General features: G+C 71.3%; 82 protein-coding genes and 1 tRNA gene (1 of these 83 cut by a window edge). 11 read left to right on the top strand and 72 right to left on the bottom strand.

Translation table 11 applies throughout. The features are described 5' to 3' along the window. The 17 genes from L332_RS30600 to L332_RS30190 form a co-directional block, all read right to left on the bottom strand. On the bottom strand, positions 1-179 hold the start of the coding sequence (locus tag L332_RS30600; protein ID WP_200860976.1) for a hypothetical protein. The gene continues 520 nt to the left of window position 1, outside the view; 179 of the gene's 699 nt are visible here — the first part of the coding sequence; it begins with the start codon at positions 177-179; its stop codon lies off the left edge, out of view. A gap of 124 nt (positions 180-303) precedes the next feature. Beyond that, a complete protein-coding gene (locus L332_RS26225) occupies positions 304-681 on the bottom strand; it encodes a hypothetical protein (protein ID WP_021011302.1) in 378 nt (125 codons plus the stop codon). Next, positions 681-1151 (bottom strand): hypothetical protein, encoded by a 471-nt coding sequence (locus L332_RS26220; protein WP_021011301.1) that lies wholly within the window; start codon positions 1149-1151, stop codon positions 681-683. Before L332_RS26220 ends, L332_RS26225 begins: the two co-directional genes overlap by 1 nt. Next, positions 1151-1978 (bottom strand): M23 family metallopeptidase, encoded by an 828-nt coding sequence (locus tag L332_RS26215; protein WP_021011300.1) that lies wholly within the window; start codon positions 1976-1978, stop codon positions 1151-1153. Before L332_RS26215 ends, L332_RS26220 begins: the two co-directional genes overlap by 1 nt. Then, on the bottom strand, positions 1978-2328 hold the full coding sequence (locus L332_RS26210) for a hypothetical protein (RefSeq protein WP_021011299.1): 351 nt from the start codon (positions 2326-2328) through the stop codon (positions 1978-1980). Before L332_RS26210 ends, L332_RS26215 begins: the two co-directional genes overlap by 1 nt. A gap of 54 nt (positions 2329-2382) precedes the next feature. After that, positions 2383-4878 carry a LamG domain-containing protein gene (locus L332_RS26205; protein ID WP_021011298.1) on the bottom strand — a complete coding sequence of 832 codons (2496 nt, stop codon included), beginning with the start codon at positions 4876-4878 and terminating at the stop codon, positions 2383-2385. Between the two features lie 13 nt (positions 4879-4891). Continuing rightward, positions 4892-5491 (bottom strand): hypothetical protein, encoded by a 600-nt coding sequence (locus L332_RS26200; RefSeq protein ID WP_021011297.1) that lies wholly within the window; start codon positions 5489-5491, stop codon positions 4892-4894. Then, positions 5491-6396 (bottom strand): hypothetical protein, encoded by a 906-nt coding sequence (locus tag L332_RS26195; RefSeq protein ID WP_021011296.1) that lies wholly within the window; start codon positions 6394-6396, stop codon positions 5491-5493. Before L332_RS26195 ends, L332_RS26200 begins: the two co-directional genes overlap by 1 nt. 1 nt (position 6397) lies before the next feature. Beyond that, a complete protein-coding gene (locus L332_RS26190) occupies positions 6398-7540 on the bottom strand; it encodes a hypothetical protein (protein WP_021011295.1) in 1143 nt (380 codons plus the stop codon). A 10-nt stretch (positions 7541-7550) separates the two neighbouring features. Continuing rightward, positions 7551-8408 (bottom strand): hypothetical protein, encoded by an 858-nt coding sequence (locus L332_RS26185; RefSeq protein WP_021011294.1) that lies wholly within the window; start codon positions 8406-8408, stop codon positions 7551-7553. After that, positions 8408-11194 (bottom strand): phage tail tape measure protein, encoded by a 2787-nt coding sequence (locus tag L332_RS26180; protein ID WP_144061090.1) that lies wholly within the window; start codon positions 11192-11194, stop codon positions 8408-8410. The genes L332_RS26185 and L332_RS26180 overlap by 1 nt, the downstream gene beginning before the upstream one ends. A gap of 18 nt (positions 11195-11212) precedes the next feature. Then, positions 11213-11425, bottom strand: a complete 213-nt coding sequence (locus tag L332_RS26175) for a hypothetical protein (protein ID WP_021011292.1) — start codon at positions 11423-11425, stop codon at positions 11213-11215. 98 nt (positions 11426-11523) lie between these two features. Next, a complete protein-coding gene (locus tag L332_RS26170; RefSeq protein WP_021011291.1) occupies positions 11524-11949 on the bottom strand; it encodes a DUF7426 family protein in 426 nt (141 codons plus the stop codon). Between the two features lie 3 nt (positions 11950-11952). Next, positions 11953-12723, bottom strand: coding sequence for a phage tail tube protein (locus tag L332_RS29555; protein WP_021011290.1), 771 nt, complete (start codon positions 12721-12723; stop codon positions 11953-11955). Then, positions 12720-12944, bottom strand: coding sequence for a hypothetical protein (locus L332_RS26160; RefSeq protein WP_021011289.1), 225 nt, complete (start codon positions 12942-12944; stop codon positions 12720-12722). Before L332_RS26160 ends, L332_RS29555 begins: the two co-directional genes overlap by 4 nt. Continuing rightward, positions 12941-13357, bottom strand: coding sequence for a minor capsid protein (locus tag L332_RS30195; protein WP_021011288.1), 417 nt, complete (start codon positions 13355-13357; stop codon positions 12941-12943). The genes L332_RS26160 and L332_RS30195 overlap by 4 nt, the downstream gene beginning before the upstream one ends. After that, a complete protein-coding gene (locus tag L332_RS30190; RefSeq protein WP_021011287.1) occupies positions 13354-13674 on the bottom strand; it encodes a hypothetical protein in 321 nt (106 codons plus the stop codon). Before L332_RS30190 ends, L332_RS30195 begins: the two co-directional genes overlap by 4 nt. Before the next feature lie 31 nt (positions 13675-13705). Here L332_RS30190 and L332_RS26145 point away from each other — a divergent pair, with 31 nt between their 5' ends. Continuing rightward, positions 13706-14008, top strand: coding sequence for a hypothetical protein (locus L332_RS26145; protein ID WP_021011286.1), 303 nt, complete (start codon positions 13706-13708; stop codon positions 14006-14008). On the opposite strand, the gene L332_RS26140 is transcribed toward L332_RS26145, so the two are convergent. Genes L332_RS26140 through L332_RS26110 form a run of 7 tightly spaced genes read right to left on the bottom strand, consistent with a single transcriptional unit; the run spans position 14001 to position 19058 of the window. Then, on the bottom strand, positions 14001-14324 hold the full coding sequence (locus tag L332_RS26140) for a hypothetical protein (protein ID WP_021011285.1): 324 nt from the start codon (positions 14322-14324) through the stop codon (positions 14001-14003). The two genes, L332_RS26145 and L332_RS26140, sit on opposite strands and share 8 nt — an antisense overlap. Next, positions 14321-14689 carry a hypothetical protein gene (locus L332_RS26135; RefSeq protein ID WP_021011284.1) on the bottom strand — a complete coding sequence of 123 codons (369 nt, stop codon included), beginning with the start codon at positions 14687-14689 and terminating at the stop codon, positions 14321-14323. The genes L332_RS26140 and L332_RS26135 overlap by 4 nt, the downstream gene beginning before the upstream one ends. A gap of 28 nt (positions 14690-14717) precedes the next feature. Beyond that, positions 14718-15047, bottom strand: coding sequence for a hypothetical protein (locus L332_RS26130; RefSeq protein WP_021011283.1), 330 nt, complete (start codon positions 15045-15047; stop codon positions 14718-14720). Next, on the bottom strand, positions 15047-15949 hold the full coding sequence (locus L332_RS26125; protein ID WP_021011282.1) for a major capsid protein: 903 nt from the start codon (positions 15947-15949) through the stop codon (positions 15047-15049). Before L332_RS26125 ends, L332_RS26130 begins: the two co-directional genes overlap by 1 nt. 14 nt (positions 15950-15963) lie before the next feature. Next, complete coding sequence (locus L332_RS26120; RefSeq protein ID WP_021011281.1) at positions 15964-16347, bottom strand: capsid cement protein; 384 nt, start codon at positions 16345-16347, stop codon at positions 15964-15966. Positions 16348-16365: 18 nt separating this feature from the next. Next, the gene (locus L332_RS29550; RefSeq protein WP_021011280.1) at positions 16366-17670 is read right to left on the bottom strand and encodes a head maturation protease, ClpP-related; all 1305 of its coding nucleotides are present in this window, start codon (positions 17668-17670) and stop codon (positions 16366-16368) included. Beyond that, on the bottom strand, positions 17667-19058 hold the full coding sequence (locus L332_RS26110) for a phage portal protein family protein (RefSeq protein ID WP_021011279.1): 1392 nt from the start codon (positions 19056-19058) through the stop codon (positions 17667-17669). The genes L332_RS29550 and L332_RS26110 overlap by 4 nt, the downstream gene beginning before the upstream one ends. 143 nt (positions 19059-19201) lie before the next feature. Here L332_RS26110 and L332_RS26105 point away from each other — a divergent pair, with 143 nt between their 5' ends. Continuing rightward, the gene (locus L332_RS26105; RefSeq protein ID WP_021011278.1) at positions 19202-19756 is read left to right on the top strand and encodes an NUMOD4 motif-containing HNH endonuclease; all 555 of its coding nucleotides are present in this window, start codon (positions 19202-19204) and stop codon (positions 19754-19756) included. Here the strand turns inward: L332_RS26105 and L332_RS26100 are convergent. The 44 genes from L332_RS26100 to L332_RS30180 all read right to left on the bottom strand — a co-directional run bounded on the left by L332_RS26100 (position 19753) and on the right by L332_RS30180 (position 40571). Continuing rightward, positions 19753-21474, bottom strand: a complete 1722-nt coding sequence (locus L332_RS26100; protein WP_021011277.1) for a terminase — start codon at positions 21472-21474, stop codon at positions 19753-19755. The two genes, L332_RS26105 and L332_RS26100, sit on opposite strands and share 4 nt — an antisense overlap. A gap of 25 nt (positions 21475-21499) precedes the next feature. Then, positions 21500-21862 carry a hypothetical protein gene (locus L332_RS26095; protein WP_021011276.1) on the bottom strand — a complete coding sequence of 121 codons (363 nt, stop codon included), beginning with the start codon at positions 21860-21862 and terminating at the stop codon, positions 21500-21502. Positions 21863-22127: 265 nt separating this feature from the next. Continuing rightward, a complete protein-coding gene (locus L332_RS26090) occupies positions 22128-22400 on the bottom strand; it encodes a hypothetical protein (protein ID WP_021011275.1) in 273 nt (90 codons plus the stop codon). Continuing rightward, entirely contained in the window at positions 22397-22699 is a 303-nt protein-coding gene (locus tag L332_RS26085) for a hypothetical protein (RefSeq protein ID WP_021011274.1), read from the bottom strand. The genes L332_RS26090 and L332_RS26085 overlap by 4 nt, the downstream gene beginning before the upstream one ends. 1 nt (position 22700) lies before the next feature. Continuing rightward, positions 22701-22868 (bottom strand): hypothetical protein, encoded by a 168-nt coding sequence (locus tag L332_RS30440; protein WP_021011273.1) that lies wholly within the window; start codon positions 22866-22868, stop codon positions 22701-22703. Beyond that, positions 22868-23056: a hypothetical protein gene (locus L332_RS26080; RefSeq protein WP_021011272.1), complete on the bottom strand. Its 189-nt coding sequence runs from the start codon at positions 23054-23056 to the stop codon at positions 22868-22870. The genes L332_RS30440 and L332_RS26080 overlap by 1 nt, the downstream gene beginning before the upstream one ends. After that, positions 23053-23244, bottom strand: coding sequence for a YegP family protein (locus L332_RS30435; RefSeq protein WP_021011271.1), 192 nt, complete (start codon positions 23242-23244; stop codon positions 23053-23055). The genes L332_RS26080 and L332_RS30435 overlap by 4 nt, the downstream gene beginning before the upstream one ends. 143 nt (positions 23245-23387) lie before the next feature. Continuing rightward, positions 23388-23840: a hypothetical protein gene (locus L332_RS30430; protein WP_021011270.1), complete on the bottom strand. Its 453-nt coding sequence runs from the start codon at positions 23838-23840 to the stop codon at positions 23388-23390. 169 nt (positions 23841-24009) lie between these two features. After that, entirely contained in the window at positions 24010-24237 is a 228-nt protein-coding gene (locus L332_RS26070) for a MerR family transcriptional regulator (RefSeq protein ID WP_021011269.1), read from the bottom strand. A 205-nt stretch (positions 24238-24442) separates the two neighbouring features. Further along, a complete protein-coding gene (locus L332_RS26065) occupies positions 24443-25153 on the bottom strand; it encodes a hypothetical protein (RefSeq protein WP_021011267.1) in 711 nt (236 codons plus the stop codon). 67 nt (positions 25154-25220) lie between these two features. After that, positions 25221-25706, bottom strand: coding sequence for a cell wall-binding repeat-containing protein (locus L332_RS26060; RefSeq protein WP_021011266.1), 486 nt, complete (start codon positions 25704-25706; stop codon positions 25221-25223). Positions 25707-25720: 14 nt separating this feature from the next. Then, positions 25721-26113 carry a hypothetical protein gene (locus L332_RS26055; protein ID WP_158316731.1) on the bottom strand — a complete coding sequence of 131 codons (393 nt, stop codon included), beginning with the start codon at positions 26111-26113 and terminating at the stop codon, positions 25721-25723. Further along, positions 26050-26400, bottom strand: a complete 351-nt coding sequence (locus L332_RS26050) for a hypothetical protein (protein WP_021011264.1) — start codon at positions 26398-26400, stop codon at positions 26050-26052. The genes L332_RS26055 and L332_RS26050 overlap by 64 nt, the downstream gene beginning before the upstream one ends. Next, the gene (locus tag L332_RS26045) at positions 26397-26879 is read right to left on the bottom strand and encodes a single-stranded DNA-binding protein (protein ID WP_021011263.1); all 483 of its coding nucleotides are present in this window, start codon (positions 26877-26879) and stop codon (positions 26397-26399) included. Before L332_RS26045 ends, L332_RS26050 begins: the two co-directional genes overlap by 4 nt. Continuing rightward, a complete protein-coding gene (locus L332_RS26040; protein WP_021011262.1) occupies positions 26879-28213 on the bottom strand; it encodes a replicative DNA helicase in 1335 nt (444 codons plus the stop codon). The genes L332_RS26045 and L332_RS26040 overlap by 1 nt, the downstream gene beginning before the upstream one ends. After that, positions 28210-28581, bottom strand: a complete 372-nt coding sequence (locus L332_RS26035) for a hypothetical protein (RefSeq protein WP_144061089.1) — start codon at positions 28579-28581, stop codon at positions 28210-28212. The genes L332_RS26040 and L332_RS26035 overlap by 4 nt, the downstream gene beginning before the upstream one ends. 7 nt (positions 28582-28588) lie before the next feature. Continuing rightward, the gene (locus L332_RS30595) at positions 28589-29425 is read right to left on the bottom strand and encodes a hypothetical protein (RefSeq protein ID WP_021011260.1); all 837 of its coding nucleotides are present in this window, start codon (positions 29423-29425) and stop codon (positions 28589-28591) included. Further along, entirely contained in the window at positions 29426-29794 is a 369-nt protein-coding gene (locus L332_RS26025) for a hypothetical protein (protein ID WP_021011259.1), read from the bottom strand. Continuing rightward, positions 29791-29970 (bottom strand): hypothetical protein, encoded by a 180-nt coding sequence (locus L332_RS26020; RefSeq protein ID WP_021011258.1) that lies wholly within the window; start codon positions 29968-29970, stop codon positions 29791-29793. Before L332_RS26020 ends, L332_RS26025 begins: the two co-directional genes overlap by 4 nt. Continuing rightward, a complete protein-coding gene (locus L332_RS26015; RefSeq protein ID WP_021011257.1) occupies positions 29963-30220 on the bottom strand; it encodes a hypothetical protein in 258 nt (85 codons plus the stop codon). Before L332_RS26015 ends, L332_RS26020 begins: the two co-directional genes overlap by 8 nt. Next, the gene (locus L332_RS26010) at positions 30217-30489 is read right to left on the bottom strand and encodes a hypothetical protein (RefSeq protein ID WP_144061088.1); all 273 of its coding nucleotides are present in this window, start codon (positions 30487-30489) and stop codon (positions 30217-30219) included. Before L332_RS26010 ends, L332_RS26015 begins: the two co-directional genes overlap by 4 nt. Continuing rightward, positions 30482-30769 carry a hypothetical protein gene (locus L332_RS26005; protein WP_144061087.1) on the bottom strand — a complete coding sequence of 96 codons (288 nt, stop codon included), beginning with the start codon at positions 30767-30769 and terminating at the stop codon, positions 30482-30484. Before L332_RS26005 ends, L332_RS26010 begins: the two co-directional genes overlap by 8 nt. Then, positions 30766-31248: a hypothetical protein gene (locus L332_RS26000; protein WP_021011254.1), complete on the bottom strand. Its 483-nt coding sequence runs from the start codon at positions 31246-31248 to the stop codon at positions 30766-30768. Before L332_RS26000 ends, L332_RS26005 begins: the two co-directional genes overlap by 4 nt. Further along, the gene (locus L332_RS25995; protein WP_021011253.1) at positions 31245-32318 is read right to left on the bottom strand and encodes a hypothetical protein; all 1074 of its coding nucleotides are present in this window, start codon (positions 32316-32318) and stop codon (positions 31245-31247) included. The genes L332_RS26000 and L332_RS25995 overlap by 4 nt, the downstream gene beginning before the upstream one ends. After that, positions 32315-32566 (bottom strand): hypothetical protein, encoded by a 252-nt coding sequence (locus L332_RS25990; protein ID WP_144061086.1) that lies wholly within the window; start codon positions 32564-32566, stop codon positions 32315-32317. The genes L332_RS25995 and L332_RS25990 overlap by 4 nt, the downstream gene beginning before the upstream one ends. 303 nt (positions 32567-32869) lie before the next feature. Then, a complete protein-coding gene (locus L332_RS25985; protein WP_021011251.1) occupies positions 32870-33328 on the bottom strand; it encodes a hypothetical protein in 459 nt (152 codons plus the stop codon). Continuing rightward, positions 33328-33657 carry a hypothetical protein gene (locus L332_RS25980; protein ID WP_021011250.1) on the bottom strand — a complete coding sequence of 110 codons (330 nt, stop codon included), beginning with the start codon at positions 33655-33657 and terminating at the stop codon, positions 33328-33330. Before L332_RS25980 ends, L332_RS25985 begins: the two co-directional genes overlap by 1 nt. A gap of 139 nt (positions 33658-33796) precedes the next feature. After that, on the bottom strand, positions 33797-34252 hold the full coding sequence (locus L332_RS25975; RefSeq protein ID WP_021011249.1) for a hypothetical protein: 456 nt from the start codon (positions 34250-34252) through the stop codon (positions 33797-33799). A gap of 26 nt (positions 34253-34278) precedes the next feature. Next, positions 34279-34446 (bottom strand): hypothetical protein, encoded by a 168-nt coding sequence (locus tag L332_RS30425; RefSeq protein WP_158316729.1) that lies wholly within the window; start codon positions 34444-34446, stop codon positions 34279-34281. A 2-nt stretch (positions 34447-34448) separates the two neighbouring features. Continuing rightward, on the bottom strand, positions 34449-34721 hold the full coding sequence (locus L332_RS25970; RefSeq protein WP_021011247.1) for a hypothetical protein: 273 nt from the start codon (positions 34719-34721) through the stop codon (positions 34449-34451). Beyond that, positions 34718-34924 carry a hypothetical protein gene (locus L332_RS25965; RefSeq protein ID WP_021011246.1) on the bottom strand — a complete coding sequence of 69 codons (207 nt, stop codon included), beginning with the start codon at positions 34922-34924 and terminating at the stop codon, positions 34718-34720. Before L332_RS25965 ends, L332_RS25970 begins: the two co-directional genes overlap by 4 nt. Further along, entirely contained in the window at positions 34921-35931 is a 1011-nt protein-coding gene (gene bet / locus L332_RS29545; RefSeq protein WP_021011245.1) for a phage recombination protein Bet, read from the bottom strand. Before bet ends, L332_RS25965 begins: the two co-directional genes overlap by 4 nt. Next, positions 35928-36173 carry a hypothetical protein gene (locus L332_RS30185; protein ID WP_021011244.1) on the bottom strand — a complete coding sequence of 82 codons (246 nt, stop codon included), beginning with the start codon at positions 36171-36173 and terminating at the stop codon, positions 35928-35930. The genes bet and L332_RS30185 overlap by 4 nt, the downstream gene beginning before the upstream one ends. Beyond that, a complete protein-coding gene (locus tag L332_RS25950) occupies positions 36173-37213 on the bottom strand; it encodes a YqaJ viral recombinase family protein (protein WP_021011243.1) in 1041 nt (346 codons plus the stop codon). The genes L332_RS30185 and L332_RS25950 overlap by 1 nt, the downstream gene beginning before the upstream one ends. Beyond that, positions 37210-37458, bottom strand: a complete 249-nt coding sequence (locus tag L332_RS25945) for a hypothetical protein (RefSeq protein ID WP_021011242.1) — start codon at positions 37456-37458, stop codon at positions 37210-37212. The genes L332_RS25950 and L332_RS25945 overlap by 4 nt, the downstream gene beginning before the upstream one ends. Beyond that, positions 37458-37958 (bottom strand): hypothetical protein, encoded by a 501-nt coding sequence (locus tag L332_RS25940; protein WP_021011241.1) that lies wholly within the window; start codon positions 37956-37958, stop codon positions 37458-37460. The genes L332_RS25945 and L332_RS25940 overlap by 1 nt, the downstream gene beginning before the upstream one ends. After that, positions 37958-38194 (bottom strand): hypothetical protein, encoded by a 237-nt coding sequence (locus tag L332_RS30420; RefSeq protein ID WP_158316727.1) that lies wholly within the window; start codon positions 38192-38194, stop codon positions 37958-37960. Before L332_RS30420 ends, L332_RS25940 begins: the two co-directional genes overlap by 1 nt. Further along, positions 38191-38436, bottom strand: a complete 246-nt coding sequence (locus L332_RS25930; protein WP_021011239.1) for a hypothetical protein — start codon at positions 38434-38436, stop codon at positions 38191-38193. Before L332_RS25930 ends, L332_RS30420 begins: the two co-directional genes overlap by 4 nt. Beyond that, a complete protein-coding gene (locus L332_RS29540) occupies positions 38436-39023 on the bottom strand; it encodes a hypothetical protein (RefSeq protein ID WP_021011238.1) in 588 nt (195 codons plus the stop codon). The genes L332_RS25930 and L332_RS29540 overlap by 1 nt, the downstream gene beginning before the upstream one ends. Beyond that, positions 39023-39250: a hypothetical protein gene (locus tag L332_RS25925; protein WP_144061083.1), complete on the bottom strand. Its 228-nt coding sequence runs from the start codon at positions 39248-39250 to the stop codon at positions 39023-39025. The genes L332_RS29540 and L332_RS25925 overlap by 1 nt, the downstream gene beginning before the upstream one ends. Positions 39251-39269: 19 nt before the next feature. Beyond that, complete coding sequence (locus L332_RS25920) at positions 39270-39602, bottom strand: hypothetical protein (protein WP_021011236.1); 333 nt, start codon at positions 39600-39602, stop codon at positions 39270-39272. Then, positions 39599-39949: a hypothetical protein gene (locus L332_RS25915; RefSeq protein WP_021011235.1), complete on the bottom strand. Its 351-nt coding sequence runs from the start codon at positions 39947-39949 to the stop codon at positions 39599-39601. Before L332_RS25915 ends, L332_RS25920 begins: the two co-directional genes overlap by 4 nt. After that, a complete protein-coding gene (locus tag L332_RS25910; RefSeq protein WP_021011234.1) occupies positions 39946-40371 on the bottom strand; it encodes an HNH endonuclease signature motif containing protein in 426 nt (141 codons plus the stop codon). Before L332_RS25910 ends, L332_RS25915 begins: the two co-directional genes overlap by 4 nt. Next, positions 40368-40571: a MerR family transcriptional regulator gene (locus tag L332_RS30180; RefSeq protein WP_144061082.1), complete on the bottom strand. Its 204-nt coding sequence runs from the start codon at positions 40569-40571 to the stop codon at positions 40368-40370. Before L332_RS30180 ends, L332_RS25910 begins: the two co-directional genes overlap by 4 nt. 89 nt (positions 40572-40660) lie before the next feature. Between L332_RS30180 and L332_RS25905 the strand changes: the two genes are divergently transcribed. After that, complete coding sequence (locus L332_RS25905; protein WP_021011232.1) at positions 40661-40951, top strand: helix-turn-helix domain-containing protein; 291 nt, start codon at positions 40661-40663, stop codon at positions 40949-40951. 322 nt (positions 40952-41273) lie between these two features. On the opposite strand, the gene def is transcribed toward L332_RS25905, so the two are convergent. Then, the gene (gene def / locus L332_RS25900; RefSeq protein ID WP_021011230.1) at positions 41274-41837 is read right to left on the bottom strand and encodes a peptide deformylase; all 564 of its coding nucleotides are present in this window, start codon (positions 41835-41837) and stop codon (positions 41274-41276) included. 41 nt (positions 41838-41878) lie between these two features. Between def and L332_RS25895 the strand changes: the two genes are divergently transcribed. From L332_RS25895 to L332_RS25875, 5 genes are all read left to right on the top strand, one after another. Then, positions 41879-42820 (top strand): DMT family transporter, encoded by a 942-nt coding sequence (locus L332_RS25895; RefSeq protein WP_021011229.1) that lies wholly within the window; start codon positions 41879-41881, stop codon positions 42818-42820. Then, positions 42817-44016 (top strand): glycosyltransferase, encoded by a 1200-nt coding sequence (locus L332_RS25890; RefSeq protein ID WP_021011228.1) that lies wholly within the window; start codon positions 42817-42819, stop codon positions 44014-44016. Before L332_RS25895 ends, L332_RS25890 begins: the two co-directional genes overlap by 4 nt. 27 nt (positions 44017-44043) lie before the next feature. Continuing rightward, positions 44044-44117: transfer RNA gene (locus L332_RS25885), tRNA-Ile, on the top strand. A 112-nt stretch (positions 44118-44229) separates the two neighbouring features. Beyond that, the gene (locus L332_RS25880) at positions 44230-44685 is read left to right on the top strand and encodes a hypothetical protein (RefSeq protein WP_021011227.1); all 456 of its coding nucleotides are present in this window, start codon (positions 44230-44232) and stop codon (positions 44683-44685) included. A gap of 145 nt (positions 44686-44830) precedes the next feature. Next, on the top strand, positions 44831-45856 hold the full coding sequence (locus L332_RS25875; RefSeq protein ID WP_021011226.1) for an NADPH:quinone reductase: 1026 nt from the start codon (positions 44831-44833) through the stop codon (positions 45854-45856). 198 nt (positions 45857-46054) lie between these two features. Here L332_RS25875 and L332_RS25870 read toward each other — a convergent pair whose 3' ends face one another. Then, positions 46055-46756, bottom strand: a complete 702-nt coding sequence (locus tag L332_RS25870; protein ID WP_021011225.1) for a VOC family protein — start codon at positions 46754-46756, stop codon at positions 46055-46057. A 133-nt stretch (positions 46757-46889) separates the two neighbouring features. Between L332_RS25870 and L332_RS25865 the strand changes: the two genes are divergently transcribed. After that, entirely contained in the window at positions 46890-47729 is an 840-nt protein-coding gene (locus tag L332_RS25865; RefSeq protein WP_021011224.1) for a phosphatase PAP2 family protein, read from the top strand. On the opposite strand, the gene L332_RS25860 is transcribed toward L332_RS25865, so the two are convergent. Continuing rightward, on the bottom strand, positions 47680-49044 hold the full coding sequence (locus tag L332_RS25860; protein WP_021011223.1) for an APC family permease: 1365 nt from the start codon (positions 49042-49044) through the stop codon (positions 47680-47682). The two genes, L332_RS25865 and L332_RS25860, sit on opposite strands and share 50 nt — an antisense overlap. A gap of 63 nt (positions 49045-49107) precedes the next feature. Between L332_RS25860 and L332_RS25855 the strand changes: the two genes are divergently transcribed. Next, entirely contained in the window at positions 49108-50181 is a 1074-nt protein-coding gene (locus tag L332_RS25855) for an alanine racemase (RefSeq protein ID WP_021011222.1), read from the top strand. Positions 50182-50186: 5 nt separating this feature from the next. On the opposite strand, the gene L332_RS25850 is transcribed toward L332_RS25855, so the two are convergent. Beyond that, positions 50187-51005, bottom strand: a complete 819-nt coding sequence (locus tag L332_RS25850) for an LLM class flavin-dependent oxidoreductase (protein WP_021011221.1) — start codon at positions 51003-51005, stop codon at positions 50187-50189. A 47-nt stretch (positions 51006-51052) separates the two neighbouring features. Here L332_RS25850 and L332_RS25845 point away from each other — a divergent pair, with 47 nt between their 5' ends. Next, positions 51053-51889, top strand: a complete 837-nt coding sequence (locus L332_RS25845; protein ID WP_021011220.1) for a DUF1684 domain-containing protein — start codon at positions 51053-51055, stop codon at positions 51887-51889. The last annotated feature ends 27 nt before the right edge of the window (positions 51890-51916 follow it).

Below are 51916 nucleotides of genomic sequence, written 5' to 3'. Positions count from 1 at the left end.
GCCAGATCATGCTGCGCGCCCGCGACGACCAGCATCGAGAACCGACGCTCCGCCGACGTGTGCCGCGCGACCGTCACGTTCCACGGCACCGTCACGCCCGTCGCATCCGACGCGACCAGCGACACCGGCGCGAGCACACCCTCCTCGTCCGTGTGCCGCACCACCGGCTCGATCGGCACGAGCACCGCATCGCCCGCCGCCGACGCCGGGATCGGCATCTCGAACTCGACGCGCGCACCCCGCGCCGGCGCATCCGTCGCGTCCCGCAGCACGCCACGCACCGTCCCCATCGTCAGCGCCATCTCAGCCCCCTTCGTCCGTCGGCAGCAGATGCCCCAACCCGAGCCGCTCGAGGATCGGCGTCGGCAGCATCGGCAGCAGACCCATCCGGCCCCGCTGATCCCACAGCCACAGCTGCGTCTCGCGAGCCCGCACGGCGTCGTTCATCTCGTGCGACTCGCCCTTGACCTTCTCGAGCTCCGCGCGGAACGGCGCGACCTTCCGCTCGACCTCCGCCTCGACGCGCTCGTTTATGTACCGCGCGAGCTCCGAGGCGTCGTCGAACCGCTCCGCGAGCGCGAGGTCGGTGTTCCGCCGCTTCGACGCCTTGTAGACCAGCCACGCCGAGAACAGCGCCGCGAGGCCACCACCGCCGAGCACCCACCCGATCCACGCCTCCATCAGAGGCCCGCCTTCCGGCGTCCGCGCTCACGCCCCATCGTCCATAGACGGATGAGCGGCGGGATGAGCAGGGCGACCACCATCGGCGTGATCGTGATGCCGGTGTGGTTCGGGATCGTCAGCCCCGCGATCGTCATGGACAGCGCGATCATCGACAGGATCGAGACGATCGCGATCTTCCCGCCGATCTCGATCCGCCACAGCCGAGGGAACGCGCACCCGAGGAAGCACACCGCAGCGGCGAGCGCGAGCGCGCCGTAGATGAGCTTCGGCGTCACGCCCGGCATGATCGCGCTCATCGACTGGAAGCCCTGCACCAGCCCCGCGAGCCCGAGCCACAGGATCACGAAGTCGTACGCCGGCAGGAACACCCGCTTGATCGGCGACACGTAGATGTACGCGGCGTCGTGCGGGACCGCCGTGGGATGCCAGATCGACGCCCGCCACAACGCCGCGAGCAGGCCACGCATCAGCTCGCCAGCCGCTTCGCCTGCTCGTCGGCCACCGCCTTCGCGATCGCCTGCACCTGCTCGGGTCCGATGCCAGGGATGTCGAGCTTCGACGCGACCTCGGCGGCGATATCGGCGGCGGAGGCGGACGTGCCGAGCCGGTCGATGATCCCGAGGCGCGCCCACACCTGCGCGAGCTGGTACGCCTCGACGTCCTCCTGCGCCTGCCTGCCCGCGAGCCACTCGAGCGCGTTCACGTCGCGGCCGAGCTCGTCGATGATCGCGCGCCGGTCCCACAGCTGCTTGACCTGGGAGACCATCGAGTCGAGCGCCTTGCGGCGGTCCTCCGCGCCGAGCCAGTCGAGCGCAGCAGCCTGTTCCGGTGTGAGTGCCATGTCGTCCTCCTCGGGAGCGTCGGTGTCGCCGTCTCCGGGCGCGACCGACTTCTTCGCCTGCTTGTTGATGAACGGGAGCGGGTCGATCCGCTTGCCCTTGACCCAGTGCTCGACGTGCACGTGGATGCCGGTCGACCGGCCCGTGGTGCCCATCTCGCCCACCTCGTCGCCCTCGGAGACGAACATGCCGAGGTTCTTCGCGTAGCGCGCGAGGTGCCAGAACTCGATCGCCTCGGTCTTGCGGTCGCCGACGCGCACGCCGAGCGCCCCGTACTGGTCGCGCAGCCGGGTCACCTTGCCGGCGAAGATCGCGAACAGCGGCACGCCGGTCTGCCCTCGCTTCGGCGGCCCGAAGTCCGCGCCCCAGTGGAAGGTGTTCGGGTCGACCTTCCCCGGTGTGCGGGGTCCGAACGCCTGCGTGTAGACGATCCCCGACACGCTCATCTTCGCCATCACGCACCTCCCGTCGGCGCCACGAAGTTCTCGAGCGCGCTCCACTGCACCGACGAGCCCGCCGGCACGACCACCACGCGCGAGATGCGCGTGGTCTCCCGGTCGCCCGACTCCGGCTCCCACAGGAACAGGTCGATCCGCATCCCGACGCCCAGCGGCGTCGCCTCGAGCTCGAGCGGCGCCGAGCCCGTCGCGTCGTAGAACAGCCCATCGCGCACGACGCCCGCCTGCGGCGCGACCGTCACGACCTCCGAGCCCGTATCGAACTCCTCGGTCGCCGCGATCTGCACCCGGCCCGCGACCGGCCGACCAGCTGCGCCGATCAGCGGCGCCGTCGTCAGGATCGGCATGGCAGCTCCCCTCGATCACGACGGAGGCGGGAGCCCGAAGACCCCCGCCCCACGTCACACCGACAGCACCCGCAGGTTCGTCCACTCGGAAGACGCGCCCCCGTTGTCGGAGCGCAGGCCATGCGCGACCGGCGTCACGAACTTCGTCGCATCCCCGTCGATCAGCGTGTGCTGGATCGCGAGCACGCCGTCGACCCACACCGAGATGCGATCACCGATCGCCCGCACCCGCAGACTGTGCGTCACCGGCGCCGTCCCCTCGGGCAGCGTGTACGCCGACCCGAGGTTCACGAACACGCCCTCATCGCGCTTCGCGAGCACGACCTGCCCGGCACCGTTGATCACGACGTTCAGGAAGTTCGACTCATCGATCGCCCGCAGCGCGAGCCCCACCGAACCGCCGCCCCGCTTCACGTCGCACCGGAGCTCGACGTCGGCGCCGAACGGCGCGCACATCAGGCCCGTCACCGTCGCGTTCGCGTTGATCACGCCCGGACGCGGCGACCCCCACGCATTCGAGTGCACCGTCGACCGCTGACCCGACGGCCACCGATCACGCAGCGCCGTCGAGATGTTCTCCCCGAAGTGCCAGCCGATGATCCGCGTGTCCTCGTCCGGCGGGTAGCCGAACCGCAGGTTCTCGAGGATCGGCATGACCGACTCCGGCACCGCCGTCGGGATGAGGATCGGCTGCGCCCCGCCGATGCGGTCGGGATGGTACGTGATCCGCTTCCGCGTCGTCGTCTGCACCTCATCGACCGCGCGCAGCACGGCACCCCGCACCACCGGATCGACGAGGTGCGGCGTCGAGATGCCCGAGAAGCCCTGCGCCAGCTGCCACCCGATCGCCGCCGACGCGCCCCGCGACTCGATCTCCGGCCGCACGAGCCGCACATCGGTGCCCGAGAAGTAGCCGATGCGGAGCCCGCCGTCGGCGTTCGCGAGGTGGATCGTACCCTTCGGCTCGATCATGGTGACGTTGCGGCACACCGAGAAGAAGATCAGCGACCCGTGGTCGAAGTTCTCCGCGGCCTGCACGACGAACGGGTCGATCACGCCATCCTCGCAGTAGAGCCACGACATCGACCCGCGGTTCCCGTTCGGCAGGTTGTTCTTCGGGTACGTGTCCCGCATCGAGTGGCAGCCGGTGACCGTGAAGCCGCGCACGCCGATCATGTCGACGTTGCCCTCGCACAGATCCGCCGTCAGCCCCGCGAGCGTCATGCCCTTCGTGTAGCGCAGCGAGAACGCCGCGCCGCCGACACCGTTGCGCGCATGGCAGCCCCGCACCCGCACATCCCGGTTGTAGACGAGCCCCTTCGGCACGTCCACGTTGCCGCCCTCGGTCGGCATCGAGATGTAGAACAGGTGCGGCGGCGGCTCCGAGCCCGCCCCGAACGGCCCGCCGACGACCGGCACGTACGAGCCGCGCACGTTCTCGTAGTCGGCATCCTCGAGCCCCGACATCCGCACCGCGGCCCACACGTCCCACACCTCGAAGTCGGAGACGCGCAGCCCCTCGATGAAGTTCCACGACGCCGGCAGCGACGTGTTCTCCTGCCCGATCGGGTAGGGGAAGCCGACGAGGCCGACGAACCACCGCGACGCGCGGATGCGCGAGACGCGCGTGCCCCACACACCGGGATCGAGCTTGATCGCCGCGTGCTGGTGCTGGTCGCCGACGAGGCCCGTGAGATCGAGCTTCCCGCCCGTCACCGGCGTCGTCGTCGTCAGCGTGAACCCGTCGATCCGCACGTCGTCCGCCGTCACCCGGAAGATGCCCTGACCCGCGAGCGCCTGCGTCTGCGTGAGCGTGCACGCCTCCGGCGTCGAAGTCCACACCCGCATGCCCGCGGAGTCGAGCGTGATCTGCCCCGCCACCTGCACGTCGATGCCGTCGAAGCACGCGGCCACGCCCGCCGACTCCGCAGCGTTCACCGCCGCGACCATCGCCGCCGTGTTCTGCCCCGGCGTCGCGCCCGCCGTCAGCCAGTCCCGCACGAAGATCGTGCCGAACGCGGCACCCGCGAGCGCCCTCGTCGCCGTGCGCGTCGCGCTCGGCGAGTTCATCAGGTTCGCGACCGCGGCGTCGTTGAAGTTCGAGGCCGCGGCCTCGTCCGCCGCCTGCTGCGCCGCCGCCGCAGCCGCGAGCACCTCGTCGCGCACCGTCAGCAGCTCCGCCGCCCACGGCGGGATCACCCACGACCCGCCCGCCGTCTCCGGCTCGAGGTCGATCAGGTCGTCCCACGCGACCGTCGCGCCGGTCGGCACCTTCACGACGCGCGCGACGACCGTCTCGCCACGCTCCGCGCCCTGCTGCGCGATGCGAAGCACGATCCGCAGACCGATGCCCTCGATCGTCGGCGTGATCACGAACGGATGCACGCCCTCGATGTCGAAGAACTGACCGTCGCGGATGATGCCCGCCTGCGGGACCGGCGTGACGTGCTGCCCCGGAAGATCGTAGGAGCCCGTCGCGGAGACGACGATGCGGCCCGAGACAGGCTTCGAGGCGCCACCGACCAGCGGCGCAGAAGTCAGAACAGGCACGCGCGTCCCCCTCTCAGAAGCCGATCGCGAACACCACGACCGGCACCGACGTCCCCGACGCCACCGACAAACCATCCGCGTCGGTCACGATGAACCGCACCGTCGAGAGGTTCTGCACCGTCTGATTCCGCAGGTTCGCGTTCCATCCGCGGAGCCCGTCGGCGTCTGCGAGGTCGACGAACGCCGCGAGCACCGCATTCGGGAACGCACCGCCGGGGTAGCCGACCTCGCCCGTCCCGGACGCGCCGAGCGTGACGACGCCGCGGAACGCCCGGAACTGCAGCCGCTCGAGCGACCCCGGCACCGTCCCCACCAGCGCGAACGTCGTGTTCGTCTTCGCGTGCGTGACGTTCTCCCACGTCACCGGCGACAGCGACGTGCACACGAACGTCTCGCCCGTGTCCGTCTCCCGGTACTCGAGCCCGACCCACACCTGATCCGCCGCCGTGGTCGACGTCGACAGGCCAGCGCGCCGCGCCGCCGTCCCGACCTTCCGGTTCCCGACATCGCCGGCGAACGCGCCGACCGCCTCGAGATCCACCCAGTCCTCGAACCCGCCGTTCGGGTCGAACTCCGGCCGGCCCTTCGGCCCGTACCCACCATCGACAGCCATCACGACCTCCAAGCAATGTCGAGCGCGAACGACAGCGGGTCCGCCGTCAGCTTGTTGTAGACGTCCGACCCCGAGGGAGACGTCGCACCGAGCAGCGAGATGCCGCGCGGCGCCACCTTGAGCAGATCGATCACCTCGGTCGGGATCGGCACCCATCCCGCCCGACCCGAGATCGGGAAGTCGCCGCCCACCTGCACCCGGTTCTGCGGCCCTGCGCCCGCGATCACCTGCAGCTTCGGCCCGCCGAACGCCTGCGAGCGCGTCGACAGGAAGATGCGCGCCGAGTCGATCACCGCATCATCCGGGATCGTGTCGGCGACCGCCGTCCCGTACCACGCCGCCGACCCCTGCAGCCCCACCGTCGGCGAGTTCCCGTACAGCGGGAAGTACCCGCCATTGAAGGCACCCGACGACAGCACGTGATAGCCGGCCGCGGTCGCGAGGAACGGCGACGGATGGAACTTGCCCGTCTGCACCGCCGGCGTCAGCACCGGCGCCGCGACCGGAGTCGACGACACCTTGCCCTTCACCAGCCCGCCGGCCTCCGACCACTCGATCGCCACGTCGTCGTCGATCGCCGGCGCGTACGCATCCATGCGCGGCAGCTGGTACGACACCCCGTCCGAGCCGAGCACCGTCACGTTCGAGGAGCCCGTCGCCGTCACCCGGCCGCGCGTCGGCGGCGGCTTCACCGGCCCGAGCATCACGTACCCGGCCTCACGCAGCTCGACGTGCACCGCCGAGTTCGGCACCGGCTGGATCGTCGCCGCCGACGGGATCGCGACGTCGGCGCCCAGCAGCGACACCACCGCGCGCGGCCCGTCCATCCGACGGTAGATGCCCGTCAGCGTCTGCGAGCGGACGCGGTTCGCGCTCGCCGCGAGCGCCCGAGCGGTTGCCGACACGTCACACCCCCAGCAGGTTCGCCTCGTCGATCACCCGGTACACGTCCACCTGCAGCGTCATCGACCCATCCGCCTGCCACGACACCTCAGCGACCACGCCCCGGTACGTCTGCGTCGCCTGCTCGAGCTCCACCGTGTCGCCGACCTCGACCCGAGGATCGAGCGCCACCGTCACCGGCACCCGGAACGCCTTCATCTGCGACACCTGCGCGAGCACCTTCGCGAGCTCCGCCGTCGCCTGCGTCACCGTCTTCACGAACTCCGAACGGTGGTAGTGCGTGCGCCGACCGAACGGCCCACTCACCCGCAGCGGCCCATCCTGGATCTGCGCCGGCGGCACCACGATCGGCTTCCGCTCGTCGTCCTCGAAGATCCCGACGACCTCGTTCTTCACGCCCTCCGACGACATCGCGTACTCGAGGCCCAGCAGCGTCGACTCGTCGCCGATCTTGAAGCGCCGCACCGGCGTGCCGAGCCCATCGCGCAGCACCGTGAGCGCGCCATCCGCGCGCACGTACAGCGTGCCGCCGATCGCGGCCGCGATCTCCTGCGCCGCCCGCAGACGCCCACCCTCGATCAGCTCGTACGTGATCGACTCCGGCACCGCGACCGTCGGCATCGACCGCACGATCCGCATCCCCGTGAGCCGCGCGAGCTCCTGCCACGCATCCGTCGTGTGCACCGGCTTCTCCGGCCGCGTGAACCCCGCCTCGCGCACCGCGTCGAGATGATCGAGCAGACCGAGCTTCACGTACGAACCGACCGTGATCACCCGCACCGAATGCCGAAGCTGCTCATCGCGAGCAGACGGCACCTCCGCGATGCGGAAGCGACCAGCCTGCACCGTCTCCGAGAAGTGCCCCGCCCGGATCGTCAGCAGCGGCACCGCCTCCTGACCGAACGGCGCGAGGCGCGCGGTGAACTCCCGCGGCGTCAGCGACGACCCATCCGGCATCTGCACCTGCACCAGCACCGACCCAGCGCCCGGCACGTCCGCCGACTTCACCCACCGCAGCTCCCACGAGGAGTCGACGGTGAGCGACTGCAGCCGCCGCTCCGCGCCGTAGAAGACGTCGAGCGTGAGCGACGTCTCGAACTGACCGCCCTCGAGCACCCGCGCGAGCTCGACCGACACATCGCGCACCGCGCACCCCCTACGATCCGGCGATCTCGAAGCGCCTCGACAGCGCCAGGCGCGACGAGTTCCCCGCACGCACCGCCTGCCGGCTGCCGTAGTAGGCAGCGATGTCCGCGCGGCGCAGCGCCGGCGTCACGAGCGTCGGCACCGGCGGCGCCACCTCGTCAGCGACGATCCGCCACAGCACCTCGTCCGACCAGTGACGATGCACGGCCGTCGGCTCGAGCACCGCCGCGAACCACACCGGCGGCAGCCCCGTCCGGTACAGCTCGCGCGGGATGCGGATGCACAGGATCGGCATGCGCGGCGTCTCCGCCGTGCCGAACAGCGCATCGAACCGCTCCCGGTCCTCGTACGTCTCGGTCACGAAGTCGAGCGGCACGCCCACCATGCCGCGACGTCGACCGCCCTGCACGAGCCCGAGCCGCCGACCCTCCGGCCACACGACCTGACCCGGCGTCGGCTTCACCACCGACGAGGCCGCGTCGCCGCCGAACTGCACCCACATCGCGGTGCGCGGATCGAGCGGGTTCTGCACCAGCACCCGCCGTCGGCCGTCGTTCCAGCGCGGCGACACGACCATCGTCGATGCCGCATCCGTCCACTCGACGATGTTCCCGGCCGCGTTGTAGAGCGCCGCCTGGTAGGCGACATCCACGTCGAGAGGCACCTCGAAGTCGACGACCGACAGCACGCCCGCGACCGACACGCGGAACGCGCCGCGCACCTCCTCGCGCCGCGCCGACCCCTCATCGGTGCCGATCCAGCGGAACAGGGTCGCGGTCACCGCCGACGACGGCAGCGACGAGACGAGCACCACCACCCGCGGGCACGGCACGTCGTCCGACATCGGAGTGAGCAGGGGGATCGCCATCAGCCTCGAACCCCCTGCCGCACCTCGAGCGCATCGCGCTCATCCGACTCCTGCACCACGCCCCGCACCAGCCCGATGAACTCGCCCGAGCTGAGGTACAGCCGGCCGACAAGCTCGCGCGGCGACGACGAGACACCCGGTCGAGCGGTGATCCCGCCGTCGCCCATGAGCTGCACGCCCATCCGCCGCGCCGTCTCGAGGAAGATCGCCATCGACCGAGCCGACCCGTCGAGCGGGATGTACGACTCGGCCACGTCCGACCGATCCCCGACGACCCGCCACGTGTTCGCCGGCACCACCTGAGCGATCGGCGCCATCGGCGACAGGCCACGAAGCCCACCGGAGGCCATGAACTCCACGAGTCCACCGAGCTCCTGCCGGATCGCGATCGGCCCCGCACCGGCGCCCACGCCCGCCTGACCCGCGAGCACGTTCATGCGGATCACGCGGCCGTTGTTTCGCCGCCACAGCTCATCGATCTCGACCTGCGCCGGGGACGTGTTCGCGGTGATCACGACCGAGCCATCCGGCAGCGTCGTGATCCGGTTCGCGAGGTTCTGCACCCGGCCCTGCTCCGCCACCGCGTTCGACCCGAACGTCGTCACCCGGTTCTCCGGCGTCTGCAGCACCGTGTCGATCAGCTCGCGAGCCTGACCCTCGGTCAGCCCCATCTGCACCATCTGACCGACCAGCGCATCCGTGCCGTTCCGGTAGCGGGACGCGAGCTCATCCTGCGACTCGCCCGCCGCGTGCGCCGCGTCGATCTCCTCCGCGAGCGCCGAGATCGACCGCCGCACCTGATGCTCGAGCTCGACGCCCGAGGTGCTCGCACGGTGGTTCGAGACGTCGAGCCCCTCGATCGACAGCGCCGTGCCGTCGGCCGCGAAGCCCACCGCCGACACCGCCTCCGCCGTGCGGAGCGCCGCGTCGTTCAGGTAGCCGAGCTGCACGATCGGGTCGCCCCAAGCGTTCAGCCGCTCCTGCGCCTCGTCGATGCCGGGGATCAGCGTGTCGCGCATCGTCTGCGCCGCCGTCGCCGTCTCGTCGTCGAACGACTCCATCCGGGCGATCATCTCGTCCATGCCGGTGAGATCCGCGTCGCCGGGCAGCCAATCGATCAGCTCGCGCAGACCGACCATCGCCTCCCGCAGCGGCCCCGCCACGAACTGCCCGAACGCGACCGTCGTGTCCGCCGCAGCGATCACACCCGATCGACCGAAGTCGAGCGCCCCGTTCGCGAGGTCGAGCAGGAACTGCGTCAGCGGCCCACGGTTCCGCGACACCCAGTCGGCGAAGTTCCCGAGCGGCTCCGAGAACGCCGCGGCGAGAGCACCCTTAATGCCATCCGCCGCGACCTCGATGTTCCGCTGCGCCTGCTCGATCGCCGTCGCATCGTTCGACGCGAGCGTGTCGAACATGCGACGCGCGGCACCCTCGACGCCGTTCAGCTCCTCGACCGCCGACGACAGATCCATCGCGAACAGCGACTCGCCGAGATCCTCGGCCATCGTGCCGAACAGCGCGACCGCGGCCGCGTTCCGCTTCACGGGATCTTCGGTCGCCCGCAGACGATCGAGCACCGTGTCGAGGCCCGCCACCGCGTCCTCGCCACCGCGCGCGATCTGCGCTGTCATCTCGCGAGCGTTCAGCCCGAGCAGACGGTAGCCCTCGGCCGACGCCTCGGAGGCGTCCGTCGAGCGGATCTGGAACTCCTTCAGCGCATCCGCCGCAAGGTCCGAGTTCCGGGCACCCTCCCGCATCGCCTGGTTGATGAGCCCGAGCGCCTGCGGCCCCGAGAGCCCGAGGCGCCGGAACAGCGCCGGGTACTCCGTCAGCGTGTCGAGCAGATCCTCGTTGCGGTTCAGACCCTCACGGGCGCCCGTCGCGATGAGGTCGAACGCCTCCTCCGCCGACTTCGCGACGCCCGTCTGCAGCAGCACCGCGACCGACTGCGCGACCGGCCGCACCTCCTCGCCGAGCACGTCAGCGAGGCCCGCGAGCCCCTCGATCACACGCTGCGACGAGCGGGTCGTCGCCTCCTCGTCGATGAGGTCGAACTGCAGCGCGAGCCGGCCCGTGTCCATGTTCGCTTCGATCGACTCACCGAAGACGTTCGCGTACGCCTCGCCGGCGGCGCGCGCCACGCGAGCGGCAGCCGCCTCGTCGATGCCGGTCAGCGCCTCGAGCCGGTCACGGCCCGCCTGCTGCGCGAGCCCCTCGCGGAACGAGTCGATCAGCGTCTCCGCCGCCGCCTTCCCGAGCAGCACCAGCCCGCCCGCGATCGGGATCGCCGTGAGCGCGGCGATGAGGTTCTGCCCCATCTCGTCGCCGGCGTCGCTGCCCGTCTCCGCGGCCGCGCCGCGCACCCGCCGGAAGGCGTTCTCAGTCGGCTTCGTGTTCGCGTCGACCTCGATCATCGCCTTCGCGTCGGTCAGCGCCTTCAGCTGCCGCTCCGTCTTCTGCAGCGCGGCCTCAGCGCGCTTCGTGTCGGCGGTCACGTCGAGCCCGCCGAGCGCCCGCACTTGCAGATCCTCGATGCGCTGCTTCGCGCGCGCGATCGTCGCCTCGGCCCGCGAGATGTCGGCGTCGAGCTTGATCGCCGTGTCCGCCGACACGAGCTTCTTCGCCGCCTTCTCGACCCGATCCATCGACGCGAGCGCATCCTTCGCGTCGGCCTTCACCTTGAGCGGGTTCTTCTCGATCCGCTCGCCGATCGACCTGACGAACTTGTCGGCCTTCTCGACCTGCTCCGTCGCCGCCGTGAACAGCACCTCAAGATCAGCCACGCGCAGCTTCGCCACGAGTCACCCCCGGATGATGAGCGCCTCCCGCAGCCGAGTCGGCTCGTCGAGCAGCGAGTGAATGAGCGTCCGCACCGCAGGCCACGGCAGCGCGAGCACCGCCGGGTCGTGCAGGTTGACGTGGTGATGCCGGGACAGGTCGGCGATCACGAGCCGCCAGTGCGCGAGGAGCGCCACCGTCGAACCGTCGATCGTGACCTGTCCCGGCTTCGTCACCGCAGCGGGCGCGTCCGGCCGCAGATCAGCCGGGACGCGATAGTCGGGATAGATCCCGTCCGCGTCCGGCTCACCGACGCCGTACTGCGCCCAGTCCTCTACGGTGACGGGCGCGCTTTTGGGCTCGCATCGCCGCCCTTGTCGCCGTCGTCAGCGCCGAGCTCGCGAGGAGCCCACAGCTGCACCGCGATCCAGTCGGCATACGCCTTCCCGCGCGCCCAGTAGAACACCGCGTAGTAGGCGATGCGGTCGATCGTGAACTGCGGCAGCCTGGCCTCGACCATCTCGTCCCACGTCGCGCCGAGCGCCGGATGCTCATCGGGTCCGATCGACTCGAGCACGTCGAGGAACCCATCGGGCACCTGATCCGCCGGCACGATGCCGAGGTTGATCTCCGCGCGCGCAGCGGCGGCGAGCACCTTCTTCATCGCATCGACGCTGGGAGGCTGCACCACGAAGGTGCGGCCCCCCAGCGTGACGTCGAGCGTCGGCGCCGCCCACTCCTCGAAGTCGACAGCACCCATCGGCTACACCGCGCGCGTGTACGCCGCCGCCGGCGACGGACCCGCCGGCGTGGTCACGACCACCGGCGCCGAGCCCGCCGACCCGGCCGGGAGCGACGCGACGATCGTGGTCGCCGACACGACGGTGAAGTCGGTCGCGGCCGTGCCGCCGAACGTGACGGCCGTCGCGCCCAGCAGGTTCGAGCCCGTGATCGTCACGAGCTCGTTCGCGCCCTCGCCCGGAGGCAGCACCGACTGGACCGTCGGCGAAGCCGTCGTGCCCCAGCCCGTGAACGGGTTCGTGATCTTCTGCGCCGGACCCTTGCCGGTGAGCGTGACGCTGAGCGTCTCGATCTCGCCCGCCGGACCCGTGTTGACGCGCGAGGTCGCGACGGTCGCGAGTCCCTGCCGCGCGTCGTTCGGGTTCGGCGTGCCCTGCGCCGGCTTGTGGTACCAGCGCACCTCGATCGTCGCGAGCTCGCCGGTCGCGTCCGGCTCGGTGCGCGCGAGCAGCGCCTCGATCTCCGGCAGGTACAGGCCCGTCGAGACGAGCCGGTTCACCTGCACGTTGAAGGCGAGCGCGAACGACCAGCCGGTCACGTCCTGGTTGTCGGCGCCGAGGTCGTCGTACGTCTGCGCGTCCTGCGTGCGCGGCGTCGGCGTCGGGTTGAAGTTCGAGATGCGACGCACCGGCTGCCAGACCGGCGATGCCGAGGTGCCGATGTTGACGTCGAGGCCGTACTCGAACGACTTGCCGAGCGTCGCGCCGGCGGGAAGGGGAACCTGCGTGCTCATGCTCGCGCGTCCTTTCGGGTCGAAGTGGGATCGGTGAGCACGGGGATGCCGTCCTCACCGGGCTCGACCACGGTGGTCGAACCCTCGACGACCTCGACCACAGCGGCCGGCCCGTCGATGTCGATGCCGACCACGGTGGTCAGCTCGTCGGCGCCGACCACGCGGCCGTCGCCAGGCGGGAGCATCCCCGCCTCCTTGTATCGCTCCTCGGTCGTGGTCACGACGCCTCCTCGTTATCGAGCGTGATCAGGAAGTTGTCGGTGCGCTCCTCGCGCCCGTTGTCGTCCGCGCCCAGTCGCGCGGAAGACAGCCACTCGACATGCAGCAGCCCGCGGTGACGCGAGAGCCCCACGAGGAGCGGAACGTGTTCGTCGGCCAGCGCATCCGCGCCAGCCGGATCGTCTCGAGCGCCACGCGAGCGCACCTGCACGCGCCTCGCGCGCACGTAGTCGCGCGCATCGTCGGCCGTGTCGTAGACCGCGACGCCGACGGCGCGATCCGGGCTCGACTCGATACGGCCGTAGAAGACCCCGACGACCGACTCCGGGTACGTCCCGGCGCCGCCCCACTGCCGGCCCTCGAGCGCGCCGATCTCCGAGCACAGGATCGTCGTCAGCTCGACGTCGCCGATCATCCGCCGAGCGCCTTCCGCACGTGCTCCGCGAGGATCGTGCCGACGTCGACCTCGGATGCCGCCGACTCGAGGAACTTCGGCCCGCCGCCCGCATCGTGCTTCCAGTCGAGGTTCTCGTGCTGCAGCGGCGCGTGCACCGCCGTGTACGACACCTGCACCGTCAGGTCGTCGACCACGACGCGCCCCGACTTGATCAGGTCGCCGTCGTCCTTCGGTGCCTTCGCGTTCGACGCCTTCAGGACCGCGCGGCCCGCCTCGCGCAGACCGGCTCGAGCGCCCTGCTCGACCGCCGACCCGACAGGAACGTACTCCTTCACAGCAGCACCCCTCTCCGCTACGCTTCCGCCCATGACGACGACCACCACCGGCACAACCGGAACCGCGCAGCGCACCGACGCGCGCGGCATGTTCTTCGTGCCGGCACTCGCGCTCGCCGCGGCCGGGCTCATCGCCGGCATCGCGTCCCTGCCGAACTCGTTCGAGTCGGCGATCGCGTCGCTCGTCGCGCTCGCGCCGACGATCGCGGCCCTCGTGCTCGGCCACATCACCGCGGCCGCGCCGCAGGCACCGACCGCGCGGCGCATCACGCTCGGCGGGCTCGGCGTCGCCTACGTCGCGCTCGCGCTCGCCGTGCTGTCGCTGCTCATTTGAGCGTCAGCAGCAGGAACGAATCGAGCGGCGCCGCGTTCTCGTTGCGCGCCACGTTCAGCACACCCGCCGTCCGCTCCTGCGGCGTGCCCGGCCACAGCGTGACCTGAGCGCCCGGCGCGACATTCGCGTCCAGCGGCACGGTCACCTGCGACGACGACACGACCTCCGCGCCGCTCGCGTCACGCACGAGCTGCGCCTCGTCCTTCACCTCGGCGCGCAGCGTCCGCGGCTCGCCGAGCGTCGACCCCATGCCGGCCACCTGCCGGCGATCCCGCACGATCACCGTGTGCGGGTAGAAGAAGCCGCCCCAGCTCATCCGTAGAGCTCCGGCCACATGCGCGCCGTGATGCCCGGCAGCGGGAAGTGCCCGACCGGCAGCGACGCATCCGCCGTCCACCCGTCGGGCTCGAGCGCGCGCAGCTCGTTGATCACGTCGGCCGTGAACGCGGAGCCGACGTCGCCGTACGACACCGAGGTGCCGTTCCGCGACATCGACTTCACGCGCCGCTCGCCCGGTGCGGGGAACTCCGCGACGACCGCCTTCAGGATCGCGATCGCCGTGAGCCGTTCCTCCGAGTCGTCGGGGAACTCGTCGATGTAGGGAGCGATGCGCCGGCCCCGCGCGAGCACACGCCGCGCGAGGTCGAGATCGCTGGTGCCGAGGTCAGTCGGTCGGATCATGGCGCACCGCCCCCTCCATCGTGTTGACCTACTCGGCCGGCTTCGCCGCAGCCTCGATGGCTGCGAGCATGTCGGCCTTCTTCGTCGCGCCGCCGAGGTCGACCTCGCGAGCCGCGGCGTACGCCTTCAGCTCGTCGACCTTCCACTCCTCCGAGGGCTCACCCTCGGGGAAGTCGCGCGACTCGCCGTCGGCAGCGGCCTCGACGGCCTTCGCCTCCGGCTCGGCCGGGTTGAGACGGTCGAACCGCTCGAGGTCGTCCTCGTGCACGTCGACCGTCTCGCCCTGGCGCCCGTAGTCCCACTGCCCGTCGAGGCGCAGGTAGGTGCCGAGGCCGGTGCGGATCGTGCGCTCAGCCATCAGCCCGCGAGGCCCGTGACCTTGAACACCGAGAACGGGTTCGTGACCACCTGCACGAAGCGCGAGTCGACCTGCACCCACGTGCGCTGCGTCTGGCGCTCCGGGATCGTCTCGGTCGTGAGCGGCTTCTCGACGCGGATCTCGCCGACCTGGCCGCGCTCGAGCGCGTACGCCGTGCCGGCCGCGACGCGGTTCGACGCCTGGAAGGTGAGCCCGTACGAGGCGGCGACCGCATCGAAGTCGGAGCCGTACACCAGGCGCAGCCGCGAGAGCTGCGCCGGGTTGAGCACCCACGTGTCGATGTTCACGCCGAGCTCCTGCGTGTCCGCGAGCTCCTGCACCTTCGAGAAGTCCGCCGCCGGCCACGCCGAGGCGTTCGACTGCGACGAGCCGCCGGTGACGACCGCGCCCCAGTTGAGGCCGGTGACCGTCTGCGACCCGAACGCGGAGATCGCCGCGTCGACCACCTGGATCGCTCGCGCGTCCTGGCGGCGGATCATCGCGTTGATGAGCTTGCGGCCCTCACGCTGGATCACGCCCTCGTCGTTGCGGTCGCGCGCCTCGTCGGTCACGAAGAACTTGCCACCGTGCTTCTCGACCGAAGCGACCTTCGGCTCGCCGTTCTCCGACGTGACGATCGGGAACTCCGCGCCGGGCGCGACCTCCTGCACGTCGCGCGTCGGGAACAGGTCGTTCAGCGTCAGCTGGTCGTAGACGACCGCGCCGCCGGTGACGCCGCCGGGCGCCGAGAAGAACAGCGGCGAGATGTAGTTCCGCAGCGACAGGTCGCTGAGGTAGCGCGTGATGCGCGTGGGCTGCTGCAGCATCTGCTCCACCGTGATGGTGGAGCCGCTGACCGTGGGTGCGGCGAGCGGGTAGGCAGCCGCGTTTGCGGTAGGCATGTGTCGCTCCTCTCTCAGTAGAGCTCGATGAAGACGTCGTTGCCGGACGTGCCGGCGGTGAGGGCACGGCCGCGAGCCTTGCCCGACGCGAGCGTGACGGCCCGGCCGGACGCGCCGACCTCGACCTCCGCGCCGCGCGCGATCGTGCCGCCGGCCGTGACGGGCACGACCGTGCCCGGCCCGCGCAGCACGTGCAGCTTCGCGCCCGATGCGGTGTCGCGCGAGGCGACGCCGAACGTCAGGCCAGCCGCGGTCGCGGTGACCACGGTGACCGGCGTACCGGCCGCGACGTCGAGCGCCGTGGAAGCGTCCACGAACGTCTTGCCCGTGATCGCACCACCGGCGGTCGCCGTGATGTCGTGACCCGGCCGGTATGCCGGGATGCACTCGTTTGCCATGATGCTTCGCTCCTTGTCTCAGCGCGCCCAGTGGGCGGGGTAGGCGGTCGGGTCGTCGGCGGCGTCCGTCGGCGCGATGGCGTGACCGAGCTCCTCGGTCGGCACCGCCGCGTTCTTCGGCATACCCGCGAGGATCGCCGACGCGACGTCCTCGTTCGTGTCGAGCTGCGCCCGCCACGTGTCCTTCGTCGCGGCCGTGATCCGGCCGTCGGCGAGCGCCTCCGCGATCAGGCCATCGCGGCGCTGCGCGGTCGCCTGCGCGAGCGCCTCGCGGCCGGCGGCGGCGCTGCGCTGCAGCTCCTCGTACGCCGACTTGTCGACGACGATCGCGGTGTCGGGCAGGGAGTCGACGACGGCCGCGCGCGGCTCCGGCGTCTCGGTCGTCGGCTGCTCCGCGAGCGCCTCGTCGAGCGCCGCGAGCAGCGTCTCATCCGAGGCGGCGGCATCGGTCACGCCGAGCCGCTCGCGAAGACCAGCCTTGAGAGTGTCGCTCATGATGAGCTCCTCCTTCGGGTTGGGATCACCGGGCTCGGTCGAGTCCGGGGTCGTGCGCGCCAGGGCAGCCACGGCGGCTGCCTTGTCGCGGATCGGTGTGACGCGCGCTCGAGCGAGCGCGTCGTCAGCGTCGTCGTCGTCGGTTTCGATGGGCGCGACGACGAGCACGCCGTCGTCACCGACCGTCTCCGACTCGCCGGCGTCGGGGATCACGGCGACGCGATCCGCGAGCCCGAGCTCGACGGCCTCCGCCGACGTCAGCCACGTGTCCTCGGCCAGCAGGCTCGCCCAGTCCTGGTCGCCCGCCTTGCCGGTGTAGACCTCGATGATCGCCCGCTCGAGCGTGTCGAGCACGTCGGCATCCTTGCGGAGATCGGCGGCGTTCCCCCACGTGAAGACGGAGGGAGAGTGGATCATCATCGTCGTGCCCGGCGACATCACCGTCTCGTCGCAGCCCGCCGCGATGAACGACGCCGCCGAACCCGCGAGCCCATCGACGACGGCCGTGACCGTCGCCCGGTGCGCGCGCAGCATGTTCAGGATCGCCATGCCCTCGAACACCTCACCGCCCGGCGAGTTGATCCGCAGGATGATCTGCGACACCGACTCGGGGAGCGCGTCGAGCACCTGCCCGACGTCCTTCGTCGAGATGCCCCAGTACCCGCCCCACGAGTCGATCGGCCCGTACATGCGGATCGTCGCGACCGTGCCCTCGGCGGCGCCGGTCGGAGCCGGCGTCGTGACCGCGTTGAAGAACTCGGCCTTCGCCTTCGGCATCTCGCGCTCGCCCCAGTAGCGATTCGCCCACCGCGTCGCGTCGTTCGTCATGCTGCTTCCCCCTCGGAAGTCGTCGGTCGCACCGCAGCCGCGGCGGCTCGTGCCTGCTGGTCGCGGAGGTCGGCCTCCTCCGCGACGTCCTGCGCGGCGTCCACCGGCACGCCCTTCGCGGCGAGCTCGGCAGCGAGCACCGGCAGCCCGTACTGCTCCCGCAGGTGCGCCTCGAGCGCCGGATCGCGCGTCAGCGCGCCCACCTCGATAAGCGACTTGATCGCCTCCGCCGTCGCCGGCATCCGCTCACCGATCGGCTCGCACACCAGCCGAGGCGCCGGCTCGGCCGTGCCCCAGTTCGCATCGACGAGATCCTCGACCACGTGCTGCTGCGTGACGTCCGCGATGTGCTCCGCGACCGCGTTCAGCGAGTCGGTGAAGAAGTTCGCGAACGTCGACCCGAGCGCCCACGAACCCGTCTCGGTGCCGAGGTTCAGGAAGTGCGCGAGCACCGCGCGCGCGATCTGCTCGTCGTGGTAGCGGATCGGCCCGTCGATGTCGGGCAGCTTGCCCGTCACGCCCTTCAGCTCGAGCGACGCGCCGTGCGGGAGCGACGCGCCCGCCGCCTCGCCGGCACGGAAGCCCTTCGCGAGCTTCAGCCCGGCATCCTTCTCCGACTTCCGCCACTCGTCGAGCCGCTCACCCTCGGCACCATCCGGCACCGGAGCGGCCGTGTAGACCGGCACGCCGAGCCCGTTCCGCTCGACGGTCAGCGCCTGCACCCGCAGCATCCGATCCTTCAGCAGCCAGTTCTTATACGCCTGCCGGAGCAGCGACCGGCCCAGCCAGTTCGCGCCCTCCCGCTCGTTCACGTACGCGACCAGCCGGTCGACGGGGATCTCGATCTCCTGCCCGAACGAGCCGAGCATCGCCCGCGCCGTCGGGTTCGCGAGCCCGTGCTGCATGATCGACACGAGCCCGCCGTCGCGAGCGACGTTGATGTTCGAGATCGTGCGCGGCGGGCGCCACGCGAGCTTGTGCAGCCGGTGCCGCTGCCCGTCGAACTCGTACACCTGCTCGAAGAACGAGTGCCCGTAGACGAGCTCGAGCAGCGCGAGCCGCAGGTGCTCATCCCACGAGAACCGGCCGCGCGAGCGGATCGGCGCCTGCGGCGGCTGCCCCTTCACCGGCAGCCCGAGGTCGGCGGCGACGAGCTCGACGACCTCCTCGCGGCAGCCCGTCCCGTCGATCACCCACCGCGCCTTGCGGATCGGGAGCGTCACCGCGCGCAGCACCGACCCGACCTGCGAGTCCTCGCTCCGCATCCGGTCGTACACCTCGACCGACTTCGGCCACACGAGGTCCGGGTTCTTCTCGTTCGCCTCATCCGCGAACGCCGCCCAGCCCGTCAGCGAGCCAGACTGATAGCCCATCTCGGCCACGAGCACCTCCCGAGAATCGCGACGCGCGGGCGCGTCGGCATGGTTAGAACCGCCGAGAGCGAGGTAGGATGAGAGCGGCTCCGGGGAGTGCGTCAACACTCAACCCGGAGCCTGACCCGCCACATCGACTCGACCGATTGGAGGGCTCCGTGGAGCCTACCGAGAACTGGCTGCCCGTCGTCGGCTACGAGGGCTGGTACGAGGTGAGCGACCTCGGCCGCGTGCGATCCGTCTCGCGTGAGGTACGCACCGGCGTCGGCACGCGCCACATGCAGGGCCGCGTGCTCCGCCCGTTCACGCGGGCAGACGGTCGCTACAGCGTCACCTTGAGCCGCGACGACGAGCGACGCACCCGCCTCGTTCACCGCATGGTGCTCGAGGCGTTCGTCGGCCCGCAGCCCACCGGCGCCGAGTGCTGCCACCACGACGGCGACCCGACGAACAACCGGCTGACCAACCTCCGCTGGGACACGCACACCGGCAACGAGGCCGACAAGCGACGCCACGGCACCCACCCGAGCAGCGCCAAGACCCACTGCAAGCGCGGGCACCAGCTCGTCGAGCCGAACCTCAAGCCCGCGCAGTTCGCGAAGGGCAAGCGGTCATGCCTCGCCTGCTCTCGCGAGTACGGGCTCGCCGTGTCCCAGGGACGACCGTTCGACCCCGAGCTCGCCGACGAGAGGTATCGCGCCCTCGGGTTCTAGAACCTCGCCGTCGCCAGGTTCACCTCGGAGGCGTCGATGTCGTCACGCACCACGACCTCCGCTTGCGGCGGCGGCGGCGGCACGTCCTTCTTCTTCGGCGGCGCGATCGTCTCGAGCGCGTAGTACGCGAGGTTCACGCACACCACCGGCGCGACGTCGACCGGCGAATCGAACAGATCCCACACCGGCATGCCGCCCAGCGGCTTTGTCGTCCCGTACTCCACCGTGAAGTCGAGGCGCGCATCCTCCCGATGCCGCACGTCGCCGCGCTCCACCGCGTTCCGCAGGTAGCCGGCCGACAGCAGCATCGGCGTCGCCTCGATCCGATGCACGATGAACCCCGCCTCCTCGAGCGGCTTCACCAGCTCCGCCGACGGCACACCCTTCGACTGGATCGCGACCTCACGGATGCCCTGCTTCTTCCGCAGCGCCTCCATGTAGTCGAGCACCCACAGGTGCCCCTCTCGGCCCGTCAGCAGCTCGAGGTGCCCGAGCCCATCCGGCCGATGCCCCGCGACCCCGACGTGCGAGAAGTACGAGCGGCCGTCGATCGTGACCGACACGCCCGCCACGATCCGCCCGCCAGCCTCGATGTCCGACTCCTCGTCGAGCAGCTCGCGCCATCGGTCAGCGTTCAGGAACGGCTTCTTCCGCGACGTCACCCACTGGCACAGCACCTCGGTGCGGTAGTCCGGCGTGTTCACGTCCGCGAGGCACGCCTCCACGGTCATTTCGCCATGACCGATCGACGGGTTCGACTGCAGGATCGCGTCGATGTCGTCGAGCGCGCAGCCAGGGATCGCCGACCACTCGAAGATCCCCGCCGTCGTGTCCCGCCCGTTCGCGAACTCCTCGAGCGACCGCAGCCCCGACTCGACGTACTCCTGCCACTCCTTCACGCCCGTCAGCAGCCCATCACGCAGCGTCGTCAGCAGAACCGACGACGCATCACCCGCGTTCGAGAACCCCCACAACTGACCGTTGAAGAACGACTTCGTGGTGTGCACCACCGCGTTCCACGCCGCCCACGTGTCCTGCTCACGCAGCTCGTCGAACAGCACCCGCGGCGACGGCTTCCCACGCGCCGACTTCGCCGCGCGGATCTCGTAGTGCGGCCGGTCGAGCGTGTAGATGCCCTCCTTGCCGTTCGTGTCGATCACCTTCTCCGTCGCGTCCTGCAACGCAGGGATCGCGAGGTCGCCGGCCTCCTCCGTCTCCGGGTCGGGATCGCACCACAGCTTCACCGTGTTCCACGGCTCGCGCGCGATGTCCAGGTTCTGAGCGACGCCCACCACCTTGAACTTCACCGGCGGCAGCCGATCAGGATGCCGCTTCGAGTCGACGAACAGCCACCACGCCGCCAGCACCGCCGCGAGCGTCGTCTTCCCGTTCTGCCGACCCACCAGCACCACCAGGCGCCGGAAGCGGTACCGGCCATCCGGCCGCAGCTCGAGCCCGCGGATCAGCAGCACCTTCTGCCACGGGTAGAGCTCCACGCCGAGGATCTGCTCGGCGTACTCGATCACCTCGAACCCGAGCGACGTCTCCGGCGTCAGCGGCCGCAGCGGCGGCGTGAACAGCCGCGGCTCCGCACACCCCACCGGACCCCGCCGGAACGCGCGCCCCTTCGCCGCCGTCGCCCGCCGGTACTCCTCCGTGACGCCCCGCTCCCGCATCGCGGCATCCATCACGAGCGGATCGCTCGCCGTGTCGATCACGCGCCACCCCCGCTAGAGGCGCGACTCACGCGCCGATCTTGTGCCGACCGAGGAACGCATCGAGCGGCGACTTCTCCACCAGCTCGAGCCGAGGAGCCCCCGCACCCTCATCCGCCGCCGGCGGCGCCGCACGACCACGACCCGACGACGCAGCACGCTCCGCACGCTCCCGCTCCGACCGCACCCGCGCCGCCGCCCGAGTCAACCGACCCGACGCCGACAGATACGCATCCGTCAGCCGCGTGCTCGCGTTCTCCGCACCCACCGCATCGATCTTCCGAGCCAGATCACGCGCCAGCTCGATCGTCGGCGCATCGACACCCGACTCATCGAGGCCCGCAGCCCGGATCGCCTTGTTCACCGCCATCAGGTGCTTACGACCAGCCATCGCACACCTCCTCGAGCGTGGTGGAAACCGAATCAGAGTCGGGGGAGGGAGGATCGCCACCCCCGGCGGTGTCCGCCCCCGCGGCCGTTCACTGGATTTTCTGAGCGTTCGTGTCGAGGCTCGTGAGTCGTGCTCGGAAGGTCGGCGTCGATCTCCTCGAGCGTGCGTCGTGGCGGGACGTGTTTGCAGTCACCGCAGCATCGGCACGTCGGTCTGTCGTCTGTCTCGTCGTCACCGCAGGCGAGGCACATCGAGTCGAGGTCGGTCACCGTGTGTCTCCCTCGGTGGTGTGCCCTCGTGCGATGCACGGTGGGCAGATGTCTCGGTCGGTCGCGGCGTTCGACAGCCACCCGTCGATCGCTGCGAGCTCGCGTGCCTCGGCGAGCGTGTCGCCGCCCACCGCGTGCGCGACGGGTCCGGGTCGGTCGCACACGTCGCACTCGATGCCGGCGGTCATGTCGCAGACGATGAGGGTGCGGTGCGCGAGCATCGCGGCCGTGGGGATCGGTGTGACCGTGGCGAGCGTGTCGGTGGTCATGTCCACTCCCTCGACGGCTTCCCGAGCGCCGGTCGCGGCGGCTTGTTCTTCCGCTCGTTGTTGCAGCCCGCGTGCGACGGCGCCCAGTTCGTCGGCTCGTCGTAGAGCTCGGGATGCGTCGATGCCGGCTGGATGTGCTCGCGCTCGAAGCGTGACGGGTTCGACCAGTCGTCCCACGCGGCCTCGTAGTCGATCGGCTGGTTGCACAGCCAGCAGGGAAGGTTCCGCTTCCGGCACTCGGCCTTGTAGTCGTCCTTCGCCTTCTGGCGTGCGCGGGTCGTCTTGTGGTTCGCTCCCACGTCATGCCTCCCGGTCGCAGCGGCGGATGGTGGAGACGAGCGCGAGCCCGTGCGTGCCGAGCAGCCACACGTCGCAGGTGAGCTGGTGCGGGAGCGCGTGCACGTCGCACCATCCGCCGACGGTGACCGTGCCGGGATGGATCACGACGACCGACTGGCGCGCGGCCATCAGCGGATGCGGAGGCCGGCGAGCCCGTGCGTCTTCGCGATGCGCCCGTACCGGCCGACGCCGAGGAGTACCTGCGCGGCGACGATCACGGCCGTGCCAGCGCCGGCGACGACCGCGAGGGAGCCGATGCCGAGGAAGCCCATCGCGACCGGGAGGCCGCAGCGGTAGGCGGCGACGGGCGGCGTCATGGTTCGGCCCTCGGGATGAAGGTCGGGTTGAGGCCCATGTGGTGACCGTCGATCACCTGCTCGGCCATGCGGGCGCACTCGCCGCGGTCGACGTAGCCTTGCCCGCCGTCTGTCGCGATGATCTGCCCGTTCGTCGCGCGGAGGCGCCACGCCCACAGGTCGTCGGCGCGCTGGTACACCTCGAGCATGTCGACCTCCTTCGGCCGGTAGAGCTGAGCGGCGCGTTTCGATGCAGGAGCGCCAGACCTGCCGGGCGCCGACGCGACGGGTTCGAGGTGCCGCGCGGCCCGGTATTCGGTTGTGCGCCCGGCGAGCCGTGGAGCCGGGACGTCTATGCGGCGTTCGCTGCCGCTCGCAGGGTCGCGCGGTAGGCGCGCTGCTTCGTGATCGAGTTCGTGCGGCACGGTTCGCACCGGCATCCTCGCTTGTATTGCGCCCTCGTGCCGTGCGCGACGACCGTCTGCTCGCGCTTCGTCTTCTCATCGTGGCACGACTTGCAGAGGAGCTGACAGAGCGCCATCTCCGCCTCATAGCGAGCGGTCGATGCCCGGAGCGCGTGGCACGGCTCCATCGTCTTCGTTGCGGGGTCGATGTGGTCAATCTGCAGCCGGTCGGTGCTCCCGCATTGGGCGCAGCGGTTGCCATGCTTCGCGAGGAAGTCGTCGCGGCGTCGCCAGTATCGGCGCCGTGCTAAGTCGGCGTTGTAGTGCCTCAGGCACAAGCCGCGAGCATGGAGGGCGGCTTCGCACTCGACTTCGGTGCAGGTGCGCGTACCATCGGGCATGTCGACTCCTCACAGTCGGCCACCGCCCCGGAGTGTTCCAGCACTCGCGGGGCATCTTCGTCGCTACACACGAGAGTGCCCACCGGCCGTCTCGACCAGTGGGCACATTCGCTCAGTCAAAAGGTAGGGGCGGACACCCGTTGGCTGTCCAGTAGGACACGCCTATGAATCACACCGTTGTCGTTCGATCCCTCCTCGGCTGCACGTGCTCGCCGAACTGCACCCGGCTGAACGCCGCGCGCCGAGCCCACGCCATCAGCGCCTGCTCCTCGACCTCCCACCGGCCCTGCTCGCCGATCCGGCCCGCGAGCCCCGCCGACCGCCACCGGCGCACCTGCCGCATGGTGACGCCCGCGCGCGCCGCCGCCTGCGGGTACGTGAGCCACTTCTCCCTCATCGCTGCTCCTCGATGTCATGCGCGTCACGCGCGAGCTGCTCCGCGAGCGCGATGAGCGCAGCCGCAACGTGTCCCCGTGGCGGCACGACGGTGACCGCCCGCTCGCGGTAGTGAGCCTCGAGCGATCCGTCGCCCGTGAGAGCGAGCACCACGACCCCACACGCCTCGTCGGGTAGCCCTTCGAGCGTCAGCGATCCTTGATCCATCACGACATCACCGTCCAGTCGACCGGGAGCGCGAGCAGGCAGCCCGCGCACCACGCCTTCGGCAGATCCCCCGAACATCCCGCCCGCACGTCATGCCCCGCGCACGACGGGCACGGCAGCGAGCGGTGCAGGAGCTTCGGCTCGCGCCCGTCCTGCAGCCACCGGCGACTCATCCGCTCGAGCGCCGGCACGACCTCCTCCGCCATCTCGCCGACCATCGGCATCCCCGCGACGTCCGGGAGGCGTCCGAGCAGCCACCGCACGATCCGCTCCGTCGCCGCCGCCGCCGTCTCCGGCGCCGTGCCCGCCGCCAGCCCGTTCACGTTCGCGTCGATCGCCGCGACCCCTTCGAGATCCGCCGGCGGCTCCACGCCGAGCGCGGCCGCGATCGCCGTAGCCCAGTTCGCGACCATCGCGAACAGATCATCCGCGTCCTCGAGCGCGCCCGCGTCGAACGGCAGCGGCCGCTCCTTCGTGCCCGACACCGGCTCCGACCCGCCCGCCGCGCCCGGCAGGAGCGGCACCGCCGCCCGCGCGGCCCGGATGATGTCGGGCGCGTCGTCGAGCAGCCACTCGAGGCGCCGCATGCAGTTCGTGCACAGGAGCCCGATGTCGGCGACCGCGACGCGCGGCACGCCCCCGTCGAGCGCGTGCGGCCGCGCGAAGTGGTCGCGCACGCACGGCGCCTTCTCGATCACGATCTCGTTCATCGGGTTCCCTCCTCCTCCGCCCCGAGGGTGCCCGCCCTGGCACACCCTCGGAGCGCGGCCGCATCCGCTATCGCGCGGCCGCTTCCTCGACCTGGACGGCCATCGCGTCCGACACCGACTGCGGGTCGCCGACGATCACGATCGACGCCGGGTCGAGCCGCTCGAGCTCGGCCGCGATCGGTGCCGGGAGCGTCCCCTCGCGCGGCACGGCGAGCACCGGCCCGCGGCCCTGCGACGCGGCGCCCGCGCCGAGCGCGTCGACGAGCGTGACGCCGTTGGCGATGTAGACGACCTCCACGCCCGGCGCGAACGTCTCCTGCGAGAGCAGCGCCGACGTCGCGTAGCGGTCGACGCCCGCGATGCGCGTGATGGTCGACGGCACCGGCTCGGCCGGCGGCTCGCCGACGTACGTGCAGAAGCTGATCCAGCCTCCGCCCGTGAACACCGACCGGCACTCGTAGCCGGGCAGCGGGTCCGCGGCCGCGGTCGTGGCGCCGGCGAAGACGAGCGCGGCGGATGCCGCGATCGCTGCGAGCTTGTGCTTCACCTTCATGGGTTGTTCCTTCCTCATGGTTCGATCGAGCCGGTCGGCCCGTCGTTCGTGACGTCTTCATGGCCCGGCGATGGCTCCCACGACCCCCGCCGCACCGTGCGTTGCATCAGCGGCATCCGCATCGTCTCGGCGATGTCGCGCGCCTCCGACGCGGCCTGCGGGATCACCCGCCGCTGACCTTGCACGCCGTACTCAATCTCGATGTCGCCAGCGAGGTGCCCGAGCAGGTCGACGAGCGCCTGCCCGCCGATCTGCACCTCCCAGCCACGCTCGACCGCCTGCGACAGCGCGTGCCGCCACCCCTCGAGCGACGTGCCCGCCGCGACCCGCACCCGCTCATCCATCAGTAGCCCTCCCGCTGGACGCACATCATCGAGTGACCCCGCTCCGGGCTGCCAGAGCAGCACCAGTACGTGCGATCTGTGCGAGCCGCCTCGCGCGCGGCGCGCTGCTCGTCCGGCTCGGTGCGGCTCGACATGACGTCGGCGTAGGCGTCGATCTGCGATTCCGGCGTCTCCGGCGGCTCCCAATACGGCGCCGTCTGCGGCGACTCGACCCGGCCTGTCCCCGCAAGGTCGAGCAACGCGAGCACCACCAGCGGCGACACCGGCATCCGATCGTTCACCGGGTCCGCCGAATGCTCGACCACCCACTCCGCGCGCTTCCGCAGCTCCGCGCGCTCCTCCGGCGTCACGACTGACCCCATCCGCCCGCGCCCGGCTCCGCCGTCGCCCAACCCGCACCCGCCTGCGGCTCCGACGAACCCCACCCGGCCGACTGCTGCTGCGGCACCGCACGACCCGCACCCGCACCCCGACGAGCCACCGCCGCCGTCGCATACCGCAGCGACGGCCCGATCTCCATCACCTCGAGCTCGATCACCGTCCGCTTCTCGCCCGCCTGCGTCTCGAACGACCGCTGCTTCAGCTGCCCCTGCGCGATCACCCGATCGCCCTTGTGCAGCGACGACGCGACGTGCTCCGCCATCTCGCGCCAGATGTTCGCGCGGAGGAACAGCGCCTGCCCGTCCTTCCACTCGTTCGCCTGCCGGTCGAACTCGCGCGGCGTGCTCGCGATCGTCACCTGCGCGACCGACACGCCGTTCTGCGTCGCCCGCAGCTCCGGGTCGTCCGTGAGGTTCCCCACGACGACGATCACCGTCTCACCTGCCATCAACCCATCTCCTTCGGTTCTTCGAGGAACGCCGTCGCCCCCCACTGCTTCGTGACCGCCCGAACGAACGGCCCCTCCCACATCAACTCGATGCGATCCGTCGGCCCCTGCCGATGCTTCGCGACGTTCACCTCGAGCACGTTCTTCCGGTCCTCCCGGTGCAGCAGCATCACCACGTCGGCGTCCTGTTCGATCGACCCCGACTCGCGCAGATCCGTCAGCACCGGCGGCACCTCCTTGCCCTTCCCGCGCGCGATCGCCTGCCGGTTCAGCTGCGACAGCAGAAACACCGGGATGTCGAGCGCCATCGCCAGCCGCTTCAGCGCGCCCGTCATGGCGCCGATCTCGAGGTGCCGCTCACGATGCCGCTCCTCCGACGTCAACAGACCGAGGTAGTCGACGACGAGCGCCTGCATCGAGCCCTGCCTGTGCAGCGTCCGCGCCCACGACGACACCTGCTCGAGCGTCCTCAGGTCGTCGCGCACGTGCAGCGGCAGCGACATGATCGACGGCCGCGCGATCCGCATCGAGTTCCAGTCGACATCCGTCAGCTGGTGCGTCGTCAGCGACGTCAGCGGGATCGACGCGACCTGCGCGACCATCCGCTGCAGCACCTCCGACTTCGACATCTCGAGCGACACGAACCCCACCGGCCCGCGCATCGCGAGCTTCCGCGCGATCTGCAACGCGACGACCGACTTCCCCTTGCCCGGCCTGCCCGCGATCACGTACATCGCGCCCGGCCGGAACCCGCCCAGCACCCCATCGAGCGACGGCCACGGCGTCGGCACCAGCGTCGGCGCCTCCTCGAGCTCCCGCGCGAGGTCGTCGAGGCCCGCGCCGATCGTGCCCGTCTCCGTCACCGTCGCCGTCGACACCGCATCCACCTCGGCGCGCGCACCCTCCACCAGCGCCGCCGGGTCGCCCTCCGAGGCGTACCCCATCTGCGTGATCCGCATGCCCGCCTCGACCAGCCGACGCATGATCGCCTTCTCCGCGACGATCCGCGCGTAGTGCCCCGCGTTCGCGACCGTCGTCACCGCCGACGTGCACTCGTGCAGGTACACGACCCCGCCCGCCGCCGCCAGCTTCCCGACCCGCTGCAGCTCGTCACCGACCGTCACCGCATCCACCGGCACACCGCGATGCGTGAGCGCCAGCGCCGCACGCAGGATCAGCTCGTGCCGCGGCTGGTAGAAGTCGCCCGGCTGCATCGCCGCCGCGACGTCCTCCATCGCCTGCCGCGACAGCAGGATCGCGCCGATCACCGACCGCTCCGCGACATCATCGGCCGGCGGAGTCCGCTCGACCGGGATCTCGTCGTACTCGCTCACGCCGAACCCTCGATCGCGCGCTCGTGGTGCTCGTGCCGCGCCCTGTCGAGTCGCTCCGCCCGCCACTCCGGGTCGTTCCAATGCGCCGCCGCCACATCCCGCAGCTCACCCGTGAACGACACGAACGCCTCGAACGCCTCCCGCTCCGCCGCCGGCGGCAGCCCACGCTCCGACCACGCCTCATCCCGCACCAGCGCCGCGATGTGTGCCGGCTGCAGGTACTCCGTCGACGACCGACGGTGCTCATGCAACGCACGCACCGACGCCTCGTAGTCGAGATGCCCGATCGCACCCATCCACCCGCCGACCATCTCCCGCGTCACGATCCGGTTATCCACCGTCGCCGCGACCGCCAGCAGCTTCGCCATCTCCGAATCACGCACCGATCTGCCTCCGCCCCATCTGCTCCTCCGCCTCGAGCTCGCGAGCCAACTGCGCCGCCTGCATCCCCCGCGACACCCCCGGCCCCCGCTCGCGCTGCGCCTGCAACCGCAACGTCTCGTACTTCTCGCGCAGCTTCACCGCCGAGAGGATGTTCGCCCGCCAGAACTCCGACCCCTGCGCCCACCGGATCGCCGCCGCCACCTGCTCCTCCGACCGACCATCCCGATCCAGCAGCAGACGCATCGCGTCCCGGTTCTTCTTCGTCCTCGACGGCACCCGACCACCGTTCGCCGCGATCTCCGCATCCAGCAGATCGAGCAGCCTCTCCACATCCGGGCGCGTCGGCTCCGCCGACGAAGAAGACTGATCCCCTGATCCCTGATCCCTGATCCCCTGTTCCCCTGTTCCAGTCGCGAGGGCTCGCGAAGGCTCGCGAGGATTCGCGACACTCTCGCGAATCTCGGAGTCGCCGTACTCGAAAGTCCCGTCAGGACGCGGAAGTCGGCCCTTCGCAGGCCGGTCGATCCGCTGCGCCTGCTCCCAAAACGCCATGTAGAGCAGACGGTCGCCGTCCGCCTCGTATCGGTGCACGAGGCCCGCCTCCGCGAGCGCGGAAATCGCTTCAGACACCCTCGCGAGGGTTCGCGAGGGCTCGCGAGCCAAGTCGCGCGGGAACACGTCGGAGACGATCATCACCACGTCGTCCTTACCGACCCCGTTGTCGTCCACATACGACTCGAGCCCCTTCAGCACGAGCCGCGCATCCCAGTCCACCGACGCGATCCGCTCCGACCGCCAGAACTCCGGCTTCGTCGACCTGATCCTCATCTACCAGCCCACCTCTCCGGCCGACACGACCGACCCGTCGTCGAGCAGGAAGCACCTGCCATGCACCGCGTGCTCGATCGGCTCCTCCTCCGTCACGACATCGCCGCGCAGCTTGACCCCGCGCCGGTACGCCTCCGCCTGCATCGTCGGGTCGGCCTCGATCAGCCCGTTCGTGAGGCTGTCCAGCCACACCACGTTCGACAGCCGGTGCTTCACCGCCGACCCGCCCATCCCGCCATCACGGTGCTGCGGCACCAGCGTCCCCGGCCGACACACGTCACTCCGCGCCTCGGCGCCGTGCCAGGCACACACGTGTCCGTCACGCTCGTCCAGCGCCCGCAGGAGCCACTTCGGCGTCACGTCGCTCATGTGCTCATCCCCGTGCTGTCGAGCCACCGGCGGTACTCGGCGACGAGCTCCGCGTTCGTGAAGAACGGGCAGTAGCAGCCCTCCACGTCGCACGGCTCACCGAACCGCGTCGAGTGCTCATCGCGCCCGTGAGCGCATCCGTCGCAGCGCACGACCGCGCGCTTCTGCTCAGCCACGGGTCGCCTCCCCGAACACATCCCACGTCACCCGACGCACGAGATACCCGCACGAACACGAGATCGGCCCCCGCAACAGCACCGACTCGAGCACCCCCCGATGCCGATCACACCTGAGCGTCACCTTCCGGCACCGGCACGGCTGCGCCGCCGCCCACCGCGGCACCGCGAAGCACCGCCCCGCATCCCCCACCCAGTCGCACGACGGCGAGAAATCCAGCGCCGCCAGCAGCTCCTGCTCATCCATCACGCACCACCCCTCAACCGCTCCCACCGGTACGCGAACCCCTTCGCGCCGCATCGCCGGTGCTGGATCACCTGCCGGTCCCGCTCCTGCTCCTCAAGCCACTCGACGAACGACACGCGATGCTCATCGCAGAACAGCTGCACGCCCCCGCAGCACAGGTACACGAACGCCCACACCGCCGCCCGCTCGCACCCATCCCTCGACTCGCACACCTGCTCGAAGTCGAGCAGCTCGAGCACATCCACCACCTCGAGCAGCCCCGCGTCAGCCACGACCACCACCCCCGATCGGCTCCCACCGGATCGGCGCCGTCGGCGACCCGCACGGCGCATGCTGAACATGCACGAACTGCATCCGCTTCCGCCGATGCGCGTCGCAGTAGAACCCCACCCGGCCACAGCACACCGACGTGCCGATCCACGTCGCGGCCTCCGGGCAGCCCCGCTCACCCTTCTGCTCCTGCAACACCCGCCACACGAGCCCGTCGCACGCCGGCGACCAGTCGAGCGCCTCATCGAGCTCGACCACCTCAAGCACCGCTGCATCCGTCACGACGACACCTCCAGCCAGTCGAACAGCGTCGGCTCAGCCGGCACCGGCAGCTCCGGCAGCTCCGGCGCATCCGTCACCGGCGCGAACATCGACTCATTCCGGCGCTTGCGGTACTTCTTCGCGTAGTGGCCGTAGATGCCGCGGTCGTCAGCGTCAGAGTCGGCGTCCTCGACGATCCACGCGAGCGACGTGCCGGCGTGGCTGACGACGATCTCGATCGCGACCTCTTCGACATGGTTCCCCCACCGGCCAACGATGAGGCCGGTCGTGAGCTGCCCGGTGTGCCATGCCCAGTGGGCGCCGTGCATGCTGCCGGTGTTGTCGGGGCGGACGGGCGCGGGGATGCCGAGGGCGGCGAGCTCCGCGTCGATCGCGGCGTCGCGGAGGCGGAAGTAGTCCTCGCGGAGCGGGTTCGGCATCGGCACCGCTTCTCGGACCCGCTGCGCGGCTGCGTTCAGCTGCTCGAGCGTGGCCCTCACGACGCCACCTGCTCATCCCTGTCGATGCCAGGCAGTCCAAGCTCCACCCGAATCCGGTGCACGGTGCGAGCGGTCATCCCCGCGTGCTCCGCGATCCGCGGGTCGCCCCACCGTTCGCGATGAAGCATCCGCACCACCTCACGCCGCTCGGCAGGCGTCATGCGAGGCCGTTCACCGTTCACGGCGAGCACGACCACCGCCTCATCCACGAAGTCCTCGCCGAGCTCCTCGCCCGCCGGCGGCTCGACATCCGTGTCCGGGTCGTCCCACGCCAGCGGCGGCAGCCACCGCCGCTGCTCCGCGAACTTCCGCGCCTTCGTCGCCGACTCCCGCTCACGCCGAGTCGACGTCGGCGCCGGCACATCCCACAGCTCGTCGAACAGCGCCACGACCGCGAGGTGCGTCGACTTCCGCACCGTCTCGCGCCGCATCAGCGACGACATGTCCCCCGGATCGATCCCGAGTTTCGCGCCGAGCACCTTCAGCGAGTACCCCATGCATACGAGCGCCTGCATCCGGCGATGCAGCCCCACCGCAGGCACCAGCGCCCCGTCGCGCAGGTGATCGAACGACGGCTGCAGCGCGAGGATCTTCTCGGCCTTCTCGCGCGACACCCGCTTCAGCACCTCGCCCTTCCGCGGATCGCGGTTCGACCCCTTCCGCCCGTAGATCAGCGACGCGATCGCCGTGTTCCCCACACCCGTCAGCTCCGCGATCCGCTTCCACCCGAGGCCCGACGCCTGCAGCATCTGCACGTGCTCGCGCACCGGCGCCGCGTCCACGAGCCCCGAGTCGAACCGCCCATACAGGTGCAGCCGCTTCCGCCTCTCCTCCCGGACACGAGCGCCCTCGGTGCAGTCGTCACACCGGCACTTGTGGATCGCGTAGCAGGTGCCGACTTCCGCGTGCCGATGCTCCGGCGGGCAGATGAAGCGCGCCGCCCTGCGCGCCGTGTGCCGCCGGCAGAAGTCGAGGCCCCGCACCTCCGACCAGCCACGCGCCGGATGCAGCGCCCTCGCCTTGCACCCCCGCGCGTCGCACGTCACGCGCACCCGCTCGCCGAGGTTCACGACACACTCCGCACGACCGTGACCATCGCCTTGTGGATCGCACGCAACCGCTCCACCTTCCCGGCCCGCGAGATCGCATCCCCGCCCGTCTCCGACGACGACGCCGTGTACCGCGACGCCTCCACCGCGAGCGCACGATCCAGCACCGACGCCGCGATCACCCCCGCATCCGCGAACGACGCGACGATCACGATCCGGTCACCATCGACCGACACGACCGGGATGCCCGCCACCGCCTCACGCCGCACCGCGTCACGGTGCCGCTGCGCGCTCGACTCCCCACGCTCAGCGCGCCGCCGATCCAAGTCCCGCTGGTACTCCGTGTTCGCCCGCTTGCACGCCGCATCCACCGGCTCACGGCGCCGCAGATGCCGTGCGGTACGCCGATCGCGTACCGCACGGCACCAGCTCCCGCACACGGCCCCCGTCGCGGTACTTCGCCCGCCCATCGCTGCACGGCAGGCACCGGCACCCGTGATGCGAGTAGCACGTGCCCGTCTCCGCGTGCTTGTGGTCGTCCGGGCACACGTACGCGCCCTCGCGCCGCGCGCTCACGACCCGCCCCCGATCAGCGACTCGAGGCCAGCCGACACGACCCGCTCGCGCTCGAGCTCCACCTCGACCGCCTCACGACGCGCCCGCTCACGACCCCAGTACGTGAGCACCAGCGCCACGCTCGCGCGCGCCTCATCACGCTCCCGTGAGACGCGCAGCCCGTACTCGAACAGCGCCCGAGCGCCCTGCAACGTCTCCGCCGCGTAGCCATCCGCGACCGCCTGACGCTCGAGCGCATCGTCGCGCTCCTCCATCGCGGCGAGCCCGGCATCCGCGAGCTCACCCACGCGCCGCACGTAGGCGTCACGCATCCGCCCCATCTCCGCCGACGCCGCCTCCGACGCCGCGACCGCGCGACGCTCCCGCTCCGACGACCCGCGGTTCACGAGCCACGACATCCCATACCCGCCGACGTACGCCAGCATCACGAGGTAGATCACCGCCCACACTTCCATCAGTCCTTCACCCCCGGCAGCCCGATCGCAAGCCGCTGCATCCGACGACGCCGAGCACGCCGCTCCTTCCGCGCACGAAGCGCCGACCGCTCGAACCTCAGCCGCCGCCGCTTCTCGATCCGCCGCTCACCGCCGAGCGTCCGCCACAGCCACTTCGACTCGACCTCGACATCGAGCTCGAACGAGAACGACGCCGGCACCGGCTTCGACTCCTCCGACCACGACCACGGCTCCTGCTCGGGCTCGAACGTCGGCCCCACATCGACGAACCCGCCCGCCTCGAGCCACGGCCCGCCCTCATCGCCGACCGGCCTGATCCATATCGACATCAGTCCTCCTCCTGCGAACCCGACCCGAGGCACGTCTCGCACGTCACCCACGCCGCCGAATCCCCGACCCGCACCAGCCGCTTCCCGCCACCCGCGCACCCACCACACGGCGGACGCTTCGGCCCACGCCGCTTCCGCATCACGCACCCCCCGTCAGTCCCTGCGCGTGCGCCGCATCCGCCGCCCGCTCATCCGCCCGCGCCGTACGGAAGTTGTCGAGCGCCCCCTGGATCGCCTCAAGCCACTTCCGCAGCGTCTGCTCCCGCTTCTCCGCCACGAGGTACGCGAGCTTGTGCTCGTACGCCGCCTCATCCGCGATCCGCTCAGCCCACCCGAGCGACATCCGCCGCCCGTCCTCACGCGGCTTCGCCATCTCCTCCACCACCCGCCGAGACACCGACCGCTCGTAGCGCGCCTTCGCCTCCGCGAACGCCCGACCAGCCGCGAGATGCTCCGACACGATCGCGAACCGCACCGCCGACAGGTACGTGCCCTGCGACGCGCCCGGACCCACCCGACGGATCGCCGCCACCAGCTCCCGGTGCAGCGGCTCGCCCTCGAGATCCGGCTCGACGATCCCGATCGTCGCCAGCACCCGAGCCTCGCCCGGCCCGACCGGGTTCATCGGTCGTCCATCGCGACGAGCACGCCCGCGCCCACCGTGCACGCACCCGTACCGAACCCCGCCAGCGCAGCCCACCCAGCGAGCCCCGCCGCGACGTTCACGATCGCGATCACCGCGAACAGCGCCGCCGCCAGCGCGACGATCGTCGCCCACCCCGAAGACACGATCACACCTCGATCCGCAGAGCATCGAGCTGCGCGAGCAGCCCATCCACCGCATGCTTCGACGTCCGCAGACGCTCGACCCGCGCACCATCCGCGACGCCACCGGCGAGCTCGTGCGCCAGCCACGCGCCCCGAGCCACGAGCGCCGCCCGCACCTCGACCGTCTCGTCCGCCGTGAGCGACCTGACCAGCTGCGACGGCCACCCCGCCGCCCCGCTCGTCCGCGACGCCTCCGGCTGCGACGCCGGCGACTGTGCGATCCACTCCGCGGTCACGCGAACCACCCCCACGAGAGGAACAGCAGCGCGAACCCGACGATCAGCACGAAGACCAGCACGGCCCCGCCGACGATGCCGCCGACGATCGCGGCCGCGGCCTTCCACGAGTCGGTGAACCCGATCCACAGGAACGCGACGAGGAACCCCAGTGCGAGCACGAAGATGCCCGCCGCGTCGACCGCCGACTCGACCGCGATCACGACTGCTCACCGCCCTCGACGTCGAGCGCCATCGGCACCGACTCCGACTCGGCCTCCTCGACCGGCTCCGCCTCCACCACCGGCTCCGGCCGCGGCGTCGCCTTCCCCTCCTCGATCAGCCGACGACGCGCCACGAGCCGATGCTCGATCGTCTCCCCACGCTCATCGATCTCGAGCCCCAGCACGCCCGCGCCGTGCGCCTCGTTGTAGAGGTCGACGAGCGGCTTCATCGCCACCTCGTTGTCGACCTTCGTCACGAACTCGCGCACCCGCTCCGCATCCCACGGCGGCACGTACCCCGGCACCGCGGCCGCGACCGACTCCGGCACACCCGGCGCCGCCTCGACCGCCGCCTGCGGCTCGTCGTCCGCGTACACCACGCCCTCCGCCTGGCTCATCTCCTCCTCGGAGTAGAGGCCCGACAGGTCGTGCGGGAACGCCTTCCGCAGCGCGAGCATCTCCGCGCACTTCGCGAGCATCAGCGGCCCCATCTTGAGCCACATCTCGGAGACGAGCTGCTTGCCCGTCTTCTGCCCCTGCACCCACTCGTCGCGCGTCTGCACGTACGCATCCCACAGCGCGACCGCGTACAGCGGCTCGCGGAACCCGCGACGGTAGACGCCCACGCGCGCAGCCTTCGGCGGCTCCTTCTCGAGCCACACCTGCGTCCACGTCACGCCGTCCGCCGTGAACTCCGGCGTCGTCTGCCCCTCGTACTCACCCGACCGCTGAGCGACCAGCCGGGCACCGTCGATCGACACCTGGATCGACCACCGCCACCCCGCCTTCGTCTTCCGCGCCAGGCAGTAAATCTGCTTCGCGATCGGGTCGAGGTTCGTGCGGTTGCAATGAGCGAGGAACGCGCCCACCGTCGCCGTGTCGGCGTACACCTTCTCGCCGCTCGGCGTCACGTGCACCAGGCCCGCCGCCTCGACGATCGCCTTCTGATCGGCGCTCCACTTCGACGAGTCGACCGTCGTCGGCAGCGCCGCGACCGCCGTGCTCACGACCCCACCCCGACCTTCACCGGAGCCGGCTCCACCGCACGCAGCTCGAGCCGCCACGACGTCTGCGGCATCTGCTGATGCCCCATCTGCAGCGACACCCACTGCGACGACGTGAGCAGCCGATCCACGACCTCACCGACCGTCTCGTCGCGGCGAACCTCCACCGCCCGCGTCACGTCCTGCGCGTGATCGCCCATGTTCACGCCCACCTCGACGACGAGCGCGCTCACCTGCACGTCCATCACTTCTTCCCCCGCTTCTGCACGTCGCTCACCGTGAGCCCCGCCTTCTTCACCACGACCGGCACCTCCTCGACCGTCGAGAACGTGTCCTCGATCACCGCCAGCTCCGCCCGCGCGGCCGCGACCGCCTCACGAGCGCGCACCACCTCCGGGTTCGACTCGTCGACCACGCGCACCTTCTCCACGCCCCGCTCCTCCGGCGTGTAGAGCACCCGCGCGAACGTCGACTCCTGCTCCACGCGCTCGCCGCGCTCCGCGAGCAGCGCCTGCAGCGCCTTCCACGCCGACTCCTTCGCCGCCTTCGCCTCCGCCTCGAGCTCCCGCGCGTGCAGCACGTCGATCGCCAGCGAGTCGATGTCCCGGTCGATGTCGTCAGCGGCCGCATCGACCAGCCGGTCGAGCGCCGCGATCAGCGCATCCGCCATCGGGATCAGCTCGTCGCGCACCATGTCCGCGACGTCGAGCCACCGCACGACCCACTCGAACTGCCGACCCGGCTCGAACCCCGACGCCCGCGTGCCGAGCCGCTCCTCGAACACGCCGCGATCCTCGACCGCCTCGCACACGAACATCTGCCACGCCTGCTGCGCGATGTAGCCCTTCTTCACCATGTGCTCGTAGCCGAAGAACCGTTCGGCGCCCGTCTTCGTCTCACCGAGCACGAGCTCCTCGTCGAAGTTGACGCCCACCGCATCCGGCGACGCGAGATAGCGGGAGTTGCTCGAGGCATGGAACACGCGCGACTCCGCGCGCAGCCCGTACCGCACCTGCATGAACGCGGCGAGCGCCTTCTCCCGCTCGATCCCGTACCGCGCCTCCGGCCCCGACCCCCACCGCTTCGCGAGCTTCTTCCGCGCGATCGCCTCGGCCGCGTGCTCGACCGACGTGCCGCCCTGCACGAGCAGCCACATGTCGCGCACGTTCGTCGCCGTCGCGCCGAGCAGACGCTCCTCCTGCCACGCCACCTCGTCGGCATCCGACGCGCCCGCCCGCGACTCGAGATCCGCCAGCGCCGGCGGCACGTACTCGGTGATCGTCATTCGCCCTGTCCCTTCGTCGCGCGGCGCACCGCCGCGATCCCACGAGCCGCCTGCTCGCCCTTCACCGCCGCCGCACGCGCCGCCTTCGCGGCCTCGATCCGGCGCTGCCGCTTCAGCTCACGCACCGCGGCCTCCGCGTCCTGCTGCTTCTTCGCGAGGTCGGCCTCCACCAGCCCCGCCACCTGCTCCACCGTCGGCCGCTTCGGCGCCGACCCGAGCGCGAGCTCCGCGAACGTCGGCGCCATCAGCCCATCTCCCCGTGCAGCGCGGCGAGCATCGGCGACCGGCCCTCGTGGTAGGCGCCGAACGGCCCCGCCGTGTCCATCAGCACGTGCTCCGCGTCGGCGATCCGCTTCTGCAGCGCCTTCACCTCCGACTCCGGCACGAGCCGCACGTGCGTCGCCGGGATCGCCGACCGGTTCGAGAGGCGCCACCCGCCTGACATCGATTGCCGCACGTCCCCGTGCGCGTAGACCGCGAACAGCGTCGAGGAACCGTGCATCAGCGACGGGTCCACGTAGTAACCCGGCAGGAGCTCCGGCAGACGACGCGCCGCCTCGAAGCCGCGCTCCCGCCACACCGCCATCGACACCGGCCCGACCACCGTGCGGATCGACGCGCTCCCCTCGACCGTGCCGAGGATCACCTCGCCCGCATCCGACGTCAGCCGCACCTCGTCGCCCGGATTCAGCGACGAGTACGCGACCGACTCCCACTCGACGCCGAGCACCGCCCGCACGCCCATCACCGGCTCCGCCGCTGGTTCACGTGCCGCTGCCGACGCGCCCGCTTGTTCGCCGCACGACGCCGCGCCTTCGCCGCCGCCTCCGCCGGCGACAGCGGCTCCCGCGCCACCCGCACCGGCGACGCCGAGAACGACCCCCGCCGCGCCGCCAGCACGCCGATCGCCCACGCGAGCGACCGCGACATCGCGCCCCGCTCGAGGTAGCTCATCGGCGGCGTCACCTTCCGCTCCATCACCGCACCTCCTGGCCGGTCATGAGCGCGTCGATCGCGGCGCTCATGGTCATGATCCCGGCGTTACGCATCGCGCCTGCATCCGGCACTCGCACGACGCCATCCGTGGGCACCGCGACGATCTGCGGGTCGGCCTTCACGACCACCGCACGATCACCGACCTGCACCCGCACCTCGATGTGCGCCCTCACCGTCGGCCGGATCGCCGACTGAGCCGACCCCCGGCTCGTCTCCTGCTCCTGCATCACAGCTCCTTCGCTGCCTCGCGCGCGGCCACCGCAGCCGCGACTTCTTCCACCCACACCCGGTCGATCTCCTCGACCGGGAAGCCCTTCACCCGCGCACCCAGCGCCGCCAGCGCCACCGCATCCGCGACGTCGTGCTGCGGCACATCCGCGAGCGGATACGTCGCCCGCACCTGCGCGAGCACGTCATGCTTCGACGCGCCCACGCCACGGCCCCGACCCGTCGCGTACTTCGCGCGCGTCGCCGGCTCGATCACGAGCACCTCGATGTCGCGCACGAGCAGCTCGCGAGCGATCGACCACCACAGCCCCGCGACATCCCGAGCGCCCGCGCCCCTCGAGGAGAACGACGGCCCCTCGAGCACCACGAGATCCACCGGCAGCCCCGACCCGTCGTGCCCGAGCGCGACGTCGCGCACCTCGTACGCGATCCGATCCATGCGCGCCGCCTGCTCCCGCAGCCACGTCCCGCCCTTGACCGGCGCCGCCTCGCGGATGCGCCCCGTCCACCACTCCGCTGGCTCGTCCGTGTCGAGCCACGCGAGCCCGGTCGACGTCAAGCTCGCGTCGACCCCCAGCACGTACATCAGGCAGCCCGCGACTCGATGATCGACTCGAGCGACCACCGCTCACGCCGCCGCCACCGACGACCCCGCACCAGCACCGACGCGACCCGACGAGTCACCGTCAGCACCTCGCCGACCTGGCCGCGACGATTCAGCACGACCATGCCCTCATGCACCAGCGCCGGATGCACCGCCGGCGCCGTACGCCGCAGCTCCCGCACCCGATCCGCGTCGTCCTCGGCGCGCATCCACCCCTCGCCGTACACGTCACACCGCCCTCGGAGCACGGCGACCCGCAACCTTCAGCGCCGCGAGGAACACCGCCGCCTGCTGCCACGCCGTCCGCTCACCGATCGGCGACCGGAAGATGCGCGTCGCGCCCGACAGACGGTCGCGCAGGTAGACCGTCGATCCGTCCTGCTCGACCGACCATCGCCCACGACCGAGCCGCCGCACCTCAGCGCGAGCGATCAGCTCGTGCGCCTCGCACCGCGTCGACACCACGTAGCCGGCCCGCGGCATCCGCGGCCCCGTCACCACGAGCACCGTCCCGCCCTCCTCGAAGCGCATCGGGCGCACCGAGTAGCGACGGACGGTCACAACGCACCGCCCGAGAGGAGCAGCCACCACGCGGTCGCCGCGAACATGACCGGCCCGACGAGCCGAGCCATCACCCGATCGACATCCACGTGCTCGAGCGCGCGCTCCGCGCCCGCGACCACCGCCTCCCGCATGATGATGTGCGGCGGCTCCCCATCCGACCGGCGCCGAGCCGCGAGACGCACCTCACCGACCCGCACCTTCGCGACGTGCATCTCGTGATGCGACGCCGCCGCCTCCCGCGACATCTCCTGCCGCCACGACTTCCCGCACTCGCACCGCGCCTGCCACGCGCCGAACGGCTTGATCGACTTGAGCGTCAGCGCGTGACCCTGCGGCGTGCTCACGCGACACGCTCCCGGTAGCGACGCGACGCGGCCGCACGGCAGATCCGGCACGACCGCTCCTTGTGCGTGCCCCGATCGCGGACGACCAGGTTCGCCCCCGACAGAGGATGCCCGTGCACGCAATGCGTCTTCGCCCGCAGCCCGCGCCGCTGGTTCTCGCCCGCCGTGACCGGCTCGAGGTGCGCGGGGTTCACGCACCGCTTCGAAGTGCATCCGCGCGCCGCGACGTGATCGAGCGTCAGCCCGGCCGGGATCGGCCCGACGAGCGCCTCGTACGCGCGGCGGTGAGCAAGCACCGAGCTCCCGCGACCATCGGTCACCGAACCGTAGCCGCGCGACTGGATCGCGCCCTGCCACAGCCAGCAGTCACCGACGACCGCGACCTTCTCGGGCATGCTGTCCGGCAGATCGGAGACGTTCATCGCGTCACCTCGGCCGGCGCGTTCGTGAACGAGTCGATGCTCGTCGCGAGGTAGCGTCGGTGCCCGGAAGGGAGCCGGATGAAGTCGACCTGCTGCTTGTCGGCCATGCGCGTCAGCGTCTTCACCGAGACGCGGAGGCGGGCCGCTGCTTCGCCAGGAGCGAGGTAGTCCACCGCGTCCTGTCCTTGCCGTTCTGTCATGCCGACAAGGTGTCATGCCAAAACGGACTAGTCAACCCCTATCGGAAAAATCTCTTGCGCTTTGTCCGATTTGTCCCTACCTTGTCCCCATGAGTACACAACGGCAAGAGCAGGATGAGCCGCTCGACGTCCTCGTCGGGCAGCGCGTCCACCAGCTCATGTGGAGTCGGCGCATCTCGCAGACCGACTTCGCCCCGCGCCTCGGCTTCCAGCAGAGCTCGCTCTCCAAGAAGCTGCGCGGCACCCGTGGATGGTCACTCGACGAGACCGCGGCAGCAGCCCGCGCGCTCGGCACGACCGTCGCCTTCCTTATCGGAGAGACCGACGACCCCGCCCCGCGCGGTCGTCAGGAAGGCGACGGCATGGAACCGGCAGGTTGATGGTTCGAGTCCATCTCGGGGAGCGACAGGCCCTCACCCTTCGGGGTGAGGGCCTTCTTCGTGCGCGCCGGAGGCACTCAGCGGCGCCGGTTGCGGCCGCTGATCCACCCGAGCGCCGAGCTGAGGAGAGAGCCGCGTCCGCGAGCGCCGGCCGCGCCGCCCATGCCGGTCGAGCGCCTGCCGCGCGCAGCGCCACCGGTGCGGCGTCCCGAGACGGCGCTGCGGAGTCGGGAGAGGATGTTCATCGTGCACGCTCCTTCGTTGTCGGTGCACGGACCGTAGCGCCGTCGCCTGGAGGATCGCCGGGCGGATGGCTCGCCGCTCAGGCGTCGAGGTCGTCCTCGCCCGGCATCCAGCTCAGGCCCTCGACGCCCCACTTGTTGCGCTTGATCGCCTTCTGCACGCCCTTCGTGCCGAACGCATCCAACCGGTCGGCGTAGAGGATGCCGTCGAGGTGGTCGTACTCGTGCTGCAGGATGCGCGCGAGCCAGCCGGATGCCTCGAGCTCGTAGTGCTCGCCGTGCTCGTCCTGCGCGCGCAGGATCGCGCGCTCGGCGCGCTTGAGCGCGAAGCGCTCGCCGGGGATCGAGAGGCAGCCCTCCTCCTCGTCCTCCTCGGGCACGCCGATCGGGAGCGGCGAGATCCACAGCTCGGGGTTCGCGGCGACGCCGCGCGTGCGCACGCCCTCCGAGTCGGTCCAGTCGTAGACGAAGAGGCGCGTGCCGTGGCCGATCTGCGGCGCCGCGAGGCCGACGCCGGGCGCGGCCTCCATCGTCTCGAACATGTCGGCGACGAGCGTCCGGAGCTCCTCGTCGAAGTCGGTCACGGGCTCGGCGGCGGTGTGCAGCACGGGATCGCCCGTGATGCGGATGGGCAGAACGGTCATGTCCTCCAGGGTATCGGCGGCCAGAACGGTAGGTTCGCTAGGTGCTGTTCACCTCTCTCGACGACCTGGCGGCGGAGATCTCGCTCACGCCGATGCAGGCCCTCGGGATCCCGGTGGCGATCGTCGGCGCCGTGTTCCTCTCGGTCGGCACGCAGTTCCAGCACCGCGGCGTCGACCAGTTCGAGGGCGGCGACCAGCGCGGCGCGCACCTCGGCGGATCCGCGGTCCTGAAGCTGCTGCGGAACCCCGCGTGGGTGGTCGGCACGCTGCTGCTCGGCCTCGCGGTCGTCATGCAGCTCGGCGCGCTCGCGCTCGCGCCGCTCATCGTCGTGCAGCCGCTCGGCGCGGTCGCGCTCGTCGTCACCGCGGTCCTCAACGCCCGGCTCGCGAAGATCAGGCTCGACCACCTGACGATCCGCGCGATCGCCCTGTGCCTCGTCGGCATCGGCATCTTCGTCGGCGTCGCCGCGATCTTCGCCGTCGAGCGCCCCATCAGCGACCGGCAGCTGCTCACGGTGCTGTCGCTGCTCGTCGTCGGCCTCGCGGGCGTCGGCGTCGCGTGGTGGTTCTACCGCAAGCGCGCGAACGCGATCTTCTACATCGTCACCGCGGGCGTGCTCTACGGATTCGTCGTCACGCTCTCGAAGATCGTCATCAACCGCATCATCTCCGGCCAGTTCGAATGGCTCACGATCGTCTGCGGCATCGGCGTCGTGATCGCGCTCGTGGCCGGCAGCTACGCCGTGCAGCTCGCCCACGCATCCGGCCCGCCCGACCTCGTCATCGCCGGGCTCACGGTCGTCGACCCGCTCGTCGCCGTGCTCATCGGTGTCACGGTGCTCGGCGAGGCGGCCGCGACGCCGCCGTGGGCCATCATCGTCTTCGCCGCCGCGGGAGCGATCGCCGTCACCGGCGTGCTGCAGCTCGCGCGGCACCATCCCCAGATCCGCCCGCTCGCCGAGGCGCCCGAGGAGACTCCATGACCGACCGACCGCTTCGCGTCCTGATCGCGACGGACACCTTCGCGCCTGACGTGAACGGCGCCGCCAAGTTCACCACGCGACTCGCCGCCCGGCTCACGAGGCGCGGGCACGAGGTGCACGTGGTCGCCTCCTCGCTAGGCCGCGGCCGGCACGGCACGCACGTCGAGGAGCACGAGGGGGAGCGGTTCACGGTGCACCGGCTCCGCTCGCTGCTCTACCCGGGGCACGAGTGGCTGCGCTTCGCCGAGCCGTGGCGCATGTTCTCGAACGCGGCATCGCTGCTGGATGCGCTGCGCCCCGACGTCGTGCACTTCCAGTCGCACATCGTGCTGGGCCGGGCGTTCTCGATCGAGGCGAAGAAGCGCGGCATCCGCGTGATCGGCACGAACCACCTCATGTTCGAGAACCTCATGGACCACTCGAACATCCCGCGGGCGCTGCAGGGCAAGACCGTGGACTTCGCCTGGCGCGACGCGGCGAAGGTGCTCGGCCGCTGCGACGTCGTGACGACGCCGACGCGCCGCAGCGCCGACTACCTCGAGAAGATGACGGGCCTCACGGGCGTGCACGCGATCTCGTGCGGACTGCCGGGCGACGAGTACCTGCCGAACCCGGAGCGGCAGCACGGCCGCATCGTGTTCGTGGGCCGCGTCACGAGCGAGAAGCGGCTCGAGACCCTCGTCCGCGCCGTCGCCAAGCTGCCGGCCGACCTCGACTGGCACCTCGACATCGTCGGCGGCGGCGACCAGATCGACGAGCTCGCGGCGCTCGCGCGCGACCTGCACGTCGCCGACCGCGTGACCCTCACCGGCTACGTGAGCGATGAGGAGCTGCGCGAGCGCCTGCGCAGCGCCGAGGTCTTCGCGATGCCGTCGACGGCCGAGCTGCAGTCGATCGCGACGATGGAGGCGATGGCGACGGGGCTGCCCGTCGTCGCCGCCGACGCGATGGCGCTCCCGCACCTCGTGCGCGACGGTGCGAACGGCTGGCTCTTCCGGCCGGACGACGCCGCGGATCTCGCCGAGAAGCTCGAGCGCATCCTGCGCCTGAGCGACGAGGAGTACGGCAAGTACCGCCAGCACAGCCTCGAGATGGTCGCGCCGCACGACATCGAGACCACGATCACGGCGTTCGAGCGGCTCTACCGCGGCGAAGACATCCGCGATCCCGACACCCGCGTCGAGCTCAGCGACTAGGCTCGACCGGTCGGGCCTCGCGCCCGCGGGGCGGTAGCTCAGCTGGTCAGAGCAGGGGACTCATAATCCCTCGGTCACGGGTTCAAGTCCCGTCCGCCCTACGAGATGCATTCGGGCAGAGCCCGCGATGGGCGGCTCCTCGTGCAACACTCTCCTCGGAGCGACGAGCACCCCAGCGCGGCCGCCCGATCGTCCCTCTCGAGAGGCTCGTCTATGCGACGCACGCTCGCCGTGCTCACCATCAGCGCCGCCGCAGCGGTCGGACTCACCGGCTGCGTCATCATCCCGCCGTTCGCCGACCCGTTCAGCTACGGCTTCGTCGGCGGCTACGGACCCTACGACCCGTCGAGCGACGACGGGTTCGACCCGGCCGAGGAGGAGATGTACCAGGAGGAGCACCGCACGTGGGAGCGGGACTTCGCCGCCTCCGTCGCCGAAGAGCTCCGCCTGATCGGCTCGGAGCTGCCGCCCGCCGAGGGCGAGCCGATCGAAGTGTTCCGGCACGTCGTCATCGGCGCCGGCTACCAGTGGTGCGACCGCCTCTACATCGACGAGGAGCGAAGGGGCGACGCCGACGAGCACGCCGAGCAGGCTGAGCTCTACGGCTGGACCGCGGACGAGTACCGCGTCATCGCCGAGGCCGCGGAGACCGAGCTGTGCGGCATGTGATCCTGGGCCGGCACTGCGATCGCTGTCGCCGCGCCTCATCCGCGCACCTCTGCCCGACGCGCGGGCACTGAGCGGCGGACCTCTCCCACGGCGACCTGGCACTGGCCAGGGGAATGCTCGCGGCCGCTCGCACCTTGCACCCCTCATGCGCGCCATCGTCTACTCCCAGCCCGGACCCTCGTCCGTCCTCGAGCTCACCGACCGCGAGCCCGGGGTGCCGGGTGCGGACGAGGTGCGAGTCCGTGTCGCCGTGTCGGGCGTCAATCCGACCGACTGGAAGGCGCGCGCGGGCAGCAGGCCGCTCGAGTTCGCCGAGGTCGTCCCGAACCAGGACGGCGCCGGCGTCGTCGATGCCGTCGGTTCGGACGTCGAGGATCTGCAGGTCGGCGATCGCGTCTGGATCCACCTCGCCGCCCATCAGCGACCGACGGGGACCGCGCAGGAGCTCACGGTCGTGCCTGCAGACCGCGTCGTCCGCCTGCCCGACGGCATCGGGTTCGACGTCGCGGCGAGCCTCGGCGTGCCCGCGATGACCGCCCACCGGGCGCTCACCGTGCACGAGCTCGGGCCGGCGCGGCTCGCGCCCGGGGCGCTCGACGGGCGCGTCGTGCTCGTGCAGGGTGGCGCAGGCGCGGTCGGCCACGCCGCGATCCAGCTGGCAGCCTGGGCGGGCGCGACCGTGATCGCGACGGTCAGCAGCGACGAGAAGGCCGCGCTCGCGCGCGCGGCGGGGGCGCTCCACGTGCTGCAGTACCCGGATGACGAGCTCGCGGCCAAGGTGCGCTCCGTCGCTCCGGACGGCGTCGACCACATCGTCGAGGTCGCACCGGCGCAGAACGCCGCGCTCGACGTCGAGGTGCTCGCCAACCACGGCAGCATCGCGTACTACGCGAACAACAACGGCGACGAGTTCACTGCCCCGATCGCGGCGAGCTTCGCGAAGAACGCGCGCTGGCAGGGACTGCTGCTCTACACCGTCGGTCGGGAGGCGCTCGCGGCCGCCGCGGAGGACATCACGGCGGCGCTCGAAGCCGGCGCCCTTCCGGTGGGGGAGTCCGCTGGCCTGCCCCTCATGTGGTTCCCACTCGAGGAGGCCGCCGCCGCCCACGATGCCGTCGAGGGCGGCGTCACCGGGAAGGTGCTCATCTCGGTGGACGACGACCTCCGCTGAGCGAGCCGTCGCGGGTCCGGCCGCTCCGTGCGCGTCGGCGGCTCAGCGCGATCGGGACCTCGAGGGCGACGAGCGCTCGGGCGCCGGCGAGGCCCCACGGGGCACGGGCAGCTGCAGCTGGTGGGCTGACTCGAGCAAGCGGTGCAGCAGCTCGTCGAGCTTGACGTCGTCGCTCTTCGCGCGCGTCGCTCATCCTCGCTATCCCTGCTTGACGGCTGAGGGGTCGACGCAGACGACGCCCCGGTTGCCCTCTCGGTCGGCGATCACGGTGAGCCACGGAGCCTTGCTGTCGTCGACGACCGTCCCGCCGGCGGCGAGCGCGGCCGCGATCCGCTGCGGACCGACCTCCGGGGGTACGTAGACCTCGATGTGAAAGCGCTCCTGGTTCCGCTCCGCGCCGTCCCCGAACCACAGGTTCGGCACCCGTCCCGTGGGGTCGCGGATCTCGTCGCTCGGAGAGCCGAGGCCCCGCGCCGCCGGGTCGCCCGTCAGGAGCGCCGCCCACACCGGTGCGATCGCGGCGGAGTCTGCCGTGTCGAGTCCGAGCTCGATAGCCGTGACCGCAGCCGGGTCGGCCGTGAGTCCCTGCTCGGCCGCGATCTCGGAGATCCGCCGGGCGAGGTCGAGATCCTTCTGGGTCACCCACTGCACGACGTGCTCGCTGCCGGCGTCGTCGCGGTAGATCGCGTCGTCGCTGAGGAGCTTGAGGTCGACGTGCCCGTCGCCGAGGGCGACGCTCGGATGGTGACCGAGCGCATCCCCCGCGTCTCCGACCGCGACGAGGAAGCGCGCCCCGGCACCGAAGCCGTCGATGCGGTAGCGAGCGTGCAGCCCTTGCGCGAGCTTGCGCCAGTCGGCCAGGTCAGCGGCGGCGATCTCCTCGCCAGACAGCATGTCCATGCGACCTCCCTCGGTCAGCCGCAACGCTTGCAGAGCATAGCGGTCGGCGCAATCGCCTCTCGTGCACAGCGCCCCGGCAGGACGCGCGCGCTAGCGTCGGCGCACACGAGCGGGCGACGGCGAGGAGATCGACATGCGGGTGCAGGGCGCGCCGGACGAGCACGGCACCACGGGCGAGCGGGTCCACGACGCGGGCGAGCCGGAGGTCGAGCTCGCGCGCTCGAGCTCACCGATCGCGCGCGGGATCTCGGGCCTCGCCGCGAGGCTCGGCGAGCTCGTCGGCCCCTACGGCACGCTCATCCTCACGCTCGCGATCGGCGCGGTCATCGCGTTCGCGCTCGCCCTCGGCGCGGTCGGCGTCTACGACGCGGTGACCGACGAGGACGGCGTCGCGGGCATCGACCGCCCGCTGCTCGACGCGATCCTCACCATCCGGGATCCACAGGCGGATGCGCTCATCACCGGGTTCACGGACCTCGCGGGCACGATCGGCATGCCCCTCATCGCGATCCTGTCGCTCGTCATCCTGAGCCTGCGCCGCCGCTCATGGACGCCGCTCGTGCTCGTCGTCGCCGCGGGCGCGGGCTCGCTGCTCATGACGGTCGCCGGCAAGGTGCTCATCGGCCGCGACCGCCCGCCGCTCACCGACGCCGTGCCGCCCTACGAGGTCTCCGCCTCGTTCCCGAGCGGGCACACGCTCAACGCGGTCGCCATCCTCGGCGTCATCGCCTACCTGCTCATCCTCCGGCGCCGCTCCGCGTGGGCGAAGGCGGGGATCATCGTCGTCGCGGTGATCGCGTCAGTGCTCGTCGCGGCGAGCCGGGTCTACCTCGGGCACCACTGGGTGACCGATGTCGTGGCGGGCTGGCTGCTCGGCGCGGCATGGCTCGCGATCGTCATCACCGCCCACCGGCTCTACCTGCTCACTCGTCTCCGGCACGATCAGCAGCGGGCGCCGGCTGCGGCTTCGTGATGCCGAACCGCGTCGCCGCGTAGGCGACGAGGCCGACCGCGATCGCGATCGCGCCGAGCAGCCACACGTGCGGTTCCTGCTGCGTGAGCAGCAAGACGCACGACGCGATCCCGAGCACCGGCACGAAGGTCCAGACGCGGAAGTGGTCGCGCTCGACCTCCTCGCGCCGCAGCACGAGTACCGCGACGTTCGTGCTGAGGAAGACGAACAGCAGCAGCAGCACGACCGTCTCGGCGAGCGTGCCGAGGTCGCCGATGAAGGTGAGGCCGATCGCGATCGCGGTCGTCACGAGGATCGCGACCCACGGCGTGCGGCGCTTCGGCAGCACGCGGCCGAGCACGGAGGGCAGCAGGCCCTGCTCTGCCATGCCGTACGCGAGCCGGCTCGCCATGATCATCGTCAGCAGCGCGCCGTTCGCGACGGCGATGAGCGCGATCGCGCTGAAGAGCCAGCCCGGCACGGCGAGCCCGGTCGCCTCGAAGACCTCGAGCAGCGGCGCGCTCGAGTCGGCGAGCTCGTCGGCCGGCAGCGCGATCGAGCTCGCGAGCCCCACGAGGACGTAGACGACGCCCGCGACGATGAGCGAGCCGAAGAGGGCGCGCGGGTAGACGCGGCGGGGGTTCCGCACCTCCTCGATGACGTTCGCGGAGGTCTCGAAGCCGACGAAGGAGTAGTAGGCGATGATCGCCGCCGACAGGGTCGCGAGCGCCGGGTTGACGCCCTCCGGGAACTCGCCGATGCGCGAGACGTCGCCGCCCCCGCCGCCCATCATGAGCCCGACGGCGATGATGATGATGAGGAGGCCAGAGAGCTCGATGACCGTCATGACGACGTTGCCCGCCATCGACTCCCGGATGCCGCGCGCGTTGAGCGCCGCGACGAGCAGCAGGAAGATCGGCGCGGCGACCACCGCGGGCACCGGCACGAACTCGGCGAGGTAGTCGCCCGCGAACGCGAGCGCGAGCCCCGCGGCGCTCACGACGCCCGCGGCCATCATGCTGAAGCCCACGAGGAACGACACGATGGGGCTCTTGAAGGCGCGCTGCGCGAAGACCGCTGCGCCGCCCGCCTGCGGGTACTTCGTCACGAGCTCGGCGTAGGAGCCGGCCGTCAGCAGCGCGAGGAACAGCGCCACGATGAGCGGCACCCAGAGCGCCCCGCCGACCTCGGCGGCCATCGTGCCGGTGAGAGCGTAGACGCCGGCGCCCAGCACGTCGCCGAGGATGAACAGGAACAGCAGCGGCCCCGTGATGCCTCGCTTCAGCTTCGTGCTGATCTCGCCGTTCCTCGCCGCTGTCTGCTCGTCCAAGCTCATAGCCGAAGCCTAGGTCGGCGCCCCTGCGGGATCGCCGAGCGCGGCGGCCGATAGCCTCCAGGCATGGCACCCTCGACGCCCTACCTCGCGGTCGACCTCGAGCGGATGCAGGCGAACATCGCGCGCGCGGCCGAGGCCGCGACCGCGCGCGGCATCGCCCTCCGGCCGCACGCGAAGACCCACAAGACGATCGAGATCGGGCGGATGCAGGTCGCGGCGGGGGCGCACGGGCTCACGGTCGCGACGATCGGCGAGGCCGAGGCCTTCGCCGCCGCCGGGCTCGACGACCTCTTCATCGCCTTCCCGCTGTGGATCGACGGCAAGCGCGCCGCGAGGCTGAGCCACCTCGTCGCCGCCGGCGCCGCGATCTCGATGGGCGTCGACTCGGTCGAGGGCGCGGAACGGATGGCGCGCGCCGGGCTCGCGGGCCGGGTCGGGGCGCGAGTCGAGGTCGACGTGGGCCATCACCGCTCCGGATGCGCGCCCGAGCGCGCGGGGGACGTCGCGGTCGCCGCGGCGCGGGCGGGCATCGACGTCGAGGGCGTCTTCGCCTTCCCCGGGCACGCGTACGCGCCCGACGCTCGCGCTGAGGCCGCGCGGCAAGAGGCTGCGGGGCTCCGCGCGGCAGCGGACGCGATGCGCTCGGCGGGCCTCGAGCCGATGGTCGTCTCGGGCGGCTCGACGCCGAGCTTCGCGGCGGCGCTCGAGATCGATTCGCCCGTCACCGAGCTGCGGCCCGGCGTGAGCGTCTTCGGCGACGCGCAGCAGTGGGAGCTCGGCACGATCGACCCGACGGCGATCGCGCTCACCGCGCACGCGACAGTCGTCTCGCACGCGGGCGGCCGGATGGTGCTCGACGCCGGCTCGAAGGTGCTCGGCCCCGATCGCGCGGCGTGGGCGAGCGGCCACGGTCGCTTGCTCGACCACCCGGAGGCGCGCATCGCGCAGCTGAGCGAGCACCACGCCGTCGTCGAGCTGCCGGGCGAGCTCCCGCCCCTCGGCTCACGCGTGCGCGTCGTGCCGAACCACGTGTGCATGGCGGTCAACCTCGTCGACGAGCTGCACGTGTTCGACCGCGGCGACGACGAGCTGCCATCGACGCGCTGGCGCGTCGCGGCTCGCGGCCGCAACGACTGAATCGCTCAGACCGAGGCGCCGAGCGAGCCGATCGTCTCGGCGAGCCGGAGGATGCCGTCGCCGGCGTCGATGCGGCCGTCGGGGTCGAGTGCGAAGATCGGCACGCTCGTCGCGCCCGCGTCGGCGAGCGCGGCCGCGACGTCCGTCACCTCGGCCGCCGACGCATCCGCCCGCACGCCTCGGAACTGGACGACCCCGAACGGCGCGTCGAGCCCCCGCTCGGCGCGCACCGACCGGATCGCGTCAACCGCGGCACGGGTCGACTCCGGCGTCGCGTCGCCCGCGAGGATGACCCCGTCGCCGAGCTCCGCGGCGAGCGCGAGCGTCTTCGGCCGCTGCGCACCGAGGTAGAGGGGCGGGCGATCCGCGGGCGGCCAGCGCAGCCGCACGCGGTCGAGCTGCACGTAGCGGCCCTCGACGCTCACCTCCTCGCCCGCGAGCAGCCGCCGGAGGGCTTCCGCGTGCTCGCGCAGCAGCGTGAGCGGCGACTGGGCTCGCACGCCCGCCTGGCCCATCCACTCGAGCACGCCGTGGCCGACACCCGGCAGCACGCGACCGGGCGCCATGCGCTCGAGCGTCGCGATCTCCATCGCCGTGAGCGCGACCGCGCGGAGCGGCACGGGCATGAGCCCGATGCCGACGCGCACGCGCTCGGTCGCGGCGAGCAGCGCCGCAGCGGTCGCGGAGCCCGACTCGGCGAAGCAGTCCTCCCACACCCACAGCTCGTCGACGCCGACCGACTCCGCGGCGCGGCCGATCGGGACGAAGCGCTCGGGCGCCACGTCGGGAGGGATGATGAGGCTCAGCTGCGGCATCGCGTCCATGGCCCCACGGTAGGCGGTCGCGCATCCTCGATCGATAGGCTGGAGCCATGACCGACGCCGCCGTCACGAGCCCCGACACCACCGTGCCCGAGTCGCACCTCGCCTTCCGCCGCAAGCGCGACGCGAGCGTGCGCGGCCCGCAGGGCGCGGTCGCGCTCGTCACGACCGCGTGGGTCGCCGAGCCGACGGAGATCGAGGGCGTGCCCGGCACGTGGGCGCCCTCGCCCGCCGGTGACGGGCTGCAGGTGACGGCGGATGCGTCGGCCGAGATCGTCGTCGACGGCCAGGTGGTCGACGGGGCGGCGATGGTCTACAGCCACGACTCGATGACGCCGAGCTCGGTGCGCTTCGACGACCGTCGCACGGCATTCGTGATCGGGCCGGACTTCCACGGCCGCTTCGCGCTGCGCGTGTGGGACGCGGAGGCGGGCGACGAGCGCGGCTTCGACGGCATCTCGACCTACGACTACGACCCCGCGTGGGTGAAGCACGGCACGTTCGAGCCCGTCGAGGGCGGCGTCGCGTTCGAGTACGGCAAGTCGCAGGGCGGCTCGATGCGGCAGGGCGTCTCTCCCGGCACGATCCGCTTCGAGCACGAGGGCGCGGAGGTCGAGCTCGTCGCGCTCCCGGACGGCGACAGCCTGCAGATCGTCTTCGCCGACGCGACGACGGGGGCGGCGACCTACGACGTCGGCCGCTTCCTGTTCGTCAAGCCGCGGCACGACGGCACGGTCGAGCTCGACTTCAACCGCGCGATCGTGCCGCCGTGCGCGATGAGCGACCAGTTCAACTGCCCGCTGCCGCCCGCCGGCAACCGCCTCGCCTTCCCGATCGAGGCGGGGGAGCAGCGGCCGATCTTCGCGGACTCCGCGCCAGCCGAGTAGCGGTCGCGCGCTCCGCCGGCTGAGCAG

This window comes from Agrococcus pavilionensis RW1 (assembly GCF_000400485.1).
Lineage (GTDB): Bacteria > Actinomycetota > Actinomycetes > Actinomycetales > Microbacteriaceae > Agrococcus > Agrococcus pavilionensis.
This window is presented reverse-complemented; position numbering and strand designations above follow the sequence as displayed.

Excerpts from the sequence above, each read along its gene's own strand:
- def (WP_021011230.1), bottom strand. The coding sequence starts at position 41,837 with ATGACCGTTCTGCCCATCCGCATCACGGGCGATCCCGTGCTGCACACC.
- L332_RS25945 (WP_021011242.1), bottom strand. The coding sequence starts at position 37,458 with ATGGCGCCGACGTTCGCGGAGCTCGCGCTCGGGTCGGCGCCGAAGCGG.
- L332_RS26220 (WP_021011301.1), bottom strand. The coding sequence starts at position 1,151 with ATGCGTGGCCTGCTCGCGGCGTTGTGGCGGGCGTCGATCTGGCATCCC.
- L332_RS26090 (WP_021011275.1), bottom strand. The coding sequence starts at position 22,400 with ATGACCACCGACACGCTCGCCACGGTCACACCGATCCCCACGGCCGCG.
- L332_RS25850 (WP_021011221.1), bottom strand. The coding sequence starts at position 51,005 with ATGGACGCGATGCCGCAGCTGAGCCTCATCATCCCTCCCGACGTGGCG.
- L332_RS26070 (WP_021011269.1), bottom strand. The coding sequence starts at position 24,237 with ATGAGGGAGAAGTGGCTCACGTACCCGCAGGCGGCGGCGCGCGCGGGC.
- L332_RS26060 (WP_021011266.1), bottom strand. The coding sequence starts at position 25,706 with ATGAAGGTGAAGCACAAGCTCGCAGCGATCGCGGCATCCGCCGCGCTC.
- L332_RS25860 (WP_021011223.1), bottom strand. The coding sequence starts at position 49,044 with ATGAGCTTGGACGAGCAGACAGCGGCGAGGAACGGCGAGATCAGCACG.
- L332_RS30180 (WP_144061082.1), bottom strand. The coding sequence starts at position 40,571 with ATGACAGAACGGCAAGGACAGGACGCGGTGGACTACCTCGCTCCTGGC.
- L332_RS26130 (WP_021011283.1), bottom strand. The coding sequence starts at position 15,047 with ATGGCTGAGCGCACGATCCGCACCGGCCTCGGCACCTACCTGCGCCTC.
- L332_RS25950 (WP_021011243.1), bottom strand. The coding sequence starts at position 37,213 with ATGACGATCACCGAGTACGTGCCGCCGGCGCTGGCGGATCTCGAGTCG.
- L332_RS26170 (WP_021011291.1), bottom strand. The coding sequence starts at position 11,949 with ATGGGTGCTGTCGACTTCGAGGAGTGGGCGGCGCCGACGCTCGACGTC.
- L332_RS25925 (WP_144061083.1), bottom strand. The coding sequence starts at position 39,250 with ATGCGCGCCGAGGACGACGCGGATCGGGTGCGGGAGCTGCGGCGTACG.
- L332_RS30185 (WP_021011244.1), bottom strand. The coding sequence starts at position 36,173 with ATGGACGTGCAGGTGAGCGCGCTCGTCGTCGAGGTGGGCGTGAACATG.
- L332_RS25855 (WP_021011222.1), top strand. The coding sequence starts at position 49,108 with ATGGCACCCTCGACGCCCTACCTCGCGGTCGACCTCGAGCGGATGCAG.
- L332_RS25910 (WP_021011234.1), bottom strand. The coding sequence starts at position 40,371 with ATGAACGTCTCCGATCTGCCGGACAGCATGCCCGAGAAGGTCGCGGTC.
- L332_RS26035 (WP_144061089.1), bottom strand. The coding sequence starts at position 28,581 with ATGGCGAAGCTGCTGGCGGTCGCGGCGACGGTGGATAACCGGATCGTG.
- L332_RS25905 (WP_021011232.1), top strand. The coding sequence starts at position 40,661 with ATGAGTACACAACGGCAAGAGCAGGATGAGCCGCTCGACGTCCTCGTC.
- L332_RS26145 (WP_021011286.1), top strand. The coding sequence starts at position 13,706 with ATGACGACGACCACCACCGGCACAACCGGAACCGCGCAGCGCACCGAC.
- L332_RS25940 (WP_021011241.1), bottom strand. The coding sequence starts at position 37,958 with ATGGGCGTGCGGGCGGTGCTCGGCGTCGAGTGGGAGTCGGTCGCGTAC.
- L332_RS26125 (WP_021011282.1), bottom strand. The coding sequence starts at position 15,949 with ATGCCTACCGCAAACGCGGCTGCCTACCCGCTCGCCGCACCCACGGTC.
- L332_RS25890 (WP_021011228.1), top strand. The coding sequence starts at position 42,817 with ATGACCGACCGACCGCTTCGCGTCCTGATCGCGACGGACACCTTCGCG.
- L332_RS25930 (WP_021011239.1), bottom strand. The coding sequence starts at position 38,436 with ATGCAGGAGCAGGAGACGAGCCGGGGGTCGGCTCAGTCGGCGATCCGG.
- L332_RS26185 (WP_021011294.1), bottom strand. The coding sequence starts at position 8,408 with ATGGCGATCCCCCTGCTCACTCCGATGTCGGACGACGTGCCGTGCCCG.
- L332_RS25865 (WP_021011224.1), top strand. The coding sequence starts at position 46,890 with ATGCGGGTGCAGGGCGCGCCGGACGAGCACGGCACCACGGGCGAGCGG.
- L332_RS25880 (WP_021011227.1), top strand. The coding sequence starts at position 44,230 with ATGCGACGCACGCTCGCCGTGCTCACCATCAGCGCCGCCGCAGCGGTC.
- L332_RS25870 (WP_021011225.1), bottom strand. The coding sequence starts at position 46,756 with ATGGACATGCTGTCTGGCGAGGAGATCGCCGCCGCTGACCTGGCCGAC.
- L332_RS26200 (WP_021011297.1), bottom strand. The coding sequence starts at position 5,491 with ATGGCTGTCGATGGTGGGTACGGGCCGAAGGGCCGGCCGGAGTTCGAC.
- L332_RS26225 (WP_021011302.1), bottom strand. The coding sequence starts at position 681 with ATGGAGGCGTGGATCGGGTGGGTGCTCGGCGGTGGTGGCCTCGCGGCG.
- L332_RS26095 (WP_021011276.1), bottom strand. The coding sequence starts at position 21,862 with ATGGCTGGTCGTAAGCACCTGATGGCGGTGAACAAGGCGATCCGGGCT.
- L332_RS25845 (WP_021011220.1), top strand. The coding sequence starts at position 51,053 with ATGACCGACGCCGCCGTCACGAGCCCCGACACCACCGTGCCCGAGTCG.
- L332_RS26080 (WP_021011272.1), bottom strand. The coding sequence starts at position 23,056 with ATGACGCCGCCCGTCGCCGCCTACCGCTGCGGCCTCCCGGTCGCGATG.
- L332_RS25985 (WP_021011251.1), bottom strand. The coding sequence starts at position 33,328 with ATGGAAGTGTGGGCGGTGATCTACCTCGTGATGCTGGCGTACGTCGGC.
- L332_RS26065 (WP_021011267.1), bottom strand. The coding sequence starts at position 25,153 with ATGAACGAGATCGTGATCGAGAAGGCGCCGTGCGTGCGCGACCACTTC.
- L332_RS26045 (WP_021011263.1), bottom strand. The coding sequence starts at position 26,879 with ATGGCAGGTGAGACGGTGATCGTCGTCGTGGGGAACCTCACGGACGAC.
- L332_RS26025 (WP_021011259.1), bottom strand. The coding sequence starts at position 29,794 with ATGAGCGACGTGACGCCGAAGTGGCTCCTGCGGGCGCTGGACGAGCGT.
- L332_RS26140 (WP_021011285.1), bottom strand. The coding sequence starts at position 14,324 with ATGAGCTGGGGCGGCTTCTTCTACCCGCACACGGTGATCGTGCGGGAT.
- L332_RS30440 (WP_021011273.1), bottom strand. The coding sequence starts at position 22,868 with ATGGCCGCGCGCCAGTCGGTCGTCGTGATCCATCCCGGCACGGTCACC.
- L332_RS30195 (WP_021011288.1), bottom strand. The coding sequence starts at position 13,357 with ATGATCGGCGACGTCGAGCTGACGACGATCCTGTGCTCGGAGATCGGC.
- L332_RS30595 (WP_021011260.1), bottom strand. The coding sequence starts at position 29,425 with ATGAGGATCAGGTCGACGAAGCCGGAGTTCTGGCGGTCGGAGCGGATC.
- L332_RS29550 (WP_021011280.1), bottom strand. The coding sequence starts at position 17,670 with ATGACGAACGACGCGACGCGGTGGGCGAATCGCTACTGGGGCGAGCGC.
- L332_RS30435 (WP_021011271.1), bottom strand. The coding sequence starts at position 23,244 with ATGCTCGAGGTGTACCAGCGCGCCGACGACCTGTGGGCGTGGCGCCTC.
- L332_RS25980 (WP_021011250.1), bottom strand. The coding sequence starts at position 33,657 with ATGTCGATATGGATCAGGCCGGTCGGCGATGAGGGCGGGCCGTGGCTC.
- L332_RS25875 (WP_021011226.1), top strand. The coding sequence starts at position 44,831 with ATGCGCGCCATCGTCTACTCCCAGCCCGGACCCTCGTCCGTCCTCGAG.
- L332_RS26120 (WP_021011281.1), bottom strand. The coding sequence starts at position 16,347 with ATGGCAAACGAGTGCATCCCGGCATACCGGCCGGGTCACGACATCACG.
- L332_RS29555 (WP_021011290.1), bottom strand. The coding sequence starts at position 12,723 with ATGAGCACGCAGGTTCCCCTTCCCGCCGGCGCGACGCTCGGCAAGTCG.
- L332_RS29540 (WP_021011238.1), bottom strand. The coding sequence starts at position 39,023 with ATGTACGTGCTGGGGGTCGACGCGAGCTTGACGTCGACCGGGCTCGCG.
- L332_RS26215 (WP_021011300.1), bottom strand. The coding sequence starts at position 1,978 with ATGGCGAAGATGAGCGTGTCGGGGATCGTCTACACGCAGGCGTTCGGA.
- L332_RS26135 (WP_021011284.1), bottom strand. The coding sequence starts at position 14,689 with ATGATCCGACCGACTGACCTCGGCACCAGCGATCTCGACCTCGCGCGG.
- L332_RS26210 (WP_021011299.1), bottom strand. The coding sequence starts at position 2,328 with ATGCCGATCCTGACGACGGCGCCGCTGATCGGCGCAGCTGGTCGGCCG.
- L332_RS30430 (WP_021011270.1), bottom strand. The coding sequence starts at position 23,840 with ATGCCCGATGGTACGCGCACCTGCACCGAAGTCGAGTGCGAAGCCGCC.